The sequence below is a fragment of the Ruminococcus sp. J1101004sp1_RTP21198st1_B9_RTP21198_201120 genome (assembly GCF_040924245.1).
Classification (GTDB): Bacteria; Bacillota; Clostridia; order Lachnospirales; family Lachnospiraceae; genus Blautia_A; species Blautia_A faecis.
The window spans coordinates 57,672-112,254 of sequence record NZ_JBCOMI010000010.1 but is presented as its reverse complement, the minus strand read 5'-3'; the positions used below and the strand labels follow the sequence as shown (position 1 = coordinate 112,254).

The 54,583-nt window shown below is 42.2% G+C and carries 71 protein-coding genes, 1 tRNA gene and 4 pseudogenes (2 of these 76 only partly in view); 14 read left to right on the top strand and 62 right to left on the bottom strand.

What is annotated here, in order from left to right; genetic code table 11:
• From AB5618_RS08870 to AB5618_RS08715, 32 genes are all read right to left on the bottom strand, one after another.
• Positions 1-4,753: the 5' portion of a phage tail tape measure protein gene (locus AB5618_RS08870; RefSeq protein ID WP_256144540.1), read on the bottom strand. 1,520 nt of this gene lie to the left of the window's left edge; only the first 4,753 of its 6,273 coding nucleotides appear in the window; the start codon lies at positions 4,751-4,753; the stop codon falls past the left edge of the window.
• A 468-nt stretch (positions 4,754-5,221) separates the two neighbouring features.
• Positions 5,222-5,614: a hypothetical protein gene (locus tag AB5618_RS08865; RefSeq protein WP_227198994.1), complete on the bottom strand. Its 393-nt coding sequence runs from the start codon at positions 5,612-5,614 to the stop codon at positions 5,222-5,224.
• A gap of 17 nt (positions 5,615-5,631) precedes the next feature.
• Positions 5,632-6,219: a major tail protein gene (locus AB5618_RS08860; RefSeq protein WP_227198995.1), complete on the bottom strand. Its 588-nt coding sequence runs from the start codon at positions 6,217-6,219 to the stop codon at positions 5,632-5,634.
• A 3-nt stretch (positions 6,220-6,222) separates the two neighbouring features.
• Positions 6,223-6,570, bottom strand: coding sequence for a phage tail protein (locus AB5618_RS08855; RefSeq protein ID WP_227198996.1), 348 nt, complete (start codon positions 6,568-6,570; stop codon positions 6,223-6,225).
• Entirely contained in the window at positions 6,567-6,992 is a 426-nt protein-coding gene (locus tag AB5618_RS08850; RefSeq protein ID WP_295260706.1) for an HK97-gp10 family putative phage morphogenesis protein, read from the bottom strand. The genes AB5618_RS08855 and AB5618_RS08850 overlap by 4 nt, the downstream gene beginning before the upstream one ends.
• The gene (locus tag AB5618_RS08845) at positions 6,989-7,336 is read right to left on the bottom strand and encodes a hypothetical protein (protein WP_173719572.1); all 348 of its coding nucleotides are present in this window, start codon (positions 7,334-7,336) and stop codon (positions 6,989-6,991) included. The genes AB5618_RS08850 and AB5618_RS08845 overlap by 4 nt, the downstream gene beginning before the upstream one ends.
• Positions 7,326-7,613 carry a hypothetical protein gene (locus tag AB5618_RS08840; protein WP_256144541.1) on the bottom strand — a complete coding sequence of 96 codons (288 nt, stop codon included), beginning with the start codon at positions 7,611-7,613 and terminating at the stop codon, positions 7,326-7,328. Before AB5618_RS08840 ends, AB5618_RS08845 begins: the two co-directional genes overlap by 11 nt.
• A gap of 10 nt (positions 7,614-7,623) precedes the next feature.
• Positions 7,624-8,865, bottom strand: coding sequence for a phage major capsid protein (locus AB5618_RS08835; protein WP_295260703.1), 1,242 nt, complete (start codon positions 8,863-8,865; stop codon positions 7,624-7,626).
• Between the two features lie 27 nt (positions 8,866-8,892).
• Entirely contained in the window at positions 8,893-9,711 is an 819-nt protein-coding gene (locus AB5618_RS08830) for a head maturation protease, ClpP-related (RefSeq protein ID WP_227199000.1), read from the bottom strand.
• 1 nt (position 9,712) lies between these two features.
• A complete protein-coding gene (locus AB5618_RS08825; protein WP_227199001.1) occupies positions 9,713-10,969 on the bottom strand; it encodes a phage portal protein in 1,257 nt (418 codons plus the stop codon).
• A gap of 1 nt (position 10,970) precedes the next feature.
• Positions 10,971-12,737 carry a terminase large subunit gene (locus AB5618_RS08820; protein WP_195379780.1) on the bottom strand — a complete coding sequence of 589 codons (1,767 nt, stop codon included), beginning with the start codon at positions 12,735-12,737 and terminating at the stop codon, positions 10,971-10,973.
• The gene (locus AB5618_RS08815) at positions 12,734-13,216 is read right to left on the bottom strand and encodes a phage terminase small subunit P27 family (RefSeq protein ID WP_173718553.1); all 483 of its coding nucleotides are present in this window, start codon (positions 13,214-13,216) and stop codon (positions 12,734-12,736) included. Before AB5618_RS08815 ends, AB5618_RS08820 begins: the two co-directional genes overlap by 4 nt.
• A 97-nt stretch (positions 13,217-13,313) precedes the next feature.
• A complete protein-coding gene (locus AB5618_RS08810) occupies positions 13,314-13,676 on the bottom strand; it encodes an HNH endonuclease (protein WP_233456074.1) in 363 nt (120 codons plus the stop codon).
• A 162-nt stretch (positions 13,677-13,838) separates the two neighbouring features.
• Positions 13,839-13,910, bottom strand: a tRNA-Ile gene (locus tag AB5618_RS08805).
• Between the two features lie 107 nt (positions 13,911-14,017).
• The gene (locus AB5618_RS08800; RefSeq protein ID WP_270432842.1) at positions 14,018-14,443 is read right to left on the bottom strand and encodes a DUF1492 domain-containing protein; all 426 of its coding nucleotides are present in this window, start codon (positions 14,441-14,443) and stop codon (positions 14,018-14,020) included.
• Positions 14,415-14,735 (bottom strand): hypothetical protein, encoded by a 321-nt coding sequence (locus AB5618_RS08795; RefSeq protein ID WP_270432841.1) that lies wholly within the window; start codon positions 14,733-14,735, stop codon positions 14,415-14,417. Before AB5618_RS08795 ends, AB5618_RS08800 begins: the two co-directional genes overlap by 29 nt.
• 16 nt (positions 14,736-14,751) lie before the next feature.
• Entirely contained in the window at positions 14,752-14,961 is a 210-nt protein-coding gene (locus AB5618_RS08790) for a hypothetical protein (protein ID WP_118581644.1), read from the bottom strand.
• A 329-nt stretch (positions 14,962-15,290) separates the two neighbouring features.
• A complete protein-coding gene (locus AB5618_RS08785) occupies positions 15,291-15,836 on the bottom strand; it encodes a hypothetical protein (protein ID WP_118581748.1) in 546 nt (181 codons plus the stop codon).
• A 197-nt stretch (positions 15,837-16,033) separates the two neighbouring features.
• Positions 16,034-16,483: a hypothetical protein gene (locus tag AB5618_RS08780; RefSeq protein WP_227199005.1), complete on the bottom strand. Its 450-nt coding sequence runs from the start codon at positions 16,481-16,483 to the stop codon at positions 16,034-16,036.
• A gap of 37 nt (positions 16,484-16,520) precedes the next feature.
• Positions 16,521-16,769: a hypothetical protein gene (locus AB5618_RS08775; protein ID WP_118581635.1), complete on the bottom strand. Its 249-nt coding sequence runs from the start codon at positions 16,767-16,769 to the stop codon at positions 16,521-16,523.
• Positions 16,766-17,101: a hypothetical protein gene (locus AB5618_RS08770; protein ID WP_227199006.1), complete on the bottom strand. Its 336-nt coding sequence runs from the start codon at positions 17,099-17,101 to the stop codon at positions 16,766-16,768. Before AB5618_RS08770 ends, AB5618_RS08775 begins: the two co-directional genes overlap by 4 nt.
• Before the next feature lie 34 nt (positions 17,102-17,135).
• The gene (locus AB5618_RS08765; RefSeq protein ID WP_270433104.1) at positions 17,136-17,567 is read right to left on the bottom strand and encodes a single-stranded DNA-binding protein; all 432 of its coding nucleotides are present in this window, start codon (positions 17,565-17,567) and stop codon (positions 17,136-17,138) included.
• Positions 17,564-18,394, bottom strand: coding sequence for a hypothetical protein (locus AB5618_RS08760; RefSeq protein ID WP_347160865.1), 831 nt, complete (start codon positions 18,392-18,394; stop codon positions 17,564-17,566). The genes AB5618_RS08765 and AB5618_RS08760 overlap by 4 nt, the downstream gene beginning before the upstream one ends.
• Positions 18,395-18,448: 54 nt before the next feature.
• Positions 18,449-18,697: a hypothetical protein gene (locus AB5618_RS08755; RefSeq protein ID WP_227199009.1), complete on the bottom strand. Its 249-nt coding sequence runs from the start codon at positions 18,695-18,697 to the stop codon at positions 18,449-18,451.
• A gap of 296 nt (positions 18,698-18,993) precedes the next feature.
• Entirely contained in the window at positions 18,994-19,449 is a 456-nt protein-coding gene (locus tag AB5618_RS08750; RefSeq protein ID WP_227199010.1) for a hypothetical protein, read from the bottom strand.
• Positions 19,446-21,896, bottom strand: coding sequence for a ParB/RepB/Spo0J family partition protein (locus tag AB5618_RS08745; RefSeq protein ID WP_368366671.1), 2,451 nt, complete (start codon positions 21,894-21,896; stop codon positions 19,446-19,448). The genes AB5618_RS08750 and AB5618_RS08745 overlap by 4 nt, the downstream gene beginning before the upstream one ends.
• A complete protein-coding gene (locus AB5618_RS08740) occupies positions 21,896-22,702 on the bottom strand; it encodes a ParA family protein (protein WP_368366670.1) in 807 nt (268 codons plus the stop codon). The genes AB5618_RS08745 and AB5618_RS08740 overlap by 1 nt, the downstream gene beginning before the upstream one ends.
• Before the next feature lie 18 nt (positions 22,703-22,720).
• Positions 22,721-22,945 (bottom strand): hypothetical protein, encoded by a 225-nt coding sequence (locus tag AB5618_RS08735; protein ID WP_368366669.1) that lies wholly within the window; start codon positions 22,943-22,945, stop codon positions 22,721-22,723.
• Positions 22,935-23,360, bottom strand: a complete 426-nt coding sequence (locus AB5618_RS08730; RefSeq protein WP_368366668.1) for an RNase H family protein — start codon at positions 23,358-23,360, stop codon at positions 22,935-22,937. The genes AB5618_RS08735 and AB5618_RS08730 overlap by 11 nt, the downstream gene beginning before the upstream one ends.
• A gap of 19 nt (positions 23,361-23,379) precedes the next feature.
• Entirely contained in the window at positions 23,380-24,141 is a 762-nt protein-coding gene (locus AB5618_RS08725) for a hypothetical protein (protein WP_256144544.1), read from the bottom strand.
• A gap of 169 nt (positions 24,142-24,310) precedes the next feature.
• Entirely contained in the window at positions 24,311-24,532 is a 222-nt protein-coding gene (locus AB5618_RS08720) for a hypothetical protein (RefSeq protein ID WP_173718572.1), read from the bottom strand.
• 21 nt (positions 24,533-24,553) lie between these two features.
• Complete coding sequence (locus AB5618_RS08715) at positions 24,554-24,757, bottom strand: hypothetical protein (RefSeq protein ID WP_195992127.1); 204 nt, start codon at positions 24,755-24,757, stop codon at positions 24,554-24,556.
• A 214-nt stretch (positions 24,758-24,971) separates the two neighbouring features.
• On the opposite strand from AB5618_RS08715, the gene AB5618_RS08710 reads away from it, so the two are divergent.
• Positions 24,972-25,295: a hypothetical protein gene (locus tag AB5618_RS08710; protein WP_256144596.1), complete on the top strand. Its 324-nt coding sequence runs from the start codon at positions 24,972-24,974 to the stop codon at positions 25,293-25,295.
• A gap of 17 nt (positions 25,296-25,312) precedes the next feature.
• Here the strand turns inward: AB5618_RS08710 and AB5618_RS08705 are convergent, their stop codons facing one another.
• From AB5618_RS08705 to AB5618_RS08695, 3 genes are all read right to left on the bottom strand, one after another.
• Positions 25,313-25,693, bottom strand: coding sequence for a helix-turn-helix transcriptional regulator (locus AB5618_RS08705; protein WP_368366667.1), 381 nt, complete (start codon positions 25,691-25,693; stop codon positions 25,313-25,315).
• 272 nt (positions 25,694-25,965) lie between these two features.
• The gene (locus AB5618_RS08700) at positions 25,966-26,139 is read right to left on the bottom strand and encodes a hypothetical protein (protein WP_195409008.1); all 174 of its coding nucleotides are present in this window, start codon (positions 26,137-26,139) and stop codon (positions 25,966-25,968) included.
• Positions 26,140-26,211: 72 nt separating this feature from the next.
• Entirely contained in the window at positions 26,212-26,391 is a 180-nt protein-coding gene (locus AB5618_RS08695) for a hypothetical protein (RefSeq protein ID WP_368366666.1), read from the bottom strand.
• A gap of 115 nt (positions 26,392-26,506) precedes the next feature.
• Between AB5618_RS08695 and AB5618_RS08690 the strand changes: the two genes are divergently transcribed.
• Complete coding sequence (locus tag AB5618_RS08690) at positions 26,507-26,665, top strand: hypothetical protein (RefSeq protein WP_368366665.1); 159 nt, start codon at positions 26,507-26,509, stop codon at positions 26,663-26,665.
• 178 nt (positions 26,666-26,843) lie between these two features.
• On the opposite strand, the gene AB5618_RS08685 is transcribed toward AB5618_RS08690, so the two are convergent.
• Entirely contained in the window at positions 26,844-26,990 is a 147-nt protein-coding gene (locus tag AB5618_RS08685; RefSeq protein WP_173771043.1) for a hypothetical protein, read from the bottom strand.
• 106 nt (positions 26,991-27,096) lie between these two features.
• Between AB5618_RS08685 and AB5618_RS08680 the strand changes: the two genes are divergently transcribed.
• Positions 27,097-27,258, top strand: coding sequence for a hypothetical protein (locus AB5618_RS08680; RefSeq protein WP_368366664.1), 162 nt, complete (start codon positions 27,097-27,099; stop codon positions 27,256-27,258).
• Here the strand turns inward: AB5618_RS08680 and AB5618_RS08675 are convergent.
• Positions 27,223-27,576, bottom strand: a complete 354-nt coding sequence (locus tag AB5618_RS08675; protein ID WP_368366663.1) for a hypothetical protein — start codon at positions 27,574-27,576, stop codon at positions 27,223-27,225. The genes AB5618_RS08680 and AB5618_RS08675 overlap by 36 nt on opposite strands.
• A 156-nt stretch (positions 27,577-27,732) precedes the next feature.
• On the opposite strand from AB5618_RS08675, the gene AB5618_RS08670 reads away from it, so the two are divergent.
• Positions 27,733-28,134, top strand: a complete 402-nt coding sequence (locus tag AB5618_RS08670; protein WP_368366662.1) for a helix-turn-helix domain-containing protein — start codon at positions 27,733-27,735, stop codon at positions 28,132-28,134.
• On the opposite strand, the gene AB5618_RS08665 is transcribed toward AB5618_RS08670, so the two are convergent.
• Positions 28,131-28,277, bottom strand: coding sequence for a hypothetical protein (locus tag AB5618_RS08665; protein ID WP_202187723.1), 147 nt, complete (start codon positions 28,275-28,277; stop codon positions 28,131-28,133). The two genes, AB5618_RS08670 and AB5618_RS08665, sit on opposite strands and share 4 nt — an antisense overlap.
• A gap of 186 nt (positions 28,278-28,463) precedes the next feature.
• Positions 28,464-28,661, bottom strand: coding sequence for a helix-turn-helix domain-containing protein (locus AB5618_RS08660; protein WP_118581605.1), 198 nt, complete (start codon positions 28,659-28,661; stop codon positions 28,464-28,466).
• Positions 28,662-28,732: 71 nt separating this feature from the next.
• On the opposite strand from AB5618_RS08660, the gene AB5618_RS08655 reads away from it, so the two are divergent.
• The 4 genes from AB5618_RS08655 to AB5618_RS08640 all read left to right on the top strand — a co-directional run bounded on the left by AB5618_RS08655 (position 28,733) and on the right by AB5618_RS08640 (position 31,656).
• Entirely contained in the window at positions 28,733-29,788 is a 1,056-nt protein-coding gene (locus tag AB5618_RS08655; RefSeq protein ID WP_295260931.1) for a hypothetical protein, read from the top strand.
• A 38-nt stretch (positions 29,789-29,826) separates the two neighbouring features.
• Positions 29,827-30,063 (top strand): type II toxin-antitoxin system RelE/ParE family toxin, encoded by a 237-nt coding sequence (locus AB5618_RS08650; protein WP_202017091.1) that lies wholly within the window; start codon positions 29,827-29,829, stop codon positions 30,061-30,063.
• Between the two features lie 5 nt (positions 30,064-30,068).
• Positions 30,069-30,308, top strand: a complete 240-nt coding sequence (locus AB5618_RS08645) for a hypothetical protein (RefSeq protein ID WP_302995998.1) — start codon at positions 30,069-30,071, stop codon at positions 30,306-30,308.
• 283 nt (positions 30,309-30,591) lie between these two features.
• Positions 30,592-31,656: a tyrosine-type recombinase/integrase gene (locus AB5618_RS08640; RefSeq protein WP_295260930.1), complete on the top strand. Its 1,065-nt coding sequence runs from the start codon at positions 30,592-30,594 to the stop codon at positions 31,654-31,656.
• A gap of 209 nt (positions 31,657-31,865) precedes the next feature.
• Here AB5618_RS08640 and AB5618_RS08635 read toward each other — a convergent pair whose 3' ends face one another.
• Positions 31,866-32,876 carry a GGGtGRT protein gene (locus AB5618_RS08635; RefSeq protein WP_118581437.1) on the bottom strand — a complete coding sequence of 337 codons (1,011 nt, stop codon included), beginning with the start codon at positions 32,874-32,876 and terminating at the stop codon, positions 31,866-31,868.
• A gap of 27 nt (positions 32,877-32,903) precedes the next feature.
• The gene (locus AB5618_RS08630) at positions 32,904-33,596 is read right to left on the bottom strand and encodes an iron-sulfur cluster assembly scaffold protein (RefSeq protein ID WP_118581434.1); all 693 of its coding nucleotides are present in this window, start codon (positions 33,594-33,596) and stop codon (positions 32,904-32,906) included.
• A 271-nt stretch (positions 33,597-33,867) separates the two neighbouring features.
• Here AB5618_RS08630 and AB5618_RS08625 point away from each other — a divergent pair, with 271 nt between their 5' ends.
• A complete protein-coding gene (locus tag AB5618_RS08625) occupies positions 33,868-34,611 on the top strand; it encodes a TraX family protein (protein ID WP_173769538.1) in 744 nt (247 codons plus the stop codon).
• Between the two features lie 59 nt (positions 34,612-34,670).
• On the opposite strand, the gene AB5618_RS08620 is transcribed toward AB5618_RS08625, so the two are convergent.
• On the bottom strand, positions 34,671-34,832 hold the full coding sequence (locus tag AB5618_RS08620; RefSeq protein WP_306467790.1) for a DUF6783 domain-containing protein: 162 nt from the start codon (positions 34,830-34,832) through the stop codon (positions 34,671-34,673).
• Here AB5618_RS08620 and AB5618_RS08615 point away from each other — a divergent pair.
• A pseudogene (locus AB5618_RS08615) lies at positions 34,770-35,096 on the top strand (DUF6783 domain-containing protein); the annotation flags it as partial. The gene AB5618_RS08620 and the pseudogene AB5618_RS08615 overlap by 63 nt on opposite strands.
• Positions 35,097-35,595: 499 nt before the next feature.
• Here the strand turns inward: AB5618_RS08615 and AB5618_RS08610 are convergent.
• The 3 genes from AB5618_RS08610 to selD all read right to left on the bottom strand — a co-directional run bounded on the left by AB5618_RS08610 (position 35,596) and on the right by selD (position 39,650).
• Positions 35,596-37,656 (bottom strand): DNA topoisomerase, encoded by a 2,061-nt coding sequence (locus tag AB5618_RS08610; protein ID WP_173735142.1) that lies wholly within the window; start codon positions 37,654-37,656, stop codon positions 35,596-35,598.
• Between the two features lies 1 nt (position 37,657).
• Positions 37,658-38,413 carry a formate/nitrite transporter family protein gene (locus AB5618_RS08605; RefSeq protein WP_118581426.1) on the bottom strand — a complete coding sequence of 252 codons (756 nt, stop codon included), beginning with the start codon at positions 38,411-38,413 and terminating at the stop codon, positions 37,658-37,660.
• 88 nt (positions 38,414-38,501) lie between these two features.
• Complete coding sequence (selD, locus tag AB5618_RS08600; protein WP_243880023.1) at positions 38,502-39,650, bottom strand: selenide, water dikinase SelD; 1,149 nt, start codon at positions 39,648-39,650, stop codon at positions 38,502-38,504.
• Positions 39,651-39,692: 42 nt separating this feature from the next.
• Here selD and AB5618_RS08595 point away from each other — a divergent pair.
• A pseudogene (locus AB5618_RS08595) lies at positions 39,693-39,812 on the top strand (hypothetical protein); the annotation flags it as partial.
• Here AB5618_RS08595 and AB5618_RS08590 read toward each other — a convergent pair.
• The 4 genes and pseudogenes from AB5618_RS08590 to AB5618_RS08575 all read right to left on the bottom strand — a co-directional run.
• Positions 39,762-39,941 (bottom strand): annotated as a pseudogene (locus AB5618_RS08590) (DUF6783 domain-containing protein); the annotation flags it as partial. The pseudogenes AB5618_RS08595 and AB5618_RS08590 overlap by 51 nt on opposite strands.
• A gap of 8 nt (positions 39,942-39,949) precedes the next feature.
• Entirely contained in the window at positions 39,950-41,035 is a 1,086-nt protein-coding gene (asd, locus tag AB5618_RS08585; protein ID WP_173735143.1) for an aspartate-semialdehyde dehydrogenase, read from the bottom strand.
• A gap of 223 nt (positions 41,036-41,258) precedes the next feature.
• Positions 41,259-42,638 carry an argininosuccinate lyase gene (argH, locus tag AB5618_RS08580; protein ID WP_173735144.1) on the bottom strand — a complete coding sequence of 460 codons (1,380 nt, stop codon included), beginning with the start codon at positions 42,636-42,638 and terminating at the stop codon, positions 41,259-41,261.
• A 139-nt stretch (positions 42,639-42,777) separates the two neighbouring features.
• Positions 42,778-42,918: a DUF6783 domain-containing protein gene (locus tag AB5618_RS08575; RefSeq protein ID WP_334284869.1), complete on the bottom strand. Its 141-nt coding sequence runs from the start codon at positions 42,916-42,918 to the stop codon at positions 42,778-42,780.
• On the opposite strand from AB5618_RS08575, the pseudogene AB5618_RS08570 reads away from it, so the two are divergent.
• Positions 42,856-42,993, top strand: a pseudogene (locus AB5618_RS08570) (DUF6783 domain-containing protein); the annotation flags it as partial. The gene AB5618_RS08575 and the pseudogene AB5618_RS08570 overlap by 63 nt on opposite strands.
• A 13-nt stretch (positions 42,994-43,006) precedes the next feature.
• Here the strand turns inward: AB5618_RS08570 and AB5618_RS08565 are convergent.
• The 4 genes from AB5618_RS08565 to AB5618_RS08550 all read right to left on the bottom strand — a co-directional run bounded on the left by AB5618_RS08565 (position 43,007) and on the right by AB5618_RS08550 (position 46,388).
• A complete protein-coding gene (locus tag AB5618_RS08565) occupies positions 43,007-43,663 on the bottom strand; it encodes an epoxyqueuosine reductase QueH (protein WP_148462247.1) in 657 nt (218 codons plus the stop codon).
• Positions 43,632-44,513 (bottom strand): phosphatidylserine decarboxylase, encoded by an 882-nt coding sequence (locus tag AB5618_RS08560; RefSeq protein WP_173771053.1) that lies wholly within the window; start codon positions 44,511-44,513, stop codon positions 43,632-43,634. The genes AB5618_RS08565 and AB5618_RS08560 overlap by 32 nt, the downstream gene beginning before the upstream one ends.
• A 177-nt stretch (positions 44,514-44,690) precedes the next feature.
• Positions 44,691-45,329 (bottom strand): CDP-alcohol phosphatidyltransferase family protein, encoded by a 639-nt coding sequence (locus AB5618_RS08555; RefSeq protein WP_330386377.1) that lies wholly within the window; start codon positions 45,327-45,329, stop codon positions 44,691-44,693.
• 24 nt (positions 45,330-45,353) lie between these two features.
• Entirely contained in the window at positions 45,354-46,388 is a 1,035-nt protein-coding gene (locus AB5618_RS08550) for a lysylphosphatidylglycerol synthase transmembrane domain-containing protein (RefSeq protein WP_179988298.1), read from the bottom strand.
• A 145-nt stretch (positions 46,389-46,533) separates the two neighbouring features.
• Here AB5618_RS08550 and AB5618_RS08545 point away from each other — a divergent pair, with 145 nt between their 5' ends.
• The gene (locus AB5618_RS08545; RefSeq protein ID WP_173771054.1) at positions 46,534-47,301 is read left to right on the top strand and encodes an ABC transporter ATP-binding protein; all 768 of its coding nucleotides are present in this window, start codon (positions 46,534-46,536) and stop codon (positions 47,299-47,301) included.
• Entirely contained in the window at positions 47,294-47,992 is a 699-nt protein-coding gene (locus AB5618_RS08540) for an ABC transporter permease (protein WP_173771055.1), read from the top strand. The genes AB5618_RS08545 and AB5618_RS08540 overlap by 8 nt, the downstream gene beginning before the upstream one ends.
• A 107-nt stretch (positions 47,993-48,099) precedes the next feature.
• Here AB5618_RS08540 and AB5618_RS08535 read toward each other — a convergent pair whose 3' ends face one another.
• From AB5618_RS08535 to AB5618_RS08495, 9 genes are all read right to left on the bottom strand, one after another.
• A complete protein-coding gene (locus AB5618_RS08535; RefSeq protein WP_173716238.1) occupies positions 48,100-48,597 on the bottom strand; it encodes a GNAT family N-acetyltransferase in 498 nt (165 codons plus the stop codon).
• Positions 48,598-48,611: 14 nt separating this feature from the next.
• On the bottom strand, positions 48,612-48,674 hold the full coding sequence (locus AB5618_RS08530) for a DUF6783 domain-containing protein (RefSeq protein ID WP_368072623.1): 63 nt from the start codon (positions 48,672-48,674) through the stop codon (positions 48,612-48,614).
• 54 nt (positions 48,675-48,728) lie between these two features.
• A complete protein-coding gene (locus tag AB5618_RS08525) occupies positions 48,729-50,297 on the bottom strand; it encodes a recombinase family protein (protein WP_173771056.1) in 1,569 nt (522 codons plus the stop codon).
• Entirely contained in the window at positions 50,294-50,416 is a 123-nt protein-coding gene (locus AB5618_RS08520) for a hypothetical protein (protein ID WP_255610631.1), read from the bottom strand. Before AB5618_RS08520 ends, AB5618_RS08525 begins: the two co-directional genes overlap by 4 nt.
• A 169-nt stretch (positions 50,417-50,585) precedes the next feature.
• Complete coding sequence (locus tag AB5618_RS08515; protein WP_118581393.1) at positions 50,586-50,822, bottom strand: hypothetical protein; 237 nt, start codon at positions 50,820-50,822, stop codon at positions 50,586-50,588.
• A 63-nt stretch (positions 50,823-50,885) separates the two neighbouring features.
• Complete coding sequence (locus tag AB5618_RS08510; RefSeq protein ID WP_173771057.1) at positions 50,886-52,256, bottom strand: DUF4832 domain-containing protein; 1,371 nt, start codon at positions 52,254-52,256, stop codon at positions 50,886-50,888.
• On the bottom strand, positions 52,253-52,924 hold the full coding sequence (locus tag AB5618_RS08505; protein WP_118581390.1) for a DUF4956 domain-containing protein: 672 nt from the start codon (positions 52,922-52,924) through the stop codon (positions 52,253-52,255). The genes AB5618_RS08510 and AB5618_RS08505 overlap by 4 nt, the downstream gene beginning before the upstream one ends.
• A 106-nt stretch (positions 52,925-53,030) precedes the next feature.
• Complete coding sequence (locus tag AB5618_RS08500; protein WP_368366661.1) at positions 53,031-53,759, bottom strand: polyphosphate polymerase domain-containing protein; 729 nt, start codon at positions 53,757-53,759, stop codon at positions 53,031-53,033.
• A protein-coding gene (locus tag AB5618_RS08495) for a CotH kinase family protein (RefSeq protein WP_295260623.1) crosses the window boundary here: on the bottom strand, positions 53,749-54,583 show its 3' end. The gene runs 971 nt beyond the window's last position; the window shows 835 of its 1,806 coding nt (coding positions 972-1,806); the start codon falls outside the window, past its right edge; the stop codon is at positions 53,749-53,751. The genes AB5618_RS08500 and AB5618_RS08495 overlap by 11 nt, the downstream gene beginning before the upstream one ends.

Sequence of the window (54,583 nt, the reverse complement as noted above, 5' to 3'; positions counted from 1 at the left end):
GCTTATCATTGTAATCTTCATCAAGCTGCAGCTTTTCTTTTTCGTAATCTTCTTTGGCTTCCAGGTACTTTTTATCTGCTTCTATGCGCTCATCCGTACCGGCTGTGAACTGTTTTCTGGCAATATCCCAATATTCCATCTCTGCCCTGGCGGACATGGAATAATAGGTCTGGTAGGTCTCCAAAAGGGATTTCTGTACTGAAGCCTGGGTCTTTGCAGCTTCCTCTCTGGCTTTGGCTACCTCTTCCTGCTTCTCCTGCTTTTCCTCGTAGATCTGAGTGTCCAGTTCCTGGATCTTTTGTGTTGCTTCATACCAGGCATCAGTTCCGCTCTTTAAATTCTTTCGAACGGTGGTCCAGTAATTTTTCTCCTGGGCTAAAGAGGCAGCATGTAATGTCTTGTACTTTTCCAGCCGTTTTTCAGCAGCACTGAGGACTTCAGAATTATAAGTTTCTGCGTCCTTAGTAGTTTTCTTTTGATTATCTCCGGATCCGGTAACTTTTTCTTTGGATACGCCAAAATTGTTCTTTATACTGCTGCTCAGTGCCTTGCTGATCGTGGAACTGCTGTCAAGCTTATTAAGCTGAGAGGTTGCCTGTTTATAGGCTGTGGATCCTTTCACAGCTGTATCACGTATCTGCTGCCAGTACCATTTTTCATTGTCCAGAGAAACTTCATGGCTCTTATTGTATTGCTTAAGCCAGCTGGTGGCGTTTTTCAACACAGCCTTTGACATTTTTCCAGCGGCTGCAGTTGCTACCTTTGTGTTTTTAGTTATACCAGACGCAGTACCTGCAGGTAACTGATAGCCGACTTCTTTCTCAAATTTCTTTGATGGAGAATGGATCTCTGCTGCTGCCTTGGCTGCGGCAATACCTGCATTGATCATTCTTATTGAAGCGCTGATGACCTGGGACTGGCCTGCTGATATACCTTGCGCTACACCAGCAGCCGCGTTGTATCCTGCAGTGTAAAAGCTATTCTGATAGGTTCGAACTGCGGCCGCTGCCTGACTCGCCATTGTTCCGGAAGCGCTGATCGCGCCACTTTTTCCAGAATTTATACCAGTCTGATACTGCTGAGCGGCTACTGTTCCGGCTTTCTCATATTCGCCTTTTTTCTCTTCGGCCGCCTTCGCTCCGGCGGACGCCATCTCGCCACCAGCCTGTTCAACGCCAGACTGCTGATCTTTAATTGAATTCTGGGTTCCTTCTCCTACAGCAGTACCAACATCTTCACCTGCAGACTGTGCATCTGCTGCCTGCTGCTGGATCAGTGCCAGAAGCTCCTGCATAGCGGATACTGCCTGAGTACCACCGGCATTAATTCCTGCCTGGATTTCTTCCGGGATCTGGATACCCGCTTTATTGGCAATTTCTGCCACGCCCTGGATTGTTCCTTCAATAGTTCCGTTCAGCTGATCTATTGCCTGCTGAGGGGTTATCTCACCGCTTGCAATTCCATCTGCAAGTCCCTCTGGGATCTGTACACCACATTCCTGCGCCATCTGGACAGTCTGCATGAGAGATTCCTGTGTGGCTGCCGGAAGCTCAGCCCAGCCTTCTACCGCCGAAGCAACGGCATTGTCAATGGACTCGCGCAGATCAGAAAAATCATAATCTGTGGATCCAATCTCTCCCACTGCCAACTCATAAGCGGTCTTGTTTGCCGCCATCACCGTTGCTGTATCCTCAGAAATGTCCATGGCATCAGTCCACTTCTTGGAGATACCTTTCAGCTGTTCAACACCGTATTCTCCCTGGTTGTCCAAGGTCCATACCATATGCTGGAGCATATTAGCTGCATCAGTTCCTTGCTCCTGGATTGCCTGGATAAACTCTGCGGAAAAGATCGCTTGTCCGCTCTCATCTGTGGCTTCTTTAAGGCGCTGGAGATTCTGCTGATAGTTCTGGATTCCATCCACCCAGGACTGCAGGTTTTCGTTCATCTGTTCTGTGGTGATATCATCCCCACCATCGAATTTATCTGCAAAACTGATTTTATCCTGCAAATCAGCTTTGATAGAATCCATGGTGGAATTGTATTCGTCCAGGATCTGACGCATGGCAGTCTTAGCAGAATCCGCGGCTTCCTGGGAGCGTTCCATAGTTTTGTTGAACCCTTCCAGGGCTGTGCCAGCTCCTGCTGCCGCCAATCCGGTTGCTTGGATTGCATCAGCATTATCTTCTTGCGCCTTTGTATTGTCTTCTATTGATTCAGTATTATCCTTTTTTACTTTTGTAATGTTTTCTGCACTTTTGGCATATCTTTCCTGTTCTTCCGAGCATTTATCAATTGTTTTTTGATTTTCCTCAATTGCTTGAGAATATCCTTCCGTTTTCTCTGCACAATCAGCTATGCTCGTAGCTGCTATTCCAGTTGCATCACCATATGCTACTGTTCTTCCATCAATAACATCTAAACGTGAATCCAATTCGCTGCTACTATCGCTTAGATGTTCCATAGCATAATTAAATTCATCCTGTGTTATTGCACCTTTTTTTAATGCCTCTGTATAAAGTTTTGTTTTCTCTGTTGGAAAATCAATATCAACTTGATAACTTGGATCTACGCTGGCTTTCTGTCTTTCCTCTTGGAGCTTTACAATTAATTCTCTCTCTTTTTCCAAGAGTTCCATTCTATCTTCAGTGTTTTTTTTCTGTTCCTGTGCTTTATCCAGCTGGACCTGTGCCGCTAAAGACTCATTGATTAAATCCTGTGTGGCTGCAATTACCGCCTGTTGGATTGCTGTTTGCTGATAGTTTTCTACCAGTTTTTCCAGCTCATCATTAGTTACACTCAGTTTATCATTTTCATCATCATAAGCACCAGCCAGTTCTGGAATGGACTGTGACAGTTTGTCCACAATGGATGCCATTTCCTGTTTCTGGACAGCTGTTCTATCTTCAACATTATTTAACTCTTCCAGTCTGTCAGCCAGAGCGCCTACATTTTCCACTGAATTCAGGGTTCCGGTAAACTGATCGTCAATCGCCTGTACATTATCTGCAACTTTCTGGGAGGATTGTACAACTTCATCGTACATTTCTTCCATTGCATCTTTTTGAGGTGTAATCACGTCTGTTAAGCCAGATACAATATCAGTAAGCAGTTCCACACCATCCTGCAAAGGACCTGAAATGTAATCATACGCCGCAATTCCCAGTCCCTCAGTAGCAGAACTAAGCTCTGTCAATTTTCCCTGCAGATTATCCTGCATGGTATCTGCCATATCAGAAGCAGCACCAGAACAATTTCTCAGACTCTCCTCATAGCCAGCCACCTGATCAGCGCCGGTATTAAGAAGCATGTTCAAGCCCTTAATGGAGTCAGACGTAAAGGTTGACATGAGAGCCGCCTGTTTCTGTGCATCTCCCATTCCATCTGTAGCATTTTCTACATCTTTTAGGACGTCCGTCATGTCGCGGAAGTTTCCGTTGGAATCCATGACTTCTACAGAAGTATCACCAATGGCAATCTTTCCGTCCTTCATCTTACTGGTCAGATCTCTCATTATGGCAGCAAGGGAGGTACCAGCTTCACTGCTCCGGAGTCCGTTGTTTGCCAATGCTTCCAGGAAAGAGGTAGTGGTCTCAATGTCCTGACCGGCGGCATTCATATTGGCACCACAGTTCTTATATGCCTCGCCCAGCTCTGCTGCTGTAGTAGAACTGTTTGCTTGTGCATATGCCATCATATCTGCTAAATGAGTTGACTGTGAAGCTTCCAGATTAAAAGTACTGATATTGTCTGTAACAATCTGGGATGCATCTGCCAGATCCATATTGGAAGCGGCTGCCAACTGTAGAACGCCATCAATACCAGAAAGAGTCTGGTTTACAGACCATCCGGCCAGGGACATATTTGTCATCGCGTTGGCTGCTTCCGTTGCAGAGAATTTCGTACTACTTCCAAGGCTCTTTGCCTTATTTTCCAGTGCTTCCAGCTCTGATCCGGTTGCTCCAGAGATAGCCTCCACTTCACTCATTCCAGCTTCAAAGGAACTTCCGACTTCCACCACATACTCTGCTGCTTCCTTTGCCTTATCACCAATTGCCGAAATAGCTTCTCCTGCAAGTTCCAGGCCCTTTGCTGCTAAAGCTTCTCCAAAACCTTCCTTCAAGCTCTCTCCGAACTCTTTCGTAGTAGTGATAACCGTCGTTGTTTCTTTTCCATATTCGTTTATGCTCTTTGCGCATTTATCCGTAGCATTTTGTGCTTCCTGCAGATACTTCTCATTCTGTTTTAAAGCCTGGTTATTTTTTTCTATATCATTCTCGGCGTCACTAACTTTTTTAGACCAGTCCGATACTTTTCCTTCGCACTTCTGGCACTCCAATCCCTGTTTTTCAACAGCCTTCTGAAGGCTTTCCACTTCCTTTGACTGCAGCTGATACTCTTTTGTACCATCCTTTCCAGATTTCTGCATGTTTCCCTGGGCTTTTTCAGCATCTTTCAATGCCTTGGAAAGTTCTTCATATCTCTGCGCCGCTTTCTGCGATACCTTCTGTGCATTTTCCAGTCCTTTTTTCGCAGACTCCGCCCTTTTCTGATAACTCTCAGTCTGCTTTGACAGGTTTTCCTGCTTTTTAGTCAGAAATTCAAGAGAATTGGCATTTCCCTTATATTCTGTGCTGAGTTTTTTCAGTTCAGAGTTAAGCATTGCACTTTCTTTTTTCGCATTTGATACGCCCTGTGAAAATTGTCTTTCTCCGTCCAGTGCAAGTACAATTCCAATTTTCTTTCCTGCCATAGTTAGTCCTCCCAACAAAAAATCCACATAAAAAGAGCACCTCAAACTGAGATGCTCTTTTTACATGGATTTTTATTTATATTTATTTCTTTGATATTGGGACTTCATCAATGTGGGTTTTATACACCACCGGTGATGTAACCCATTTGATAAATTTCTTTATCAGAGTCCCTATCAGTATTGCTAATAATAACAATACAAACAATATTACCAATAACATATGCCACCCACCTTTCTGTTTTTCTTAATTATAATCCGCAGCTCTGTAAATTTCAATATCATTTAACAGAGCTGCGGAAGAAAATCAGAAAATGGTGTCCAAATTTAACTTTTCGTCCTTTTTTCTTAATCCGTTATAATCCAGATACTCATTATAGATCAGATAAAATTTCCGAAGTGTCATCTCAAGCACCTCTTTTTCACTATAATTTAGTACCTTACATCCCACATACAGTAACCGGGCTACGTTTATAGCCCGGTCTCCTGGTTTGGGTTTTCTTCCTCTTCGTCTTCAGTATCTTCACCGTCACTGTCAGGATCCGGCATGGAAAATCCATATGCCTCCAGCAGAGTAATTGCTATCTTTTTCATTTCAGCTGGTTTTATAATCCCGTCAATATCTTCTGCTTTTACTTCCTTGCCTGTATCTACGGTAAGAAACGCAGCAATAACATTATAAAATGTTTTTACGTCTTCTGAATCAGTTTTGAAATCTGCCACCCTCGCAATTGCCGGCATAGTTTCCACTAATGCTTTATTACAAGTTTCCTGGATTGCTTCAATTGCTCCAATGGTGAACAGGATATTATATTCCTGTCCACCGATAACGACCGGAGCTCCTATTGGTCTTAAGTCGCTCATATGATCTCCCTCAATGTTTACTCAGTAATTGCTGCCTGTTTTTTTAGCCATGCTTTCGCTTTAGCTTCGCTGTCAAATACGAGTTTTTTACCGATTGACATCTTGCCATCAACTTCCACTGGGTATGCTTTACCTTCAATGGTGGCAGTCTGGAAGTTTGTAGTGTCACCTTTTGTCTCTGCATTTTCTGTAGGCTCACTATGCTGGACTTTGTACAGCCAGATAACAGTGAAACTAACCACACCATTTTTCTTTCTGCGCTTATAGAAACCAACTCCAAAGTATGGAGCTTCGTCTTCTGATCCGATTTCAATGCTCTCAGGAGTTCCTTCCTGACCTGAATCTCCTGCTGCCTCTTTTACATATGTATGACCAAGCAGTTTCGCCTGTTTCTCCAGAGACAGATCGTCAATGCCAAGAGAAGTCCCCATGTCTCTTATGCTTTTATCAGTCTCAGCTACTCCATCATCTGCAAAAAGCTCAACTTCGTTTTTATTCGGTGTTCCAGTAAAGTTGATTGCTTTCGCAACAACGAAACCTTCTGTGTACTTGTTTCCTTCTGCCCACTTTGCTGCTACAGGATTTTTCATACCAATATGTGCCATGTGCTATTCCTCCATATCATAATCATTTTCAAATTCACATTCGAATACAATGTGTCTTGTTTTATTATCTGGTTCCATCAATACGGTTACATCAGGATACGTTCCACCTTCTTCCAGGATCACTCTACGAATTTTTCTTTTTGCTTCCAGGTAATCCTTGGTTGATGGCAGGAAATAATGAATCTGCATTAAGGATATATCCTCTACAGGCTGATTGTCCGCAAACAGTTCTGCACCATCCTTCACATAATTAAAGGTAATATATTCACTATTTCCACCGCCAAAGAAATCTGATGTCACCGGAATGCCAAGAGGCTTCAACGCATTTATTATCTTTTGATTTATTGTCACAGCTTGTCCACCTCCGCGCCAATTACCTCTTCCATAACCTGCATTACTGCATTTTTGCTTTGTGCTACTGCTGCCGCGCGTACAGGTCTTGGCTCCTGGCCGTGTGACCTTACACCATATTCCAGATAACCCATTTTTTCAGCATTTCTAAAACCATTTTTATCAGTTCCATTGGGTTTTACCACAGCAAACACTCCGAGACTATTGTCTCTTGCGTTTGTAGCAGCTATGGAAGCTTCCAGTTCGCCTGTTGAATACGGTTTTCCGCATTTATCCCTTCTGTTAGCTGCGGATCTGATCTGTGTTTTCAGGTTTTTTTCGACAATTGGGGCGGCCTTATTCACTGCTTTTTCAGCCATTTCACAAGGATTTGCCAGCTTATTCAACATCTCTTCAACATCTTCAAAACCTGTTATCGTCATCCTTGCCATTGTCCTACCTGTGCTTTCCCACGTTCACGCATCTGACAAGTCAGCTGCACCTTCATGGATTTATTTTTCTGATATCTGCGCTTTATATCATAAATTTCACCTGTAGACTCATCCACCAGGAATGATTCTCCAGAATAATTACACGCCATGATCTCAACAACCTGGTCTGCTGTATAACCATTCTGTTTCGCAAGAACCTCATCATCCCTGGTACTGTCGCGGAAGTCTGCCGGAATACCACCGATAAATTCATATGTTTCCTCCATCATGATTCCATTATCATTTATCGTTGGATCATTTTTCTTTACCGGCAGCGAAATACTTTTATTCCACATCCAGGTCACTTCCTTCCAGTGTCATGCGAAAAACTTTTTTTCGGTACAGATCCAGATACATTCGAGTATCTGAGCGGTCATTTCCAAGATATGCCTTTACATATAAAGTCACAGCTGTAAGGACTCTCGGATCATCCGTATCCTTCTTGAGAATATCAGAAGGCACACCGGAGGTCTTCATGTCCTCCAGTGCATCTTCAATGTAAACGCTGATATCCTCGTTATACACTTTAACGCCTTCTGCAATTCCACATCTTTTTTTTATTTTTTCCAGCATTTATTCACCATCATTTCTGCAGAAGATAAGCATTTACAAACGCCTCTTTATCCCTTATCTTAACGTCTTCTCGTTCGATAGCACGATAAATAGTCAGATCTTCCGCGAATGCATTAAGGTCACCGATTGAAGCAATATTGGAAGTCATGATTGTAGTCTTTGCACGGTCAAAGTACCAGATACCTTCTTTCAGATCTCCGATTATAACCGGAATCTTTGTCGCACTGGCCTCATAATAATTTGCAATGTCCTGTTTTTTCGGCTCATCAACTGCTGTATATACATCTTCCACTTTTGTGTAATAAGTTTTTTTGGCATTTACATCAATATCTTTCGTTTGCTCATATGTCACTGTGCTTGGTAAATCCCCTTTTGGGATTGCCTCGACCGGTACGAATGTACCACCGACCGCAAGTCGCAACTGCATGGTATCTTTTGGATCCGGTGCAAGAAGGTATCTTCCAGTAGAATCTTTTAATGTATCTAAATACTGTAATCCATCATCATTGGTAATGATTCTGGAAGACTGCTTAAATGCGGATCCGAGGGTAACATTGAGAACTTTTTTAATATCATCCAATCCGTTTAATTCTACTTCTTTTTTGGTCTTAATCTGACCCATGATTAGATTATTCTCAGTTACTCTTGCTTCATCTCCAATCCACTCAATAAGTGTAGAAGCGATATTTGCATCACTGTCAGCCAGGAGCTCATTGGTCACTGGAAAATATCCTGCATATTTACTGATTTCATAATCAATACGCTCAAACTGTGGAGTATTTTTTGCACCGATCTTACCACCTTCACCAACTTTGGTGAATCCAGTCTGCTGTGAACGCTTCTTAAAGGTTCTGGATCCTTTTACGGTTTTAACACTTTCCTTTCGTACCAGCTGTCCTAAAGAGAATTTTGCCTCTTTATATTTATTAATTCGTGTCTGGATATCATTCGGAACAGTATATCCACCATCAGCTTCAGTTCCTTCATTCATGGAATTCTTCACACGGAATCCATTTCTTGCAGCCTGTGCAAACTCTGCTGTAGAATCTTTTGGTGTTCCTGCAGGAACCTTACTCTCCGGCACGGCTGCTCCATCGTCCAAGTCTTTCAGAATATCAAATTTATCCTGAAGCTCTTTCAGTTCATCTTTAGCTTTTTTTGCTTCTTCCAGTTTTCCTTCATTGGCAAGGTTCTTAACTTCATCTTTTTTCGCGTTAATCTTCTCCAGAAGGTCTAATAATTCTTTGTTCACGTCTTTTTCTCCTTTCAAAAAGAGAGATCAAACACCATACCGGTCAAGATCTCCCAATAATTCAGCCTTTATCTTTTCATTTTCCAGGTTTCTCTGATTAGCCTCTTTTGCTTTGATTTTTTCCATAACTGCATCTGCAATAGCGTCAATATCCAGAGTTTTATTTTCCGGTTCTTCATGCTGCTTTAATGCTTTTGGGGTCTTTGAATACTCATCAAAGTAATTACTTGTACAAGCTGCTGCCTGTACACTGTCCTCCACTTCAAAATCAAAATAATCAGTAGTATCACTTCCGACCATCCAGGTCTCTGCGTTGATCAGATTATTGATTTCCTCTTCTGTAACCCCTTCTTTTGTCTTCGACATGTATGTCTGCAGGATTGCTTTCTGGCAAATATCCAGAGTATCTGCATCTTTTCTCAGCTGATCTGCGTTCATACTGGTAAAAAAGTAACCATTTGTAGGCTTATGAATCATAAAGGTTCCATTTGCCGGAATCACAATCCGATCACCGGCACATGCAATCACAGAAGCAATACTGGCCGCAATACCATCAATATAGGTGGTAATCCTGGCATTATTGCGTTTCAACATGTTATAAATGGTAATTCCGGCAAATACAGATCCGCCTCCACTGTTTATGTGAAGGTTAATCTCCTGTATGTCTTCCAGATTTTTCAGGAAATCTGAAATATCAGAAGGACAGGTATCATCATCACACCATTTTCCCCAGTCATCAGATACGATATCCCCAAAAATATTCAGATCTGCTGAGATTTCTGTCTGATTGCAGATTTCCAATTTTCCTACATTCTTTTTCTGGTTTTTCAGCAGTAATACTGGCATTCTACTCACCTCCTTTGGTGTACTGTGTTCCAACTTTTTCAAGCGGAATATAATTTCCATTCACAATGAGCTTATCGCCATCCGGATCATCCGGCATATCCAGATATCTCCTCGCTTCATTTGGCTTGTATATTCCATTGTTTACAGCATCTTTTAGCATTTCCATCTGTGTCTTTGTATCAGTCCTCAAAATTGCCTTCTCATTAAACTTATAAAAAAATCCATTTTCTTCCTCTTTCAAGCTCAGAACTTTCGCATTAATCTCTTCTTCATACATCTTTAGTCTGTACAAAGCGGTATCAACTAAAAAAGCCAACTGCTGGGTTTCACTGTTTGAATAACTGGATTTTTCATAATTATTGATCTGATTCGGCTTAATACCGAATGCTCCGGCAATCTGAAGTGCGGAATACTTTTTTAATTCGAAAAACTGTGCGTCAGTCAGATTCATTTTCAGTGGAGTAAGCTGTAGTCCGATTGGGACAGGTATTACCCTTCCTGCATTTTTCGGGCCTGACAGTTTATCTGCAAATTTTTTCTGCAGTGCTTTTATCTTGCTCTCTTCCAAATCACCCACGTACTGTAATGCCATGCTTGCACTTAGTCCCTGACGATAAAGGTTATTCATAAAATTCTGACTTTCCAATGCTCCACCCACGGTATCTTGCAGAATTTCCCGCACAGATTTTCCCATAATTCCATTTAAGGAATACCAGGTTTTAAAGTGCATAACCTCACTGGATCTGAACAAATACTGTTCACCGGTCTTGGGATCATTGTACTGATAATACAGTTTCCCTTTTCCTCCAAACACACCAACATCATCCATATATACAGTCACACAATCCGCCTGCATTGGCCAAAGATCCAGGACTTTGTAATGTCCTCCATATTTTTCTCTTTCAAAGGTACCACGCATCCAGATATAGCCATTTCCATAATGCTGACAGTTCATCTCTGTAGTAGTCCACAAAGTTGTGGGTGTCATTATCGTGTTCGGTCTCACAGTCAGAAGCCTGGTAATCTTGCTCGGCTCTGCCCTGATCCGACCTTTAGGCGTTTCCTGGTAGTACTTTAACGGCACTTTTCCCATGGTTTCGCTGAGCATTTTTAAGCAGGTGTAATATGTCACCTCTTTCTCAACATCTGGATTAGTACCAGTTATTCCCAGCCATTCTTTCAGATCATCGTCATCCATGTCTACCGTTGGTCGCGTCATTGCATTCCATGCATTTTTTAATCTGTCTAATATGTTCATGTTACCAGTCACTTTCCAAAAATTGATCTATTCCCTCCTGGTAGCTGGATCCGAATTCATGATACATTGCCAGCTTAAATCCACACAAGGTAGAATCCACAGGGTCAATTCTTTTTGTTGTAGCATCTTTATCTATCTTAATCAGTCCCTGGTTGGTTCTGATCACTGCATTGCTCATTGCAAAATTCAATACAGGATTGTATTCGTACAGGACATTTCCGCAATATACCTGCTCACGGAATCCCTGAGTAGCTTCATTCAAGTGTTTATGGCTCTGGAAAACTTCCTCCACTGTATAACCTTCGTTTGATAGATCCATCATCAGCTTACTTGCATTGGCAGGGTCAAAGCACAGACATTCTATGTTCCAGTCATTCTCTGCACATGTATCCAATACATATTGCATTACTGCATTCTGGTCTACAATCGGAGTATCTGTCACTGTAATAAATCCCATTCTTTCCCAGGCATCATAATCCACTTTATCTTTTGCCTTTCTTTCAGCCAACTTCTCCCGATTCGGAATGAAAGAGTGGGAATACAGTATGTATTTCACAATTTCTTTTCCAGTCTTGTCAAATTCGCCTGATAGAAAGGGAATTACGAATGTAACAGATGTAAGGTCTATTTTGGCTGACATATCGAACCCCACATAAACACTCATTCCATGAGTATCAATAGGGATTTTATCAACCTGGCAGGCTTTCCACTTTGCCATGTCCATATATCCGTTTTCTTTTGCCTGAACCCAGATATTCAACATTTTTGTGAGAAATGCCGTCATCTTTTCCGGTATTTCTTTGGCTACCCGCCAGGCTGTACGGATCTTATCCGCGCCATTTTTATAGCTCATCCTAATCGGATTCGCTTTTTTCCAGATGTTTTCATCTTCCAGGTTACGGATATCATCCTTATAATCCTCCGGATCCACTTCGCAGATATCCACCAGATACTCTTCATTCTCCACATCCACATCCGGATCCAGTATCTTAGAGCAGTATTGATACTCCTGCACATAACATGGATAAGTAAGATCCATCCCTGCAGTTGTAATAATCATCAGCAATGGCTCTTTGGTGTTTGCTCCAAGACCAAGATCATAAAACTCAGTAGTCTTATGCTGATGGTATTCATCCAAAATCAGTCCGGCCGGATTGGTTCCATCTCCATTCTGGCCATCCTCTTTCGACAATGCCTTTATGAAGCTTCCAGTTTTTCTGTGTATTACAGCATCCCTGGTGATTTTAAAAAGAGGTTTCAGTGGAGATTTATTCAGCATGAGCTTAGCTTCATTCAAAATAATCTTCGACTGATCCCTCTTGGTTCCAGCAGTATAATATTCGTAATTTTCTTCATTTCTCGTAGCCATAACTGATATTTCATATAAGGCTACACCAGCCTCCATCTGAGACTTGGCATTTTTCCTTCCAACCTCAATAAAAGACTGTTTGAACCTTTTATAACCGGTAATATCTTCGCGCCATCCGTAAAGTTGGCACAGATTAAATTTCTGCCATATCGTCAAGCTGATCGGCTGTCCTGCAAGGTCACCTTTAGAATGCCGTAGCATAGAAAACCAGTCTACAATTTTTGATGCTTCCTCTTCATCCCAATGATAAGGCCATACATTAGCCTGTACATTCTTTGCATCCTCTTTCTTGCAATCCCTAAGGAAGCGCATACAAGCCCATTTATGTTTTTTCCCTGATATTTCTTCCCCGGCCAGACAACGGTTGGCGTAATCTATCAGTTCTTCTTTGATGGTCATATATTGCCAAATTTATTTGTGATAGCTTCCCTTGTCTTATCAGACTTCACTGCTGCAGCTTTTAGTCTGGCGTCAATAGTGAGTCCACACAGGGAAGCAAATTTTCTCATTTCCTCTGCGTATGTGCGCTGAATATCAACCATTGGATTTTTCACCACAATAACGCCATTCCTGGTCTCTCGATCAATGTAATAAGTCTGATCTTTCAATATCTCTGTAGCCTTAACATAGTTAGCAAAAGCATTACAGTAACCGCCCAGATTGTTACGATCCAGGTTCCCGATCAGATTGATCTTTTCCAGTTCCTTGACAATCCTGCGCCACTCTTTTTTTGCCACATTATCAATTAGCCAGGTAGGAGGACGTTTTAATTGATTTTTGTCCGTAGTCACACTGTCTTCTTCTGCTTCCCTGGTCTGCATTGTGATCACAGTAAGATTTCCCCGCTGCTCTGTCAGCGGCTTCCTCGGTCTTCCCATTCATCCTCCCTCCTTCCTTTGCCAACTTTTTATGAGTATTTAGAATTTTGCGCAAGCTATAGGGCAGGCGGGGACGACGGCATTTCCTGAAAACTTTTCAGACCGCCCCTCCCGTCTGTGTATAAAAATCCACAAGCATTTTTGCAAGCTTTTTTTCCATCACTGGTCTCTCTTTTTTATACATCTGCTCAATTTTTGAATGTGTATCGTGATGTAATGGCATCAGATTCTGCTTATCGCATCGTTTATCCCATGCTTCTTTTAACGGAATAATATGATGCACTGTATCTGCTGCCAGAATTACTCCTTCCGTCATGTAGACATACACATCAATCCCGCAAGCACTGAGAATATCAGATCTTGTCAGCTGCCATTCCCTTGAATCATAAAATGTTTTGCTTTTCTGATTTCTGGCATTCTGATCATATATCCGATAGCGTTCTTTATCTCTTTGTTTCATGCAGGGACACCTGCTGCCGGACGGAATTCTTTTTCCGCACCTGCCACATCTCTTATATATCATCTTTTTCTCCAATAAAAAACGCCCGGCCGTGCCTGCCAGACGTTTGTGGAAGTATGTATGAGTCAGTATTGTACCATTATATCGGCGGTACTAACCGAGTCGGAACAGATGGAACCGAACCACCGACACGCTGGATATAAGCCAGCTGCTCTACCACTGAGCTATGTTCCGATATACCTGCCAAGCCATAGTGCCTGACAAGTAAGGGTGCAACCGATTGATATTTGATTCATCCATCTGAATCTATTATAGTTATAACACGAATCAAGTATACCATTCTATACCATCTTAAAATTCTTCAATGCTGATGAATGCAGCCTATGTACCTGTGTCCATCCATAGCCCATCTCTGTTGCTACATCATCCCATTTTAAGCCCTTTATATAGCGTAAGCGCAGAACTTTCCGTTCATCTTCTGAATGCATTTTGCGGATCTGATTTTCAATCTTCCGATATTGTTGAACTTTTTTTAACCGTTCTTTCTTTAACAGTTCAATCTGCTCATCCAGTATTGCAATATAATCAGACAAATCAGATTGACTGCTGCCCTTTGGCATACCATCATTTACTACAGAAGGGAACATCTTATCAGCTCTTAATCTTTTGATTTCTTCCAGGATGTCCCGCTCTCTTTTGACTGCTCTCTGATATGATTTTAAATATTCCTTTTTCTTTTCATTTTCTTCCTGCAATCTCCTGTCCATCGGTATCACCTCCTGTTTTCAGCCGTTCCAGTTCCCAGTATGTAGGTGATCTGGTTATGCCATTTGGTAATTGTAATTGCACTACATGGGGATATAATGCTTTTATCCTGGCTTTCACCTTTTGGGTGATGATCTTCCCGTCACCAGAAGCATAACTGGTTTGTATGATCTGAATAATATCCCCTCTTTTGATTCCATGTTTCTCTTCCAGTCTTCTCTGCTGTCGCTCCCATTTCTCTGCTTCAGCTATCGCCCACTCAGCTGTTGGGTCTTTATATTTTTCATGGTTCATTACAAGCTTTCACCTCCTACAAGTCTGCCAGTTCCTTTTCATATATTTCTTTTTGCTGCCTTAACCATTCTGCAAGATCATTCTGGAATCGCTTTGACTGTCCATCATCAGTTTTTGGAGAAACAACTTGTACCCAATGATGTTTATCATGTTCTTCCAGAATCCGCGTAATACTTTTAACATCCCGCTCCAACTCTTTTGCCTTTTGTAATGTGTCCTTATCCATTCCGCAATTCCTCCAGTTCTGAAAAATCCCATTCACGCGGTAGTGTGGATCCGCAATGGCTAATCATGGCGCAGCGTACACAATGTGGGTGTTCCGCACAGTACCTGCTTACTGTCTTTATTGCACACAGCAGCTCTTGATTTGTGACTGCTGCCTGCTCTGTATTAATATTTTCCTTCGCTATTTTCTTTCCCCTACTCATATATCATCATTCCTCTGCTTTTTCTGTTTTTTTATCGCACATGACGCCCATAGTAATACACCAAATGCTCCAAGCACAGTTCCAATGCCAAATGCTATTAATAAATCAACCATTTTTGATTTCCTCCTCAATGTCCGCTCCGCAGCATACAAAACAGCAACTCTGTCATGGATTTTATTCTTATACCCTGCCTGCATGGCAATACGATTTCCAGCTTCCAGTTTCTGTCCTCGCTTAATGGTGTGGGATCTTTAAATTCTTCCGCTGCTTCTCCCCAGAACGGAATAGGAACCATAACTCCGTAATAAATTGATGAATCTGGGTGTTTTTCGCGCATGTAATTAGCAAATTTACCACTTCTAAAATCTGGCTGAATTTCTTTGTAACACTCCATCGTAGTTACTATATAGTTCTTTTCTCCAAAGAAATTCAAACCATTACCGCTATAAACATCTTCCTTACAACTTTTAATCTCATAGCAAGTGAATATGCCTTTTTCTATTCCGGATACAGAGTATTGATTTGCCGGGCAAAACTCCATATAATCCACTCGTTTTGCCTTTGATGTCCATGGATCAATGCTAACCTCGCTGGCCCAGTGCGAACCAGCTCCACCAATACGAGTAGATACAAGTAGTTGTCCAAGGAATTTGGTTGTTTCTGCTCTTGTCATTTTCTCACCTCGTTTTAAGGAATTTGGACATTATGCTTTTTTCCCACTGCTTCCACGGTTGCGCTTCCCATTTATTGCAACTATGGTCATCTCTGATCCAGATTCCTTTCTTGTCACATAGAAGATCGTCATTGTGCCTGCAGGTCTTACAGGTTCTATCTTCCATCTTGCTATTCATTTTCCATCACCCCTCGTACCTATTCCCTGTTAAATCCCATCTCTTCATAAATGTTATAATTTGCCAGATTCTCAAACTCTACATCAATGTCCATCTCCTTTTGTGCAAGCTCATAAGCTTTTGCAACTCCGATCCGGTCTACATAATCCATTGCTGCTTTCCAGTTCTTTAGGAATTTTTTGTTTGCTTTTGTAAATCCCCACGAAAGCTTAATCGCATACAGAGAAATAATTATATTGGTTACGGTAATATAGTCCTCTGCACGTTCCAGTTTTTCCTGGGCTTCTCTGATCACAGCGTCTGTTGCAGTTTCTGTTGTCTGCTGTTCCATCCTTTTCAGGTATGTTTGCAATATAGAAGCCTGCTGCCCGGTCATCCCTGATACCTGGGCCACTGTAAGATTAAGGTTTAATGGCACCTGACATTTTTCCTGCATCCTTGCCTGGCGCCTTCTTTCTGCTCTGGTCATACTCTTTCACCTCTTCGTTATTAGGCATTCATTTTGATTATCCTCTGCCCTTCTTCAGCAGCTTCTGCCGGACCAGATCGTATTCCAGGAGCAGGTTCCGGTCTTTGTTTCTGCTGAGTGTCCGGTCTGCGGCTCTTAGATAGTATCTGCCGTTTATCAGTCTTCCCTCAGCTGCGGCACCGTACAGACTCCCGACTGTCCGGTTCAGCCTTTTGGATGCTTCCTTTATGGTTACAGCCTCTTCTGGCTCTTCTGTTATGTTTTCTGTAATCTCATATAATGTCATAGCCAGTTTCTCCCGAATATCTTCCGGAACTGTTCCCTGCTGCCAATCTGGCTCTCAAAGGCTTCCTGTCCCAGTCTGTGAAGCTCATCCATTACCGCCTGGTCTTTATGTACCGCATGTGCTCCGAACTGGTGGCATTCCAGGCACAGGTCTACTTTTAATCCATATTGTTCGGATAATGTTCGGTTAGGTCCGCCAAAAATATGATGCTCTTCGGTCTGTGTGTACCGTCCGCACAGATAACATCTTCCTTTCCGGCTTCCAAGAATGCTTGCCGGATGGGACATCTTTTTTTTCTTCGTTTCTTCTTTTGGAAATTTAAGTCCGCTCATATTTTTCCTTCTTTCATCTTGTCCGAGTCGGACATTAACTAAATGGCAGTTCCTCTTCAATTCCATCCGGGATATTCATGAAACCATCAGGTCCCACATCTGGTGATTGTTGTGGAACATTATGCTGACTGCTGCCAGATCCAGAGCCTTTGCTTTCTGCAAATTCCTGTTCTTCCACAACAACCTCTGTCGTATAAACTTTCTGTCCATCACGGTTGGTATAACTTCTGGTCTGAATACGGCCTTCGATTGTAATCTTCAATCCTTTTCGGAAGTATTTCTCCGCGAACTCGGCAGATCTTCCAAACACTACACAATTAATAAAATCTGCAGTTGCATCTCCATCTTTTCTGATCTTCCTATCTACTGCCAGTGTGTATCTGGCAATTGCAAATGAATTTTCCCCTGGGGTGTATCTCACCTCTGGATCTCTGGTAAGACGCCCCATTAAAATTACTTTGTTCATCTCTTATCGCTCTCCTTCCATATTGCGTTCGCCTCTTTTTTGCAATCTCTTTCCATGTAATAGTCATACAGGAACTCTTTCTGTGCCTTTGTGTACTCTTTGACCGGATTCTTTGTCGGAAAAGCAATTCCTCGACTCGGATTGTGTAAGAGAACCCACCCTCTTTCGACGAGCCAGTCTCCTGCTCCGATCAGGCCGACATTGCATTTTGTCTGCAAGTCAATGTCTCTGTCCATTGCTTCCTCCGGCAACTTTTCGTTCATGTAATTCTGCGCCCATTCCTGATGCTCTCCCCATTCCGCTCCGTGAAAAGTTCCGTCCGGCTCTAACCATCCATAATCCTCTGTGGTGTGATTTTCTTCATCCATCATTCGTTCCATGAGACTGTCGAGTGCATCCTGCTGTCTATCCTCCGCAGTCTCTTCTCCGAGTTCCTTTCGGATTTCTCTCTGTGTACTTTCCGATATGTGATCCATTGCAACATCCCACCGTTCAATCATCCTCCGCAGGTCTTTCTCTATTTTCTTTCGTCTTTCGATTTCTTTCCAGATGTTCATTCTCTGCGGCATCTGCTCTTCTTCTCCCGGTTCGTATATTTCAAGATGATATGTCCCTGCTGCCGTGCCCCCCTTCAGAGCAGCGCGACCAAGCAGAATGTCCTCAGCATATCTCCTTATCTGCGCCTCTGGTTTATCTGTTCCAGTCATGCTATCCATGAGAATTTCCATTATGGTCTCATAACTTTTCTCGCCTGTGTGAAACCATTCCCTTGTAATTTCCGTAATAAATTCTCCATTAATATCAAATACCATATTACCCTCTTTCATTTTTCTTCCCTTTCATTTGTGCATCTAATTCGTTTATTTTGTTTTTATACTCTTTCACAGTATCACCTCTGCATCTGATGGCATTTTAAAGATTTTGATTTTCTCTGGATGCCGAGCTGCAACCTGTATGGCACAGAGAACACGAACAGCCTTTGGCTCTGTGCTATATTCTCCCAGGATAGTTCCTTTCTTTTTGTCTTTAGTATGTGCCAGTATCTGATATGATCCGGTTGGTGTGAGAACTGTAGTCGTTTCTTTTTCAGTCATATCTATCAGCTGATTTCCCTGTGTTCTAATCTTCATTTCCGTATTTTTCTCCTTTCAGCCAATATTCGTGTTGTATTAACAAGATTCTCCGTATTCCGTTCATATTCTATCATTTCTTTCCGGACAGCTTTAATCAACGCAAGTAGTACTTTTTTAATTTCAGCAGTCCCTACGCGTGTACAATACTCTTTCGCATTCTGATCTATAGCCTTGATCTTTATATATTCCGATTGTCTTATCATTGACTTGATGATTCTCTTCTTCATCTGTTCTGGCGGTTTCTTCCCATACATTTTTTTATATTTCTTTTTCAGTATCCTTAACTTCATCTTTTACACCTTTTCTCTGTTAAGCCCCAGTTCTTCATAAATGTTATAATTTGCCAGATCTTCAAACTCTACTTCAATATCCATATCTCTTTTTGCATATTCATAAGTTTTTGCCACTCCTATGCGATTCACATACTCCATTGCTGATTTCCAATTATCCAGGAATTTTTTATTTGCTTTCGTGAATCCCCATGAAAACTTTATCGCGTAAATAGAGATGATTATATTTGTGATCGTTATATAATCTTCTGCCCGTTCCAGTTTCTCCTGAGCTTCACGGATGCAGGCGTCCGTTGCCTGCTCCGTTATTTCATCCTCTCTCGCTTTTAGGTAATTCTGCAAGATCATTGCCTGCTGCCCTGTCAGTCCTGCAACCTGGCCAAGCTGCATCTTAAAGTTCAATGGAAGTCTGCATTTTTCCTGTTCTCTGGCCTTACGTCTCATTTCTGCCCTGTTCATTTGCTTTCCCTCTGTACTTCCTTTAAGAATTCAACCAATTCGCTTTCACTATTTGGGAATTTATTGTATCTTCCATGCTGTGTCCATTTAGGTATTCCTGATTTTCTTTCCGGTTCAGGTCCTCCAATCAAATGCATGTAATATGATTCTGTATTATCTGATACCCACTGGCTGTGAACAGTGTCCCGATCATATTCTTCTGCAATAAGTCTTGCACCATTTGCAAAATCATATTTGTAGTATCTGGCGCCAATATGTTCATCTGTATACCAAAGTCCCCAATCCTTATAATTTCTCAGCCATTCCTTACGCTGATCATTATTTTTCATAACAGGAAGCGGCAGTTTCTCCGATGTTTCTTCTTTGGCTCTCTCATCTGAGTCCAGACATGTGCTTATCAGATTTCTAAGCAATCTCAGTCCTGCCACGTTCATCTGGGCTTTCTGTAATACATTAACTGGGAATCCTGATTCTTCTGCTGCCACGAACTTTATTTCTTCCAGGTCTTTTTCTTCTTTCTTTAAATATCTCAAAATATTTTCCAGAGTCGGAACCGGAATATCTTTCAAATCATCCGGCCAAGCATCCGGTACAAGATCACTAATCTCAGGCAATAAATCTTGCTCGCTTTGATCCAGATCCTGCTGCCTTTCATCCGCGTTTTCTGCTGCCGGTTGGCAGCGCTTTGACATGTCCGACTCGGACACATTTTCTGCTGTCTCTTCCACTATTTTGGATTGGGCTGCTTCTGCTTTCTCCATAGCAATCTCATTCCACATTTTCTGAATGGAAGTTGCAAGATAAAACCAGTCATAGTTTCCAAGGCATTTATTACTCTCATCCCAAATCTGCACATAATCATCAAACAAATTAGCATGTGCGATTCCAAGCCCAGTATCGAACCACCATGTTCTTCTGCTGCCTATTTTTTCTTTTAACTCATCCGGGCTTGTCACTACATTTAACACCCTTTTGTGGAAGTCCTGTTTTAACCACTCATCAAAATCACCTATCAGCTTTCTGGTTAGATTATCAAGATATTTTTTCTCTTTCTCAGATGGTTTTTTTATGTCAGCAGCATCTACCACTCTTTTACTATATTCTTCTTTCATACGTTCTGCTGATACATGGCAGACCTTCTCCCCTTTTTCATTGTAAAATGCAAAATCTTTCTCTTTTGTTCTCTGTACTACTGCAAACTCTGCTCCCATTGCACTGAAGCGTCTGGTTGCTCCTACATACATTTTGAGATAAACATCCTCAAGAAATACCTTTATCATCCTTGCTATGTCCGGCAGAAATACTTCGTTTGCATCATAGTATGGACATTCTTTTTGTGGTTCTGGCATAGGTGCAAGCTTCACCGCTTTTTGTTTCTTTCCATACTTCTCTATCAGTGTTTCAGCCAACTGCTGCCATGTAATCAACTTTTCATCCCCACTACCAGGATTAAACAGAATTCCATTTGATTTTCCCTGATAATTCAAATATCCATTTCTGATCCGCACATCATTGTATATAATGCTGAGCATATAAATGGACATGTTCTTATCCCGCCTTTGAATTCGTTCTGTTGTTGATTTCTTTAAGCTTTCAAAGAATCGTTCGATCTGAATGTCAACATCAATTACCGTTCCATCTTCCGGAGGTCTTCTTCGTCCAATTGCTTCATCAAGTGTCAGCTGTCCAGGAATCTGACGTCCTACTTCCTGTTTTTCTTTCAAAGCTTTAACCTCTGGTAGCGTAATTGTTTCATTCTTTCTGTACAACCCCAGAGCCTCATCCTGGTGTTTCTCATCCAGATCTGTCAGTTCCCTTGCCACAGATATATTGATGTTTCCATTTTGAAACTCTTGCATGAACTCCTGACTTAATTTTTTCTGGATTGCATGATATCTTTCTAACTGTGTCCCTGATGTTCCGAGAGTTGCCTGTACCATGCTTCTGGTTGTCCCCTGCAGGTCAACCAGATCACGAAGTTCCTTAATTACCTCTTCTGTGATAAGCGCCTCCTGCATTTTCTCCCAATCACTTTTTTCACGGAACCGGTTCGCCTGGATGATTCCCAGCTTATTGATCAGCTGTTCCACTTTTCCATCTTTATCTTCTGGGAACTTTTCTGTATTCAGATTCACTTTTGTATATTTACAGTTAATCTTCCGAAACTCTTCATGTCCCTCTTCCACAAGCATCCTGCAGCACATTGTCCTACAGTGCCCTGATATGATCCTGTCTTTACCATCCACGTCCTCAATCAGAACGTCCTGCATAACCCCAAATAGAAGAATTGAGTTCTTCAATCCCTGCAGTTTCTCCGGATCTGTGGAATAGAAATTCTCTTTCGATGGCTCCAGTTCAAACACATCCCGATACACTGTATCACTGATATTCTCAGTCTCCGTGGGCTTTTTACGATTATTTACCATGTCGGCCAGATTGAATGCCATCAGGCTTTCCTCCCTTCCGTCCATTTATCCATCATAACTCCTGCTGCCACCAGATACTCTTTCACCAGGCATTCATAATCTTTTGCGGCTAAAGAACGCGCGGAATACAAAGGGATAGGTTTTCTTGCATAAGTACTCTCTGATACTTTTCTGGAATATCTTATCTTCGTCTTAAGCATTGGATACCCTGCTGCCTCTATCATTTCTGTTCCCTGTGCCTGTGCAAGGTTGTTTTTGTCATATTTTGTGATAAAGACCCAATAATTTTTCAATTCTGGGTTCAGTTCCTCTTTTGTATAACCAATCTGATTCACCAGTTCCGGAAGTCCTTCCGTTGTGTTATCATCAATTTCTACCGGAATCAAAACATCATCACAGGCTGTCAGAGCATTGATCGTTGATACGTTGATATCCGGTGCATTGTCAATTATGCAGAAATCATACTGATCAGCCACACATGCCAGTGCATTTTTTATCCTATACTGCTGCGGTCGTGTCTGATCGAACATTACTTCCTGGTTAGCCATCAAAAGACGCATATTTGCCGGCAATACATCCATGTTATGGAATTCCGTATGTCTGATCAGTTTTTTCATCCAGTCTTCCGGGTGCCTTGCAGTCATGATCCGATCTATTCCCTCTCCATCCTGTGTTCTGCAGTTCAATCCTCTTGATGCATCTCCCTGCTTATCGTTATCCACAATAAGCACTTTATTCCCCTGGCTTGCCAGAATATAGGCAACACTATTGGTGGTAACGGTCTTGGCCACGCCACCCTTTAAATTAATCACTGCAATTGTTCTCATACTCTTCCTCTTTTCTTTTTATTTTTTCTTATGTGCCCTATTTCTCAATTTTCTGTCTGCTCTTTCCATCCAATCAGGCTTCCCATCTTCCGGTTCATTATCAAAATAGATTTCTCCATCATCATCTCTGTAATAGTGAAAATGTATTCCTGATTTTGTTATTGTTCCAAGATATGTCATTGCCCTTGGATCCTGTTCTGTGCGCAAACTCCATCCTTTTCCCCACAATTCTTTAGTTTCCACGTTTTATCATCTCCTCCTGGAGCCATTGCGAATATGAATGTACTCCGGCCAACGAAGAAACTTTCAGTTTCAACCGGTTGATTACTTCATAGACCTTTTTCCATTCATCTGCATTTTTGATATCTTTTCCCTTTGTATCTTTAAAGGCATCTGCTGCCAGATCTGAGATTCTCAATACTCTGGATGTCACGAAGGTATCTCTGGTATATATGCAAATCTCACATGTAGAACGAAATCTCGAAAGGGCTTCTATAAGTGCCTGTAAGTTACACTGATGATATGTACTACTACTATTTCCGAACCCTTCTCTGGTCTCAGTCCTGCCAGCGTACACGGCTTCTATTACATATCCGTATCTGCGCTGAACTCTCGCCTGGCACTGTTTATCTGTTTCCAGATAAATATTGACTTTCACAGCTTGATTCCCCCTTTCTTTAAATTCGTCTGTTCAATCTGATCAATGTGTAATGGCGGTAATTGTACCCAGTTACCGGATTTTTCCCCTCAAAGAGCTCTGCTATGTAGTAGCCTTTCTTAGGCTTCACTTTCTTAGGCCAACGTTTCAGCTCCTCTGGCTTTGGCTCTGGAAGCGGCATGTTCCTGGAATGGCTGTAGTTTGCTTCACTAAGTCTGGGCTTTGCCAGGGTTCCGTCTTTTTTCTTTTCCCTGGTTTTCTCATCCTTTGTGATGTAATCAGCCAGCTTCTGGAAATCCTCTTCCGGGCACTTACTCTTCCTGATCTGAGTTACATATACTCCACCATAGGGCCAAGCCCTTTCAACAAGACTTGCCGTATTTCCAATATCGTTGATAATACAATGTATATGCCAGGCTCCCTTCGTCCCCCGCTCAATGTTCCGGATCCAGAAGAGCACCCTGCCTTTTTTCCTGTAAATCTTTCTTAGCTTGTCCATCATTTTCAAAAACTGCTTCTTGGCAGTGTCCATATCTGGAGGTCTGTTCTCTGGCTTGTATGTAAATGTCACCCACAGATCACCTGGTGAAAAATATTCCATCAGTCTGAGTCTTGCCCTCTTGGATTTATTCCAGGCGTTTACTCTCTGAACATCTTCAGGAGTGAGCTTTCTCTTAGGCAGTCTCTCCTTCCCCTTAGCTCCATACTTGCCATCATGATTCTCTTCCACATACAGGATATCCTTCTTCTGCAGATACCAGATTTTACGCTTTGTTTTCATACCAAAAGGCTCCTAAGTTTAATATCTTAATCGAGTACTAAACAGGGGAATTTCACCCCTGATTTTTCTTACATTCTTGACTTTTTAGTGGCCCAATGATATTATGTAATTGGTTGATTACATATGGACCTGAGTCGATGCACCCCTTGCATCGGCTCTTTTCTTTAGTTTACATAACTTTCTTTTTTCTGATCTGTTCCAGCTCTTTTTCAACATCTTTTCCGCTGTATTCTGTCAGAAGCTTTCCAGAGATGTTATAAGTCCACTTGGTGGACATCTTAATCGCTATTCCAATCGGCAGTTTTCCCTGCTGCATCGCAACACGTACAAACTGCGGGGACGTGTTGAGAATTGCAGCAGCTTCAGTTGTCAATATTTTTCCTGTGTTCATTTTTCGCATCCTGCTTTCTTATTATTCCATTGATAAATCCGTAATCGGTACATTTGAAATAACCTCTGATTGATCCTGCTGCCCCCATGTGATTTCGATTGTCATATGAGGGCTCTTTCTGGTGTTTTTCACCTGTCTCTCCATTTTTCTAATGAGTTTGCTCAAGAAGCCATCCTGCAGTGCTATCTCATGAGGTATTTTGCATACGATTTTTATATGTTCCATCTTTACACCATCCTTTTCTTCCCATCACTTTTAACCAGCAGCTTTCGCTATAGCCAAAACTAATGCGATTATTGAAATTACTAATGAAATTGTTTGTAGCTTCATTCTCTCACCTCGTTTTCTGTCGATATATCTCTACTTTTTTCCTTTCTATGGTAATTTATTTCATACTGTGTTAAGATTTCCCTACCCTAAATAGAAAGGAGGAATCACTATGGATGATTTAACCAGGGAACAGCAGAAACTTCTTACCTCTATGTACAAAGAAGTTTTAAGCCGTCAGCCCGCTGTATCCTTTGACGAAGCAAATTACTTTGCTAATTCAGATGTAGTTATGGATCATTTCTGTCCCGACTCTGATTCTGATCATGTATCTTCTCTTTGCTGGTCACTTGCTTCTGCCGGATACATCACTTGCGAACCTGGCGAAGATCTTGCCAATGAGATCAAGCTCACCGATAAGACAATCATTTACATGGAAAACAAATTTAAAAATGGTCTTAAGAGTGTCCTTGAGTTCCTGGCACAGTTCAAATGAGTTTTTGGCCAGCCGCCTTATTCCGGCTGGCCATTCTCATAATATGCTGCATGTACATGCTCCGATGTTTTGTGAAAATTTAAAGCATGTGCCACATCTTTTGTATAAGTACATGGTGGACAATCACCCTTTCTCTTTGGATTTTTGTAACATGTATTTTTCTTGCAGGTTGGAACATTTCCATCACAAAGATATAAAACCCTTTTCTGCTCTTCTCCCAACAAGTACTCCATGTTCGTTTTGAACATTTGAGACATCTTTTTCAACTTTTGGCTTGGAATATCTTTCTTTTCATTAATCCAGTTGTAATATGTTTTGTGAGATACTCCTAATTGCGAAGCAATCTGCTCCTGCGTCAGCCCTTTTCGAACTCTTTCTGTTTCAATATTAGTTAACATTTTATTTTTCCTCGCTTTCTTTTATTGACTTTTCTTATCCGCTCTCCTATTCTTGAGTTACAGGACACTGCCATGTCTGAGTATGTAGAAAGGAAAGCAAATGCCAATGAATAAACTTACATTTTGTCCACTCATTAATAATGAGTGCCGTCCTGACTGTATTTTTCATGTTCCGCATAATATAGCTTTGAATAATGGAAATACAGCTCAATGTGAATTAGCCGCTTTTGTCTGTTGCGCTGATGAAACTGCAATTCAGGCTGTTTCTGAAGCTATAAAAAATCTTCGTAGCTAATTTTGACTAATTCACCAACTTTTGTGTCCTGTGCGATTTTCCTTTTTACATAATCTAAAATCGCATAGGATTGCTCTACAGATATTTCTTTTTTATGGAACATCTCAATTATTGCTTCACATATTTCATAGTTCTGTTTTTCTGCAAGCATAAATCCTATCTCTCTCCCCTCGCTTCCCTGTTACTTTTCCAATTACATTGACTTTTTATTTCTTTTCGGTGATTATCCAAATACTATGTTAATCATTAACGCTGCCACGCTCACTACAGCTGCTGCCAACGAAATAATTATTGATTGGCGGCAATTGCTTCTTATTTTGTCCATTTCATGGTCTTTCTTTTTGATTTTTCCACCAATGCAATCACGCCGATTTTCATTTTCATCGAAATGCACTCTTTCCATCTTCTCACCTCGCTTTCTGCTACTTCTCCAATTACATTGACTTTTTATTTCTTTTCTCCTATTCTTTAGGTACAGGGCACTGCCATGCCTGAGTATTATGAAAGGAGTTCTTTATATGACAATTCACGAAGTCATTGATCTGTTCAGTCACGAAATGATCAACGAAATCTATCACTCCTCTGCTGACGAACTTTCCAAGGATGAATTTGTCAATGCAGTACATGAAGTTGCTTCTACTGTCCTGAAAACTTATGAAGCGCAAACCAAGAGATAAGCAGCATGGCAGTTATTCTTATTGCAGTAAGGGTAACTGCCATTTTGGTTATTGCTTCTTTTTCTTCTCTGACAAGCTTTTGCGTCTGCTTCCAGATTCTGTCATCGTGATATCTTACAAATCCTTCAAGCGCAAATCTCCTGTCTCGGTCACTTTCCATCTTTTCACCTCGCTTCTGTTATCCTGCTTTCTGGGTTTCTACTTCCATTGCATCTCTGGCTCTCAGGAGTTCTGAGTTATTCTCCATCAACTTGAGGCTTACAATATCCATCTGTTTCAGATTCTGTACGATTACTGTGATACGCTCTTTCTTTTCTTTGGTCATATTTTTCGCCTACCTTTCTGTCAAACTTGACTTTCTTTTTATTCTCTCCTATCCTTTAGATACAGGGCACTGCCATGCCCGAGTATTATGAAAGGAGCAAACTACCATGGATAAAAAACAAGCGATTAAATCTATAGAACACTTTACTGAAGCTTCTCTTTCTGCCGTCTATGATGGCAACGCACCTGCTACCAAGTCTGATCTTCAAAAGCTCAGATCCGACATTGCACAACTAGCCAAAGAACTCTTGGATGCTTTTTCCAAGTAGTGTCTTCCCCCTGTTCTTTGGAGCAGGGGTAATTTCTATCATGCCAAGTGCTTCCAGACTTTTATAGCTGGCTACAATTTGCATCTGAGCTACTCGCATATTTCCCAAGATCTTATCCATTTCAAATCCATCTACCTCAAATTTCTTTTCAATACTCCCATCTGCTGAATATTTGAATTTAATTTCTGTCAGAGTACTAAGTTGTCCTGCAAGATCTATTATTTTATTTTTCTTTTCTTCAATGCTCTCTAATGTTTTCTCTATTTCTCTGACATCTTTGATTTCTCCTGAATTGATTCTAAATCCAAATAATTTCATCTCTTTCTCACCTCACTTTCTGTTACCTTTGTTATCATTATAGTTACCTTTGCTCCTTTTGTCAACCATTTTTTGTTACCTCTGTTTACTTTTTGTATTGACAATCTATATTATCGGTGCTATTCTGTGATTATAAAAAGAAATGGAGGTGAAAACGTGACACAAGGTGAACGAGTCAATGAGGTTCGTAAAAAATCCCAATTGACCATGGATCAGTTCGGAGAACGTTTAGGCGTTACTAAAACTGCTATTTCTTATGTGGTAAATGGCAAAAGGAACTTAACCGAACAGATGCTGAAATCTATTTGCCGTGAATTTAGTGTAGATGAGGAATGGCTGCGAACCGGAGACGGTGATATGCCCCAGAAGCTTTCTGAAGAAGAAGAGGTTTCTGCTCTGGTCAGCGATCTGCTGGAAGACGGGCGAGATAATCCATTTTTCGGAATTATCCTTGAGATTGTTCAGACATATAATGAGCTTTCTCCGGCCAGCCAGAAAGTACTCCAGGAAGCCAGTAAGAAGTTAGTGGAAAATTTAAGCAAAAAGAAAGAGGGCTAACGCCCCCTCTTCTCTCCGAGATGTTTACGGTCTAAGTGTTTTCGGATGATCACACACAATTGTTTTAAAAATATTTCATCTGATTCATCCAGCTTGGCCAGCATTTCATTGATATACTGCTTTGTTTCTTCCACTTTCCTCATATGTATAACCCCTCCGTTCTTGTTTATTCGAACGTTTGTTTGTTTTTTAAATATACACCATTTATATTTGAAGTGCAATATATTTTACAAACATTTGTTCGTCAAGCATTATCTTTTATACTTATTATACGATAAATAGAGGGATTAATTTTACTTGGCAACAAAATCGTCCAGTCTACTGGACACTTATTTGTACGGTGAATCAAACAGATCTACCATCCCGACTTTCAGAGCCTTGGCAATCCTTTCTAAGTTGTCCAGGGTTGGTGAATACTTCTCGATCATAATATTGTTGATCGTGGATTTCGGGATTCCGGTCATGTTCGACAGCTGCCGTACAGATACATTTTTCTCATACATAATTTGAGTTAATAATATCTTCATAAGATTATTATTTACACAAAAATTATGTTTGATACTATTACTATCTTGGTAATATACGGAAGGGGGATTTTATGAAAAAGAAATTAATACTATCTTGCATTGTCGGTTTTCTTCTATGCTTATTGTCAGTAATTCCAATTCATGCTTCAGAATGTTCGCATGTCTGGGAAACAGTTTATAGAATTGAGCCTGATTGTCTTTCCAAAGGATCAGAAATGAAAATTTGCCAAAAATGTCGCAAAATTGAAACCATTAGTCTCCCAGTTTCTGATCATCCTTGGGGAGAATGGCAAATTACAACTGCTCCAAACTGTACATATACTGGAATTAAGACCCGCACTTGTACTTTTTGTTACAAAACTCAACAAGAAGATGTTCCAACCAACGGAATTCATTCCTGGTCTGATTGGAAAACTGCTACTAATATATGTACAGAAGAAAAAAAAGCCTATAGATCCTGTTCATATTGTCATACTCAAGAAACTACCATCATCCCAGCTTCTAATCATGTATGGGGAGAATGGTACATTGATAAAAAGCCGACTATATTTAAAACTGGTGTGCGTATGCGTTATTGCATAAATTGTCTCACTGAAGATAAGATAATTATTCCAAAGCAAAAAATGACCACTGCGCAAAAACAAGTGAAAAAGAGTGTAGATCGTTTTTTCAAATATGCGAAGCAATATAATACAAGTAAACTAACAAAATGTTTTACCAAACCTTCGAGTGTTAAATTATTCATTGAAAATAGCTACATGCCTCAATATTATAAGAAATATAACAAACGTATTTCTTACAAACTAAAATCAATAAAAGTCAGCGGAAAGAATGCCACTGTGAAGCTTAGTTACAAATATCCAAACAGATATAACGTATTCAAAGCAGCATTTGAAAACTCAGTTTATTACCAGTTGAAAAATCCGAACATTTCTGAATCTCAACTTTTAAAGTATATGTACGAACGCATTTGTGTACATAGTAAAGCAGGAATAGATTACAGCTACGGAAATCTTACCTTAAAATTAAAGAAGTCTGGATCAGCTTGGAAAATAACTTCTTTCAACAGCAAAATAGACAATTTACTACACAGTAACTATACAAAAGCATATAACGATTATTTTTAATAGCAATTTATAGCTACAACATTATTGGAGGTGTTTATTTGGAAATCCAGTATTCTAAGCAAGCGCTCAAATTTCTAAAGAAACAAGATGTCCCTACACGAAAGAGAATCATAAATGCTATCAATCTTCTTCCTGCTGGTGATGTCAAAGCATTACAGGGCAGAAATGATTACCGGCTTCGTGTTGGAGATTATCGTATTATTTTTGATATAAATGGAAATATTTTATTAATTGAAGCTATCGGAAACCGTGGACAGATTTATAAAGGAGTGTGATTACTATGACAGCAACAAAGGAACGTATCATCGGTGCTGTATCCCTTATGAACGATAAAGAAGCCGAATTCTTCTGGAAGATGATCCAGAGCCGCTACATCATTGCTCCCAAGACCTGGGATAATATTGAGGAAGTAGAACCAGATGAAATTGATCTAATGCTATTGGACGAAATCCGCAAGAATCCTGAGTGTCACGAATTTGTTTCTCAGGAAGAACTGATGAAGGAACTTGAAATGAACTAATTTGTAAGAAAAAATTGCAGATACTTTACTTTTATAGTAATATACTTGTGAGAGAACCATATTGATTATGGTTGAAAGGCACTCATACAAGTATATTGCATGGGTGTCTTTTACTTTATATAAAAAATCGCCCCGGTGTTACCAGCACCAGAGCGATCTGTTGAATAATTTGCAGTATAAAGAAAACTGCTATAATCATTCCATAGCAAGATTATTATAGCACTTTTCTTTACACCTGCAAAGGTGTATTTTTTATACTCTTTTTTAGAAGAAAGGTGATGTTATGAAACTTCCAAATGGATTCGGTTCTGTATATAAGCTATCTGGCAGACGCCGGCGGCCATGGGTGGCAGCCAAAACCTTCGGATGGGAATTTGATGAGAAAGGACAAAAAGTAAAGCAGAAGCAACAGGCAATCGGATATTATGCTACCAGACAGGAAGCAATGACTGCTCTTGTACAATACAATGAAAATCCTTATGATCTGAATTTTAATAAGACAACTTTTTCGGAAGTATACGAAAAATGGTCTGAAGAATATTTCCCTACACTCAGCAATGCTTCCAGCATACGTACAATCACTGCAGCCTACAAGTACTGTACTCCTCTTTATGATATGCGAATAAAAGATGTCCGAGTCGAACATCTTGAAGGAACCATTCATAGTGCAAACGTAGGATCCAGCACTAAGGGACGAATGAAGAGTCTGTTTAACCTTATGTATAAATGGGCTATGAAGCATGAGCTTGTGGATAAAAACTATGCAGCCTTATGTGATGGTGTTAAAAGAGAACGCCCTACTATCGTCCGCATTCCTTTTTCTGAACAGGAAATTACAGCCCTTATGGAACATCCGGAAATACCATTCGCAGATATGGTCCTGATCGGAATTTATTCCGGATGGCGTCCCCAGGAACTGGCAGTTCTGAAAGTTGCAGATGTAGATCTGGATAATATGACATACACCGGTGGACTAAAAACAGATGCCGGCCGTAACCGCCTGGTTCCAATTCATCCATTGGTTGCTGATCTGGTACGTAAGAATTACAATCAGGCAGTCGGTATGGGAAGCAAATATCTTTTCAATGATCCGGACGGTCAGCAGGGCACTTCCCTTACATATGACAAATATCGTGGACGTTTCAAGAAGGTTATGGCACGACTGGGAATGGATCACAAGCCCCACGACACCAGACACACTTTTATTACGAAAGCAAAAGAAGCAAATATGAATGAATATATACTTAAAATGATTGTCGGACATGAAATTGCAGATATCACAGAAAAGATATATACTCACCGAACTGTGGAAGATCTGAAAAGAGAAATGGAAAAGATAACAAAATGATTGGCGGCAGGCATTGTCCTGCTGCTTTTTTCGTGGTAGGTTTGTTAGTTACTTGTCAGTTACGCCTGTCAGTTACCTGTTAGTTATTTGTTAGTTACCGCCATTTTTTCATATATTTTCATACTGTTTTGCAAGAAATCCAGACAGTAACAAAAATGCCGTAAACCCTTGAGTTTACGGCACTTTCAACGCTTTTACAATTTATATAATCAGAACTTGCCAGCCTTAGCAGCTTCCTCAACAGAAACAGCTACAGCAACAGTAGCACCAACCATCGGGTTGTTACCCATTCCGATAAGACCCATCATCTCAACGTGAGCCGGTACGGAAGAGGATCCAGCGAACTGTGCATCAGAGTGCATACGTCCCATAGTATCTGTCATACCGTAGGAAGCAGGACCTGCTGCCATGTTGTCTGGGTGAAGAGTACGTCCTGTACCACCGCCGGAAGCAACGGAGAAGTATTTTTTACCCTGCTCGATACATTCTTTCTTGTATGTACCTGCAACCGGATGCTGGAAACGAGTCGGGTTAGTGGAGTTACCAGTGATGGAAACACCAACGTTCTCGTGATGCATGATAGCAACACCTTCCTGAACATCATCTGCACCGTAGCATTTTACAGTAGCACGAAGTCCGTTTGAATATGGCTTCTCATAGATTACGTTTAATTTAGCTTCTTTGTAATCGTATTTTGTCTCAACAAATGTGAATCCGTTGATACGGGAAATGATCTGGGCAGCATCTTTTCCAAGTCCGTTCAGGATAACACGTAATGGTTTCTGACGTACTTTGTTTGCTTTCTCAGCGATACCGATCGCACCCTCAGCAGCTGCGAAAGACTCATGTCCTGCTAAGAAGCAGAAGCACTCTGTCTCTTCCTCAAGGAGCATTTTACCAAGATTTCCATGTCCAAGACCTACTTTTCTGTGGTCAGCAACAGATCCAGGAATACAGAAAGCCTGAAGTCCTTCTCCGATAGCTGCAGCAGCGTCAGCAGCTCTCTTGCAGCCTTTCTTGATTGCGATTGCAGCACCTACTGTGTAAGCCCATGCAGCATTCTCAAAGCAGATCGGCTGAATTTTCTTAACCTGGTCATATACATCAAGACCAGCGTCTTTTGTGATTTTCTCAGCTTCTTCGATAGAGCTGATTCCATAGCTATTTAATACAGAATTGATCTGAGCAATTCTTCTCTCATATCCTTCAAATAATGCCATTTCTGTTCGTCTCCTTTCGCTTGTGGCTTACTCTTTTCTTGGGTCAATAATCTTAACAGCATCAGCTACACGGCCATACTGACCTTTTGCCTTCTCCCATGCAGTGTTAGGATCATCACCTTTTTTGATAAAGTCAGTCATTTTTCCAAGAGAAACGAACTGATATCCGATTACTTCGTTGTCTTCGTCAAGAGCAATACCTGTTACATAGCCCTCTGCCATTTCCAGGTAACGAACTCCTTTTTCCTTGGTAGCGTACATTGTACCAACCTGGGAACGAAGGCCTTTACCAAGGTCCTCAAGACCTGCACCAACAGCAAGACCGTCATCAGAGAAAGCACTCTGAGTACGTCCGTAAACGATCTGAAGGAACAGTTCTCTCATTGCTGTATTGATTGCATCACAGACAAGGTCTGTATTTAATGCTTCAAGAATTGTCTTACCCTGAAGAACCTCTGCTGCCATAGCTGCAGAATGTGTCATACCGGAGCATCCGATTGTCTCAATAAGGGCTTCCTCGATTACACCATTCTTAACATTTAAGGACAGTTTACAGGCACCCTGCTGAGGAGCACACCAGCCTACACCATGTGTAAAACCAGAGATATCTTCAATTTTTTTTGCATGGACCCACTGGCCTTCTTCCGGGATCGGAGCTGGCTCATGTTTTGCACCCTTAGCTACTGGGCACATGTTTTCAACTTCAGTAGTGTAAATCATTTTAAGACTCCTTTCAGTGTTGATTACTTAATCGTTGTTAAAGACCTAACAACCTAGTGTTATTTTCTCACAAAATCCTTCATTCGTCTAGTCATATTTTGCAAAATTTACGAAAAAGTTGTCGGTACCATTTATTGAACTTGTCTTGTAGAAATTTCATTTTCATGATAAACTACATAAGAACATTCCGATCACAGCTGCCACCTGGAATTTTCATAGCAAAAAGCATCCGGAAATACTTTATATTCAAAACAGGAGGACTTACATAGATATGTCATCGCAAACCTCAACTTCTTTTATGCCCGAAAAACTGAGAATCCTAAGCGGAAGTACCCTGAAGATGCTGGCTATGGCGATTATGCTGATCGACCATACCGCTTCTTTCCTTCTGCGTCACTACCCGCCAGCCATTGCACCCTGGTTTCAAATAGGCAGCACCACTTATTCCCTATACCGGGTAATGCGTGACGTGGGGCGTTCAGCTTTCCCTATTTTCTGTTTCCTGCTTGTGGAAGGGTTTCTTCACACCCATAACCGTTTTAAATATGGAAGAAATCTTCTGATTTTCGCCTGTATTTCAGAAATCCCATGGAATTTTGCACAAAATGGCACTCTGCTGTATCCAGATAAGCAGAACGTTTTTTTCACCTTATTTCTGGGATATCTTGCATTCTGCCTGGTCGAACGCTTTGAAAAAAATGCTTCCATGCAGCTTTTCTGCATGTTGTTGCTTCTTGCAGTCTCCTATTTTCTCAAAGCAGATTACGGATATAAAGGCTTTGTATTTCTCCTGATCATGTACTGGCTGCATCAGCACAAACCTGCACAGGCAGTTATTGGAAGCTGCTGGCTGATCTATGAATGGAAGGCTTGCTTTGCTTTTATCCCTTTGAATATGTACAATGAAAAACGAGGATTTATTCAGGGGAAATGGGTAAAATACCTCTTCTATGCTTTTTATCCGGTACATATTGCTATACTGACCGTAATCCGCAAGATGTGGTTTGGAATTTAGAACAGCTATGATATAAAAATCATTTATGGACATGTCCAGAAAAAACGGCTTGACAGAATTCATTTTCTGCCAAGCCATTTTATTATACTAGAGCCTGTTTGAAAAATCATTCCCGCAATCTGCACGCCCCACTTTGCGGGAGATTTCACCCGAATTCGGTTGCCGTAGCCCGCTACGGCGCCCTCATCCGGGCGAAATCTCCCACAAATTGTGACGCGCATCTTGCAGAAAGCCTTTTTCAAACACGCTCTAGTTTAATTCTTTGTTACAATCTCGTCTTTATTCTTATAAATGCTGTTTGCCGGAACGCATCCACGTACTGGAGAAAGCGGATAAATGTTAGTGTTTCTTCCAATCACAGTTCCCGGATTCAGAACCGAACCACAGCCAACTTCTACATAATCTGCCAGCATGGCACCAAACTTCTTAAGTCCTGTCTCAATCTTCTCCTCGCCGTCTTTTACAACAACCAGTTTCTTGTCTGACTTTACATTGGAGCAGATGGAACCTGCACCCATATGGGATTTGTAACCCAGTACAGCGTCTCCTACATAATTGTAATGGGGAACCTGCACATTGTTAAAAAGGACTACATTCTTAAGCTCTGTGGAGTTTCCCACTACACAGCCCTCTCCTACAAGAGCTTTGCCGCGGATAAATGCACAGTGGCGCACTTCTGTATTCTTGCCGATGATGGCTGGTCCGTTAATGCAGGCGGTAGGTGCAACCTTGGCAGATTTCGCAATCCAGATATCCCCCTCCAGATAGTCATATTCATCTGGATCCAATGTTTTTCCCAATTTCACAATGAAATCACCAATCTCCGGAAGAACTTCCCACGGATAGGTTTTCCCCTGGAAAAGCTCTCCTGCGATGGTCTGGGTCATATCCAGCATGTTTGCGATGGTAAAATCTTTTAACATAATACATCCTCCTCATATAAATCTAATTTAATGAATGATTTCCTTTATTCCCCAATCTGTATCAGAGCGTGTTCTGCCTTTTTTTCATAGCAGTTTCCCGCTCCGGCTTCTTATAAAACTGCGCAGCTGCATCAAAAAACTGCCTCAGCGCATACTGAAAATGACTGTCCTCCACCTGTTTGGTACGAATCCTTACAAAGTGCTCCAGCTTATCCATATATTCCTGCTCTGTAATAGATCCCTCTGCTACATAGGTAAGTCCCTTCTCCCAGCTGGCAGTCAGTTCCGGGTTCAGAAGCTGACGGATAGAACAGTTTACCACATCATAAATCATTTCCCCCTGAAGGGTAGGTGTGATCACCTGGGTTTTCTTATTCAGAGACAGATATCTGATATTAAACAGCTTCTTCAAAATCTCTGCTCTGGTGGCGCTGGTACCAATTCCGCTTCCCTTGATCTGTGAACGAAGATCCTCATCCTCGATCAGCTGGCCTGCATTCTCCATTGCCAGGATCATAGAACCGGAATTGTATCGTTTCGGTGGAGATGTCTCTCCTTCCTTGATACCAAGACCATTTATGTTTAGTATATCACCCTTTTTCAGTTTCTGCAATGCAGCTAACAAAGCTTCGTCGCAGGAAACCTCACCTTCTCCTTCACTTTCGGGCGTTTTTCCGGAAGCTTCTGCCATACTCTTTTTTGCAAAAGAATTTGCAGCAATCTTCAGATACCCTTCACTAAGCAAAACTTTAAAAGAAGAAAAGAAAGATTCATTCTCCATTTTCGTCACAAGGCTTACCTTCTGATAAACAGCCGGTGGATAAAAAATGCTTAAAAATCGTCTCACAATCGTCTCATACACCCGCTGTGCCGTCAGAGAAAGTCCCTTTAGTGCGCCAAGTCCCTGGCCAGTAGGAATAATAGCATAATGGTCTGTAATCTGTTTGTCATTGGTGTAACGTGTCTTCGCGATATTTTTGTATACGCCAAGCTCTAACGCACCTTGCGCAGCTTCCCCGGCCTGAGGATAATTCCGAAGCCCGGAAATATTCTTATAAATCTCCTTTGCCACAGCTGTCGATAAAACTCTGGCATCTGTTCTGGGATATGTGACCAGTTTCTTTTCATAAAGATCCTGCACAATTGAAAGAGTCTCATCCGGACTGATCTTGAACAGTTTGGAACAGACATTCTGAAGCTCTGCCAGATTAAACAGAAGAGGCGGATTCTTATTTTCCTTCTTTCGCTCAATCTTCTCCACCGTACATATAAGAGGCTGCTGTGTACTTAATTCACAGATCAGCTTCTGGGCATCTTCTTTTTTCTTAAAACCATTTTCTTTATATAAAACAGGGGACTGGAAATAGCGGCTGCCTTCTACAGCTCTCCACTCTCCTTCAAAGCTTTCTCCTTCAAGAGCAATGCTGCTCACAACTCTGTAAAAAGGTGTTTTCACAAATGCGCGGATTTCCCGCTCGCGGCGAACTACCATCCCAAGGACACAGGTCATAACCCGTCCAACGGAAATTGCCTGGTATTTGCCTCCAAGATAATTGGTTACGCTGTTTCCATAACGCAAAGTCAGTACACGTGAGAAATTAATTCCCATCAGATAATCTTCTTTTGCCCGAAGATAGGCGGCTGCGGCAAGGTTATCATATTCTGAGATGTCCTTTGCCTCACGGATTCCCCGAAGAATCTCTTCTTCAGTCTGGGAGTCGATCCACACACGCTTCTGCGTCCTGTCCTTCACTCCCGCCATCTGTGCTACCAGGCGGTAAATATATTCACCTTCACGCCCAGAGTCGGTACACACATAAATGGTATCAATATCAGGTCTGTTTAAAAGCCCTTTCACGATCTGAAACTGTTTTTCCACGCCAGGTATCACTTCGTATTTAAAATCATGCGGCAAAAAAGGCAGGGTATCTAAACTCCACCTTTTGTATTTCATATCATATTTCTCAGGATAGCTCATGGTGACCAGATGTCCCACACACCAGGTCACCACGCAGGTATCAGACTCGATATAGCCATCCCGTCTTTGTCCGCCAGATTTTAAAGCTTTCGCAAATTCCTGAGCCACGCTGGGCTTCTCTGCTATGTATAAAGCTTTTGACATATTATTTATCTGCGCTCATCTTTCTTAATGGCCATGCCAGTAAAAGAGCACCTCCCACCATATTTCCAATGGTTACGATCAGCATACTCTTCAGCATGAGACCAACGGAAAGGCCATCTACCAGACCAAGGCTTACTACAAAAATTCCCATGTTTGCAATGCAGTGCTCAAATCCGCTGAAAACGAATGCAGAGATACACATTACGATCATAAGGAATTTACCGGTTTCACTTTTCAGCTTAATTCCGCAGAGTACACCAAGACATACGAAGAAGTTACACAAAATTGCACGCATGAACATCTGTCCCATAGGGATCGTCAGCTTGTTGTTAATAAAGCCTGCGAAATAATCTGCTGAGCCGGATGCACCTGCTCCTACAAAAAGAAGTGCCATAATTGCACATCCAACGAAATTGCCAAGGTAGCTTACCAGCCATACCTTGCCTGCATCCCCCCAGGATACACTCTTGTCGAAGGCGCCGAATGCCATTACCATGTTATTACCGGTAAACAGCTCGCCGCCAACCAGGCTGATCAGAAGAACAGCAATGGAGAACACTACAGCTCCAAGAAACTTGCCCCAGGCAGGATCTGATCCTGAAAATACACTTCCTATAACATTGCTGTAAATAACTGCCACATCAATAAAGAAACCAGCCATTACAGCCCGAAGAAAGTACTTCAGGAAATTGCCGTTCAGCAGCCCGATTTTGTTTTTGGCTGCGTTTGAAAGTTTTTGCACATCTTCATAGTTCATAAAAAACACCTCCGTATTGTTTTTTACAATTATAACACTTTGATGTATTTTTCACAATAGAAGTTGATAATTTTTTATCAATTAGGAACTATTTCACAAAAACGAGATGTTTCTTTTGTAAATTAATTACCCGTCCAATCACAGCACAGGGAAGCGACAGAGAAGACAGTCGACTAATTGCCTTGCCCGCATCCTGAGAATCTATACTCAGGAGAAGCCCTCCGGAAGTCTGCGGGTCAAATACTATATCCTCACGGGCAGCAAGCTCTGCTTCATTTATGATGGTTTCACTTCTGCCTGTTTCATTTTCCGCAGCTTCACACCTGGTCTTTTCCAGCCAGAAATTCTCACTGCTTTCCCCACTGTGATTCTTCCATGAAAACTCGCACTCTCCCCCTGCAAATTCCCGATTGCGGTATGCACCTGCAGGAATAAATCCCATAGAAGCATAGTCAAGTGCTCCTTTCATAATCGGCAGGGAACCAAGAGAAATACAAAGGGTCTTCCCACTTCCCTTCGCCATTTCCAGGGCATGTCCGGCAAGACCAAAACCTGTTACATCCGTGCAGGCATGAATCTGCAGATCTGCCACTTTATCTCTGGCATACCTGTTCAAAGTCGCCATCACAGAAGCTGCATAGGCAGTCTCTTCCTCAGATGCCATCTCTCCTTTCACTGCAGTAGAAAGAATTCCGGTTCCAAGAGGCTTGGTAAGGATCAGAACATCTCCGGTCTCTGCTCCAATATTTTTCCACATTGAGGCAGGATTTACAAATCCGGTAACGCACAAGCCATATTTCGGCTCATCGTCCTGAATCGTGTGTCCTCCCGCAAGAGAAGCACCAGCCTCCATTACCTTGTCTGCACCTCCCCGCAGAATCTCGCCCAGAATCTCCGGATCAAGACAATTAGGAAAGGCTGCAATATTCAATGCCAGCTTAGGCTCTCCACCCATAGCATACACATCACTTAACGCATTTGCCGCTGCGATCTGTCCGAAAGTATAAGGATCGTCCACGATCGGTGTAAAAAAATCCACAGTCTGGATCATGGCCAGATCATCAGATATGCGATATACAGCAGCATCGTCGGAAGATTCCGTTCCGACCAGTAAATTCGAATCATAAAACTTCGGCAGCTTACCCAGAACCTGGGCAAGGGTCCCCGGACCTACTTTCGCCGCTCAGCCAGATGTATGAGAATACTGGGTAAGGCGGATTCGCTCTCTGTCACTCATGGACTCACCTCCTGTCATTTCTAACGTGCTATCTATTTTAACATGAATCTTCCCTATCGTAAACGGTCAGTTTTTTATTTTAGTTGTTTATCTGTTACTATTTTTGAAGAAGGCTTTTGCAGGATGTACGTCACAATTTGTGGGAGATTTCGCCTGGATGAAGGCGCCGTAACGGGCTACGACAGCCGAATTCGAGTGAAATATACCACAAAGTAGGGCGTGCAGATTGTCAACTATCCAAAAAGGGAGAATGCCGCCACATCCGGCAGCATTCTCCCTGCATTTATTCACTCTTCAATTTATTTCGCCTGGATATATCCCTGCGCCTTCAATGTCTCTGCGCAAAGAACAGCACCACCTGCAGCACCTCTTACAGTGTTGTGGGAAAGTCCGATGAACTTCCAGTCGTAAACAGTATCCTCGCGAAGTCTTCCGATTGATACGCCCATTCCGTTCTCGAAGTTCACATCCTCTGTAACCTGTGGACGATTATCCTCCTCAAGATACTGAATGAACTGCTTCGGTGCGCTTGGAAGATTCAGTTCCTGGGGAACCCCCTTGAACTCTACAAGTGCTTTTACAAGCTGCTCTTTCGTAGGTTTCTTTCTGAATTTTACAAATGCAGCTGCAGTGTGACCATTCAGGATTGGCACACGAACACACTGACATGTGATAACAGGCTCTTTCGCCGGAACAATCACGCCGTCCTCAATTTTACCCCAGATACGAAGCGGCTCTTTCTCGCTTTTTTCTTCCTCGCCACCAATATATGGAATGATGTTATGCTCCATTTCCGGCCAGTCCTTAAATGTTTTTCCAGCTCCGGAAATTGCCTGATATGTAGTAGCAACTACTTCATATGGCTCAAATTCTTTCCATGCAGTAAGTGCAGGCGCATAGCTCTGAATAGAACAGTTTGGCTTAACAGCGATGAAACCTCTCTTTGTTCCCAGACGCTCTTTCTGATGTTTGATAACTTCGAAATGCTCTGGATTGATTTCCGGAATTACCATCGGCACATCAGGTGTCCATCTGTGGGCGCTGTTGTTGGAAACAACTGGTGTCTCAGTCTTGGCATATGCTTCCTCAATGGCTTTAATCTCGTCCTTGGACATATCTACAGCAGAGAATACAAAGTCAACAGTTGACGCAACCTTCTCTACCTCATTTACATTCATAACAACAAGCTTTTTCACTGCTTCCGGCATTGGAGTATCCATTTTCCATCTGCCTCCTACAGCGTCCTCGTAAGTCTTTCCAGCACTTCTCGGGCTTGCTGCAACAGTTACAACTTCAAACCATGGATGATTCTCTAACAGGGAAATAAATCTCTGACCCACCATTCCGGTAGCACCTAAAATACCAACTCTAAGCTTTTCACTCATAATATTCTCTCCTCATTCTTTCCTCTGCGTACATGTGTATTTCTATGACATACTATACCATGTTCTGAGAAAATGCAAGTACTTTCTTAAATTTTATCATATTAAAGCAATAAATTTATCTCATTTACCCAAAAAATCCTGTAAAACAAGATTCTTTCGTTACTTTCCACCGAACTGCCCAAAGCATATTTGAAAAAGGCATTCTACAAGATGTGTCCTCTTTTCAGTTCTCTTCCAGATACTTTTTATTTCCTGCAATTACCTGCTCCATCACATCCGGACCGGGAGCGCCAAGAGTCATACGTTTCTCCACACAGGTCTTCATGCTGATAGCTTCATAAATATCCTGCTCAAACACAGGACTGATTTCTTTATACTCCTCAAGGGACAATTCATCCAGGGAAATCCCCTTGTCGATACATTTCAGAACCAGCTGTCCAACGATTCCATGCGCATCACGGAAAGGCACGCCATGATTAACCAGGTAATCTGCAGCATCAGTAGCATTTGTAAAGCCATTCTTTGCACTTGCTTCCATGTTCGCCTTATTAAACTGCATGGTGGATACCATGCCGGTAAAAAGAGCCAGACAACCTTTCACAGTATCAATAGCGTCAAACGTAAGTTCCTTATCCTCCTGCATATCCTTATTGTATGCCAGCGGAATTCCCTTCATGGTAGTAAGAATGGATGTCAGAGCTCCATAAACACGTCCTGTTTTTCCTCTTACCAGCTCAGCAATATCCGGGTTCTTCTTCTGAGGCATAATACTGCTTCCGGTACTGTATGCATCATCAATTTCCACAAAACGGTACTCATTGGAATTCCAGAGAATAATCTCCTCGGAAAAACGGCTGAGATGCATCATAACCGTAGAAAGTGCAGACAATAGTTCAATCACATAATCTCTGTCAGATACAGAGTCCATGCTGTTTCTGGTTGGCTCATCAAAGTCCAGAAGCTGTGCGGTGTATTCTCTGTCCAGCGGATAGGTAGTTCCTGCAAGAGCTCCCGCGCCAAGAGGACAGGTGTTCATTCTCTTGCGGATATCAAACAGACGGCCTCTGTCACGGCGGAACATTTCAAAATATGCTCCCACATGATGCGCCAGCGTAACTGGCTGGGCTTTCTGGAGATGGGTAAAGCCGGGCATATACGTATGCACATTCTCTTCCATGATTTTCTGAAGAGCCTCAAGCAGTGATTTTACTTCCTGGTCAATCTCATCGATCTCATCACGCACATAAAGCTTCATGTCCAGTGCAACCTGGTCATTACGGCTTCTTCCCGTGTGAAGCTTCTTACCCGGATCACCAATACGGTCGATCAGGTTTGCCTCTACAAAGCTGTGGATATCCTCATATTCTGATGTGATTGCAAGTCTGCCTGCTTTCACATCTGCCAGGATTCCCTCCAGTCCTTCTAATATCTGATCTCTCTCTTTCTCTGTCAGAATCCCCTGTTTTGCAAGCATCTTTACATGTGCCTTGCTGCCACGGATGTCCTGTTCATAAAATTTCTGGTCAAATGAAATGGATGCATTAAAATTATAAACCAGTTTATCGGTTTCCTTAGTGAAGCGTCCGCCCCAAAGCTGTGCCATAATATTTTCCCTCATTTCCTGCAAAGTCCCACGAATTTTTCAATATTTTTATTCCAAAAGCAAGATGCTTAAGAATTTTACAGAAATACACTTTGAAGTATTATAGGAACCTTACAAATTCTTTCTAACTTTACTACAATCAAGTGCTAGAGCGTGTTTGAAAAATCATTCCCGCAATCTGCACGCCCCACTTTGCGGGAGATTTCGCCCGAATTCGGTTGCCGTAGCCCGCTACGGCGCCCTCATCCGAGCGAAATCTCCCACAAATTGTGACGCACATCTTGCAGAAAGCCTTTTTCAAACACGCTCCAGTTTATCACACTTTCTGCTAATTGCAAAGAGTCTTTCATTATGATTTTCGCTATACATTACTGCACCAAACCGTTTTGTTGTTTCTGTTTTTCCCGCTCTATGCTCTCCCGCTTAGAAAACACACACCCGCAATAATTCTGCCGATACAGCTCATATTCATGGGAAAGTTCTATAGACCGCTTATATCCGTTCTTTTTCTTAAAATCAGACGGAAGATGCTCCACTTTATAGATTTGTGCAAGTTCCTGGCCTATCTCATTGATCTTTCCCGCATTTTTTAAGGGACTGATGGAAAGTGTGGTGGTAAAATAATCATATCCGCCCTCCTGCGCCAGCTTTGCTGCTGCCTCCATTCGAAGCCGATAACATTTGAAACACCGTTCTCCTCCCTCCGGTACATCCTCCAGCCCTTTTGCCATGGCATAAAAATCCTCTGGTCTATACGCGCCTTCCACCAGATCGACTGGATGAAGAAACTCCATCTCGCTGATCAGCCTGCGGATTTCTGCCACCCGCTTCTCATATTCCTCCTTGGGAGAAATATTGGGATTATAAAAAAATACTGTAACAGAAAAAAACCTGGAAAGATATTCCAGGACATAACTGCTGCAGGGCGCACAGCATGCATGAAGAAAAAGTCTGGGAACCTTTCCTTCTTTCTCATGCTGTTCGATTAATTTTTCAAGCTCTTTTTGGTAATTTACATTTGCCAATTCTCTCACCCATTCTTACAATCGTTTCATATCCATTCTCAGAATTCTCAATCAGGTCAGAATCCATTCTTACCTTTCCATGCTGAAGAAGCAGGACAATGGTAGAACCTCCGAATTCAAAATAACCTTTTTCTTCACCCTTTTTCACTTCGCAGGCACCAGGTTTCAGATTGGTAATTTTCCCCACCATCATAGCTCCGACTTCCATCATAGCAATGGTTCCAAACTGCTCTGTTTTTAACAGGCAATACTCTCTGGTATTCTCATGATAAATCTGGCATACGTCATTAGCAGCAGGATTTACCGTATGAAAAACACCGGGGATCTTTACATCCGGAGATTTCTCTCCGTCTGCCACATAGCAGTAATGGTGATAATCATCGACTGTCAGCCTGAGGATCACTGCATAACCGCCAAGATACCGCTCTGCCAGCTTTTTATTCCTCAGCAGGCGTTCCAGAGTATACAGAGTATCTTTTATATAAAACCTGGAATCACTGCCAATACGGCTTACTGTAACCTTTCCGTCACAAGGACTGACCAGTACGCTGTCATCCGCTGCCACAGGCCGCTGCCCCTCTTTAAGCCTGCGGGTAAAAAAGTCGTTATAGGAAGCAAACGCCTGTCTGGTGCAGCCGGAAAGATCAATGTGATTGCGCTCCACAAATCCAGAAATCATCCTCGCAGAAAGCCTGGTATTCAAAAACCAGCCGCCCAGTCTGGTAACAAAAGGCTGTATTATGATCTTCAGGCAAAGACGTCCGCCCCAGTCATTATACAGATGGCGCAAAAATTTATCCTGTCTGTTCTCCTCTATTGTGATGTTGCCTTTTCTGTCTATATATTTCATAATACCTCCCCTGCATTTGCTATAAAAGTTCCCGATGGCATCCACAAATGAGCCATGCCTGCATAAGCGAATTCATGGATATCGTCTGGCGACAGCCCGGATTACGAATGCAGCCGGCAGCTGCAGGAGCGCAACAGGCGCCAGACAGCTGACTTTCATATATGGTGAATATCCGTTTTATAACAGATGAAACATCATGGAAAGCGCCAGTGCCACAAGGGCAACCAGAAGGATCACCATTGGATTCTGAGGTTTTTTCACCTTAAAATCACTGATAAACAGCACTCCGACTACTACCACTGCCACATGGATCACCAGAAGGAAATTTTTCCCGCATCCTCTTCTCAGCAGATAAAGGAACGGAAGGATGATCGCCATCGAAGTGATTGGCAGACCCTGGTAATAGTGACGAAGCTCGGAGGTCTCGTTCTGTCTCTTCTCTTCCATTACGTTAAAGTAACCCAGACGGATTACAGAAGCTACACAATACAGGCAGAGAATGATCACTCCTGGGATATGGTTCATTCCCAGACAATAACAGATCATTGCCGGAAACACACCAAAACATACCACATCACACAGGGAATCGATCTGAATTCCAAATTTCTTCTCATCCTCTGTACGGTTCTTCTTTGTACGGGCGATTTTCCCGTCAAACATATCACAAAGTCCGGACAGTGCCAGACACAAAATTGCAACTTTGAAGTCTCCCTCCAGTGCTCTTGTCATTCCAAATACGGAAACAGCGAGACTGATGTATGTAAGCACCACCGTATAATCATAAAATCCAAGCATATCCTGTTTCTCCTTTTTCAAACGTTCTTCCTTCATTGCAGTTAATTACATCCTTTGTATCTCTTCGTTTTTCCTTCCAATGGTAAGATGTGCCACACAGGTCATAAGTGCACTGATCAGCATCTGTCCGTAATAGGAAATTCCACGGCTGAGCAGCATAGATGGCAGCAAAAGCGGTCCAAATACGGGCACAAACATCACCATATATAAAGTCTCGCTGATTCCCATGCCTCCCGGAAGAGGAAGCATATCCACAGATACTGAAATCACCGCCTGTAAAATAGTAACGGTCAGGATTCCATACTCATGGAGTCCCAAAGCGCGGTACACCCAGTAAGTGACCGTAAACAGAATACACCTCTGCACAAATGTAATGATAAATACATTCAGTATGATCCGCTTATGGCTGGCCCAGAAGGCTGCCGTTGCGTGATACTGGTCCATGGAAGCCTCCAGCTTCTCAAGCCTTGCTTTTTTTGGCTTCAGAATCCGGACATGCTCAATGATCTTCAGACCTTTTACCATGATCCATTTCGCAAGGCCTGGGGCAAACACCAATATCATCATAAAGGTAACACAGAACACGTTCAGACCCACGCCTAGATAAAACACCCACATATAGTCCCCAAGATAGCCTCTCAGGAAATCACCGCCCAGAAAACAGATCAGAACACCGATCACTACAAGAACTGCCTTGTAGGTGATGGTAACGATCATCAAAACCAGAGTGGTTACCGGAATAGGCAGTTTATCTTTTTTCATGTAAAAGATCTGCATGGGCTGTCCGCCTGATGCAGACGGAGTAATACAGCTGAAAAAAAATCCAACAAAGGAATACAGTGCACAATGAGTCATTTTCACACTGGCTCCAAGTGTTTTCATCATATAAAAAATGATAACCGATTCGCCAAGAATAAAAAATACCACGCACACAAGACTCAGAAGCAGATATCTTCCATCAGCTTCCCTGGCAGTACGGATAATATCCCCGATGTCCTTGCCGCGAAAAACCAGGTACACGGTAAGACCGAAAACGATCACCAGAAATAACAGGTTGAAAACCGTTTGCTTTTTACTCATAATATTATTTTCTTTCTAAAAAAATTGTCGGTACAGAAACCGCGAACTCCTCTTCGCTACACTCTGCACATAGATAAATCACTTCATTATAACACACCCCACCCCAAAAGCATATCATAAATTATACGAAAATGGAGGTTTGATTATGAATCCGCTTCTGGAAGTAAAGGATGTGTGCCTTTCTTACCATAGCTTATCCGGGGAAACGGCTGCCCTTTCTCATATATCTTTTCATCTTATGCCAGAAGAGTTTCTGGCTGTCGTGGGGCCTTCCGGTTGTGGAAAGTCCACTTTGCTGAATCTGATCTGCGGGCTTTTACATGCGGAAAGCGGAACCATTCTTATGAATGGAAAGCCACTGAACAAGGACAGCGCCCGTATTGGCTATATGCTTCAAAAAGACCACCTTCTGGAATGGCGCAGCATCTACCGCAATGTTCTCCTTGGACTGGAAATACAAGGCGAACTCACAAAAGACAATCTTTCCTATGTAGATGAACTATTAAAGCTTTATGAGCTGGACAAATTCCGTGACAGTCGTCCAAGCCAGCTCTCCGGCGGCATGCGACAGCGGGCGGCACTGATCCGCACCCTTGCATTAAAACCGGATCTTCTGCTTCTCGACGAACCATTCTCCGCACTTGATTACCAGACACGGCTGAACGTAAGTGATGACATTGGAAAAATCCTGAAAAAACAACGAAAGCCGGCTATTCTTGTCACTCATGATATTTCCGAAGCCATCAGCATGGCAGACCGGGTACTGATTCTTTCAAAGCGTCCTGCCACTGTAATAAAGATTGTTCCCATTGATCTGGATATGAAAGACCGCACGCCCCTTTCTTCGAGAAATGCCCCGGCTTTCAAATCCTACTTTAATCTGATCTGGAAGGAGTTGAATCAGAATGCATGAACCTTCCCCCACTCAAAAAGCATATCTTGCCCGTCAGAAAAGGGACCGTCGCCTTGTTGTAAGCGCAAGGCTTCTGGTCTTTCTTATTTTTCTGGCACAATGGGAAATCCTGGCAAGGGCTGGCTGGATCGACTCTTTCATCTTCAGCAGCCCCTCCATGATCTTCAAAACCTTTATGGAGATGGCCCAAAACCACTCGCTGTTCATCCACATTGGCGCCACCCTGAAAGAAACTCTTCTTAGTTTCCTCTTCGTAGTAGTCCTGGGTCTTGGCATTTCCATTCTGCTGTGGGGATGCCCCAGACTTGCAAAAGTACTGGAGCCTTATCTGGTAGTGCTGAACAGCCTTCCTAAGTCTGCCCTGGCCCCCCTTCTCATTGTATGGCTGGGTGCCCGTCAGCGGACCATCATTGTTGCAGGTATGTCTGTGGCAATTTTTGGATCGATTCTGAACCTGTATACAGGCTTCGGGGAGATCAGCCAGGAAAAGCTGAAGCTGATCCGCACACTTGGAGGCGGTAAAAAAGAAGAACTTTTAAAAATTGTTTTGCCCTCCTCCGTGCCCCTTATTCTTGCAAATATGAAAGTAAATATCGGTCTTTGCCTGGTAGGGGTGATCATAGGCGAATTCATCGGTGCAAGACAGGGGCTTGGCTACCTGATCATATATGGAAGTCAGACATTCCAGTGAGTACGCATTCTGACAGTTTCCCCAAAATGCTGTCCTCTTCTCTTTCCAATTTTCTATAACGAAGTGCAGTCCCGTATTTCTTCAAAAAAGAAATTTAATTTTATTTTTCAAAGCCACTCTTTCCGACAGTCAAAGGCAATCCTCTCCGCCCCTCTTTCCAGATGGATCACACCGCATTCCCTGAAACCAAATTTCTTCAAAGCGCCCTGCATGGGCTTGTTATCCTCATGGGTATCAATGCGCACATATCCGCTTCTCTCCAATCCATAAGAAAAAGCAGCCCTGGTCACACCCTTTGTTACTCCATTGGAAGCGACTCTGTGAATCACGCCGTAGGGCTCCCTGTCGCTGTGCCATTCACCATTTTCGATCACACGGTAAGTAGGATCCTCTCCTGTAAAAAATACAAATGTTCCCACAATTCCCCCATTTTCCACGCATACATAGGAAATTCCTGTTTTTATATCATTTTCTACCGTTGAAACTTCCGGGTAGCGGTCCTCCCACTGGTTTGGATTACCGTTGTTTTTCATAAATTCCCGGGCAATTTTATATAAGTTCAGTATCTGTGGCAGATCCTGAAGTGTAGATTTTCTGATATTCATAATACTGTTCCTTTCTACCTGTTCGGACAAAATATACCGCACAGCAAGGCGTGCAGATTGCGAGAATGATTTTTCAAACAGGCTCTAAGTAATGTCTGTAACTGCAGACATGACGGGCAGTTACGATTTTTTCAGTATAGCATATCAAAGGTCTCTGCCGCAATAATGCATTTTCCCTGTTTCTTTACCACTTTCAGATGATCCGGATAAATCAGGATTTTCTCCACCATTTTTAACTCACATAATACGTGGGCCTTTAGAATCACATGATGTTCTTTTAAAAACTGCTCTGTCTCCCGAAGCCTTTTTTCCACTTCTTCCTGTTCCTCTGCCAGAAAATCCCTGTTCTTCTGCCTGCACGTTCTGCTGCCGGTGTTGTTCTTTAATTTATTTTGCAGTTCCCTTTCCTTGATCTGGTAAAGAGATTCTTCCACCAGGCCTTCCAGATATTTGTCCAGCAAAAGCTGTTGCTGGTATTTAATCTTTTTTTCCAGCTGTTCGTACTTTTCCAAATTCTTCTTTTGGTTTTCTTCCAGACTTTCCTTCAAAAGCTGCATGAAAGAATCCGTAATCTCCCTTTCCTGATCTGGCAGGATTTCTTTTCCTCCGGACCTTTCCAGAAGAAGAAACAACTTTTCCTCTTCCAGATGGATATTGGCACAGCCGCCTGGCTTTTCCTCCTTTTTTCTCCCCTGTTCCAGATAAATTTTGCATTTCCATTCATGGATTTTATAGTTTTTTCTCTTTCTTGTTGTCCGGTAAAAAGGGGCCCCGCACAAACCACAGACCAATTTTCCGCTAAACACATGCTTTCCCGGATTTACTCCAAAGCACCTGGCCGTTCTCTCCTGGTTTCCGACAGGTTTCTTTCTTTTGTCGATTTCTTCATTGGCAGCCTTCCACAGTTCTTCTGACACAATTGCCGGAATCCGGTTTTCATAAATATAAAACTGTTCCTGTGGATTTTTTACCACCTGCCTGGTATCAAAATCATAATGTTTCCGGTTCATGACCACAGTACCTTTATTGACAGGATTTCGGATCATGCGGCGGATATCAGAATCGGTAAAAAAGCTTCCATTTCGTTTCTGCACACCATCCTCCCGCAGGATCCGGGCGATACATCTGCTGCCAAGACCTCCTGCACAAAGCTCATACATTTTTCTTTTCACCTGTGCCTCTTCCTCTATGATCGCCAGGCTTTTATCTGGCAGCTTCCGGTAGCCATAAGTATTGGAAGTAAGCATCAGGGCACTTCCAGTCTTTTGCCGGTTCCGGTGGGCGTTATTGATCTTACGGCTTAATTCCCGGCTGTATTCCTCTGCCAGAATTGCCTTGATTCCAGTGATCAGACTGTCATCGGCACTGTAAAAACGGTTTTCCAGATAGAGATACAGTCGTTTGCCACAAGTCACAAGCCGATCCACAAAAACATACCAATCCTTTGTGTTTCGCATCAGTCTGTCCTGGGATTTTATCACTACAATCTCAAATTTATCTCTAAGAAGGTCAGAAAAAAGCCGCTGGTACTGTTCCCGTCCCCGGGTGCTGGTACCGGACCTGCTTTCTATATATTCATCCTCTAAGGACCAGTTCAGGCGGCAGACGCATTCTCTTGCCTCCGCCGCCTGTCTTATAAGCGCATCCTTCTGGCACTCCTCTTCTGTACTGCACCGGCAGTAGATCACTGCCCTGGTCATAAAGTGCCACCGTATTTTTCTATTTTTTCCTTCAAAACCAACAATTCAGCTGAGGTAATCCATTTTTCCTCTGCAAGAATATCTGCGATTTTCTTTAATAATTCCTTTTTCTCTGACAATTTTAAATTTTCCTGATTTTTCCGGTTGGTAACAGACCGTGAAAAAACGGATGTGCACTGCTCTTCTTGCTCCCAATTTAAGGATTCCGCCAGACTCATACTATCAACTCCGGTTTTCATGCCTTATGGTATAATATGCAGTTCTTCCTGTCTCTGCCGTAATTTTTTTCTATCTTCCAGGCGGATTGTCCAGCATATGCCACTCCCACTCCGGATCAATAACGGCATCCGCACTTTCCATAACTGCACAATCCTTATCACAGCCATCCACTGCACAGGAACAGGCCATACCCGCTTTCTCAAAATGCCCTGGCACACCTTCATAACGCACGCACCATAATCCACGGTAGTGCATCCGTTTACACAGGCCATATTCATACTCGTATTTCACTATTTTTTCTGACATTTCTCTACCTCTTCCAACTTTTTATTACCGGTTCTTCCGAAAACAAAGGGACCGAAAGCCACTCTATTTTTCCTTCTGCCATAGTATATTTCTGCCATTCTGGTAAGCACATTCCATTGCCAGCCTTACGCCAGGCTTTTCTGTCATGGGATCTTCAATTCCCACAGACAGAGCATATCCCTCCTTCAAAAGTGCCGGAATATCCCGGGTTTCAAATACAGTCCGAGTAATAAGCTGTGTATCTGGTAAAACAGAAGAAAGAAGCATATTGATTTCAGTCTTCTCCACTGTATTTCCAGAGGGATCCTCCAGATACAGATATACTGGCCAGTTTTTGTAAAACGGAGCAACGCCGTCATTATTCCAGGTCAGGCACAGGCAATTTTCCTGCCCCTCCCTTTTCCAGGCAGCTTCTGAGATCCACAGGCGGTACCCCATATTCAAAAGCACTTTGTCATAGCCATCTTTATACTGACTGTCTGCATATTTCGGACCTAAAAATGTAGTGTGAGACTTCCGGACCAATTCTACAGTCTGTTCCAGATCTGTCACCAGCATCTGTTCCATGGAAACAGAGCTGGTAAATTCACCGCCCGATGGAGCTGTCTTCCAGAAGTCTGGCATACTGCCAAGCGCATCTTTCTCCTCTGCCTGTCCATAATCTCCACCTTCCTGAATCCAGGTCAACCATTCTTCTGTGGACTCTTTATGCCCGGTCATATCATTATAAAGCCCCATTCCATAAGCTTCTGCAATATGAAAAGGTCTTCTCATAAGCATGTTTACGCCGGGAAAAGCTTCCAGCCAGGGCATAATATACTGGTTTCTTACAGCTTCCTCAGGGATTCTCGTAATCCCCTCGCTGTAATTTACATGCCACTCTCCCCAATGTCCAAGACTTCCCAGCTCAATATAACTGATCAGCCCGTCTTTTCCAAAATGCTCTCCAAGGGCTTTGATTGCCTTCTCATGCTCTTCTATAAAAACCTTATTGTTGTAATCCGGTGAATATCCTTTTCCATATTCACCGTCATACCAGGTTCCGTCTTCCCCCGTCTTCTCATACAGCCACCGGGGGATATCCATATGTTTCTCATCACCTGGAATGTCACAGACAAAACGAAGGATCAGATGCTTTCCTTCTTTTTTCCACCTGTTTATCTGGTTTTCCTCTTCTATGGAATCCCAGGCATACACCCCTTCTTCCGGCTCTAATTCTGCCCAGGTAATGTCCATATACAAAAGCGAAATATCCTCTGACACATTCTCATACCAGGCACTTGGTGCATATCCCATAAGCGGATTTCCAAAAATCTCCTGGGATTTCTGAAACTGCTTTTTGTTTCCATTTCCGGAAGACCACCATTGATAACCTGCGCCAGCTGCCAGAATGACTATCAGAATCAGCAACATTGCTGCCAGAATCTTTTTCATCCGTGATATTCCCCATTATACTGAATCAGAGTGACATCTTCTACATCTTCAATGCTGCGGATTTTTTCCATAAAATCCATGTCATTTTGTCGGCAGTACAATTCCACTGCCATCTCTGTTTTTTCTTTGCGCATGGTCTTGGATTTGACAAAATACTTTCTTTTTCCAAAGCAGCGGATTACCTCATCCCCTGCCTGGTCTCCTGTATAGTGGATCACTGCAATATAGATTTTTCCTCTCTGCTGTTTGTGATAAAACAATACAATCATCAGGATCATAATCGCAGCCGCCAGAAGCGCCAGGACATACATTCCCGCTCCAGCCGTAATTCCTGTGGTGATTGCCCAAAACAAATACAAAAGATCCATAGGATCCTTAATTGCTGTACGAAAACGGACAATGGACAACGCTCCTACCATACCAAGTGAAATTACCACATTGGTACTGATAGCCAAGGTTACCATACAGGTAAGCACTGTCATTCCAACCAGAGTAACAGCAAATGTTCTTGAAAAAACAACTCCTGCGTAAAACTTCCGGTATACCAGATAGATCAGCGCCCCTAACAGCAGAGCCGCCGCAAGAGCTGTGAGAATCCCCGGAACATCATAATTGGTAAACGCTCCGGATTCCAGAACTGATTTTTTGATCATGTCCTTTACACTCATAAAAAATTCCTCCACTTATCTCTTTGTGCTTTTTTGTAATTATTCAGAAGGCAGTATTTTGCGAGATATTTTTTGTGAACATAGTTCACAGTTATACGTTTTCTTTTTATGTCTCATACCAGTACTCGAATCCATTCATATACCTGGTTTTCTCATAACAGAGTACATATTTGGAAACTGCTGTAAATTCCGCTGCTGGCGGTGGCAGAACATCGCGTAAAAGCTGGGGAAGCATTTCTGTAAACTTCACTTCCAGAATCAGTTTTCCAGGTTCCAGCACAGACAAAGCAGGCAATCCAGGATCAAAAATATCATAACTGCCAATAGCCGCTCTCACATCTGAATCAAAGGTGATCCTTACCGTTCCGGCATCCAGGATCCAGGGAATCCGTTCGTAATCCACAATGGTCCTTGGCCGCATCATATTGCAGGTACATTCTATGTAAAATTCCCGGCATAGAGAGTGGGGACTGTACAAAAGGAACGCATAGTCCCCCTTCAGGATTTTCTCCACCTCTTCTCTTGTAAGCGGTGCACTCTCTTTGTAAATATAACTTCCAAACTTCTTTTTCCGCTCCAGTTTGATAAATTTGTCATTATTGTTATAAATCCGGATCCTGTATTTTTTTCGCATCAGTACACCGGCTTCCTTTTCCGCATATGCACTATTCCAGTAATCGTCAAAATACAGACTGCGGATACAATATCCCCCTTCCCCGGCATGGGGATCCGGCTGTAGAAATGGCTTCAGCCTGAGCATAAGCATTTCTTTTTCACTGGTACTGATCAGATACTTCCATTCATTTCGAAATGCTTCCCTGCTTTTATTCCTCATAAATATCTTCCTCGATCTGACCATCTTCCGTTACATAAATGCACCTCATGCCATACTGCTTTCCTTCATCTGTAACATAATAGTCAAAAGCATCCTGTGTTTTTCCCTTTTCATTGGTTGCACGCACACGGATAAAATACTGTCCTGCTTCCGGAAGCTCCAGCTCCGTTTCCGGGATCATAAGACCATCCTGTGTATAGATCACATCCTGAAAAAGATAATCCTTTGCTATCTCTACAGAATAAGTAATATCCTCCGCGTCAAAGGAATAGGAATTATCCCAGTTTATTTTCATTTTATTTCCCTCTGCAACAGGAACACCAATATAAAACGGCATAGGCTTACTAAGACTTTCTACATAGAGCTGATAATTTTTTTCTATTTCTTCCGGAAGTGATGCAGCAAGCTCATCGTATTGTTCACTGGTAAGAGGTGCATAAAACACATCCGGCATCTCATAAAGATACGGCTTCACCACAGTCTTGTATTTTTCAATCATAGTGCCCAGTCTCTCTTCACTGAGATATTCTTTCAGATCCAGAATGGCCTCATCCAGCTTTTCCCGGAAACGCTCTGATTTCAGACATCTCTGGAACAGTACATTTCCCCAATAGTTACTAACGCCGGATTCCCAGCTTTTCTGATCACTAAAACCGGTTATCTTATATTCAGGTCTCATCAGACTGCCATCATTATCCCAGGGAATAAAATACCAGGTATCTGAATTTAATGGACTATATAAATACACGTTTCGGCTCTGGGTATCCACATTTCCCATCAAAATCTGAAATCCCATCCAATATGTAATATTTTCCTCATCAAAG

Coding starts and splice junctions, on each gene's coding strand:
- AB5618_RS08865 (WP_227198994.1), bottom strand. CDS start 5,614: ATGAGCGACTTAAGACCAATAGGAGCTCCGGTCGTTATCGGTGGACAG.
- AB5618_RS08860 (WP_227198995.1), bottom strand. CDS start 6,219: ATGGCACATATTGGTATGAAAAATCCTGTAGCAGCAAAGTGGGCAGAA.
- AB5618_RS08850 (WP_295260706.1), bottom strand. CDS start 6,992: ATGACGATAACAGGTTTTGAAGATGTTGAAGAGATGTTGAATAAGCTG.
- AB5618_RS08845 (WP_173719572.1), bottom strand. CDS start 7,336: ATGTGGAATAAAAGTATTTCGCTGCCGGTAAAGAAAAATGATCCAACG.
- AB5618_RS08840 (WP_256144541.1), bottom strand. CDS start 7,613: ATGCTGGAAAAAATAAAAAAAAGATGTGGAATTGCAGAAGGCGTTAAA.
- AB5618_RS08830 (WP_227199000.1), bottom strand. CDS start 9,711: ATGCCAGTATTACTGCTGAAAAACCAGAAAAAGAATGTAGGAAAATTG.
- AB5618_RS08825 (WP_227199001.1), bottom strand. CDS start 10,969: ATGAACATATTAGACAGATTAAAAAATGCATGGAATGCAATGACGCGA.
- AB5618_RS08820 (WP_195379780.1), bottom strand. CDS start 12,737: ATGACCATCAAAGAAGAACTGATAGATTACGCCAACCGTTGTCTGGCC.
- AB5618_RS08815 (WP_173718553.1), bottom strand. CDS start 13,216: ATGGGAAGACCGAGGAAGCCGCTGACAGAGCAGCGGGGAAATCTTACT.
- AB5618_RS08810 (WP_233456074.1), bottom strand. CDS start 13,676: ATGAAACAAAGAGATAAAGAACGCTATCGGATATATGATCAGAATGCC.
- AB5618_RS08800 (WP_270432842.1), bottom strand. CDS start 14,443: ATGGACAGGAGATTGCAGGAAGAAAATGAAAAGAAAAAGGAATATTTA.
- AB5618_RS08795 (WP_270432841.1), bottom strand. CDS start 14,735: ATGAACCATGAAAAATATAAAGACCCAACAGCTGAGTGGGCGATAGCT.
- AB5618_RS08790 (WP_118581644.1), bottom strand. CDS start 14,961: ATGGATAAGGACACATTACAAAAGGCAAAAGAGTTGGAGCGGGATGTT.
- AB5618_RS08785 (WP_118581748.1), bottom strand. CDS start 15,836: ATGACAAGAGCAGAAACAACCAAATTCCTTGGACAACTACTTGTATCT.
- AB5618_RS08780 (WP_227199005.1), bottom strand. CDS start 16,483: ATGACCAGAGCAGAAAGAAGGCGCCAGGCAAGGATGCAGGAAAAATGT.
- AB5618_RS08775 (WP_118581635.1), bottom strand. CDS start 16,769: ATGACATTATATGAGATTACAGAAAACATAACAGAAGAGCCAGAAGAG.
- AB5618_RS08770 (WP_227199006.1), bottom strand. CDS start 17,101: ATGAGCGGACTTAAATTTCCAAAAGAAGAAACGAAGAAAAAAAAGATG.
- AB5618_RS08765 (WP_270433104.1), bottom strand. CDS start 17,567: ATGAACAAAGTAATTTTAATGGGGCGTCTTACCAGAGATCCAGAGGTG.
- AB5618_RS08760 (WP_347160865.1), bottom strand. CDS start 18,394: ATGAAAGAGGGTAATATGGTATTTGATATTAATGGAGAATTTATTACG.
- AB5618_RS08755 (WP_227199009.1), bottom strand. CDS start 18,697: ATGAAGATTAGAACACAGGGAAATCAGCTGATAGATATGACTGAAAAA.
- AB5618_RS08750 (WP_227199010.1), bottom strand. CDS start 19,449: ATGAACAGGGCAGAAATGAGACGTAAGGCCAGAGAACAGGAAAAATGC.
- AB5618_RS08745 (WP_368366671.1), bottom strand. CDS start 21,896: ATGGCATTCAATCTGGCCGACATGGTAAATAATCGTAAAAAGCCCACG.
- AB5618_RS08740 (WP_368366670.1), bottom strand. CDS start 22,702: ATGAGAACAATTGCAGTGATTAATTTAAAGGGTGGCGTGGCCAAGACC.
- AB5618_RS08725 (WP_256144544.1), bottom strand. CDS start 24,141: ATGAAAACAAAGCGTAAAATCTGGTATCTGCAGAAGAAGGATATCCTG.
- AB5618_RS08720 (WP_173718572.1), bottom strand. CDS start 24,532: ATGAACACAGGAAAAATATTGACAACTGAAGCTGCTGCAATTCTCAAC.
- AB5618_RS08715 (WP_195992127.1), bottom strand. CDS start 24,757: ATGGAACATATAAAAATCGTATGCAAAATACCTCATGAGATAGCACTG.
- AB5618_RS08710 (WP_256144596.1), top strand. CDS start 24,972: ATGGATGATTTAACCAGGGAACAGCAGAAACTTCTTACCTCTATGTAC.
- AB5618_RS08705 (WP_368366667.1), bottom strand. CDS start 25,693: ATGTTAACTAATATTGAAACAGAAAGAGTTCGAAAAGGGCTGACGCAG.
- AB5618_RS08700 (WP_195409008.1), bottom strand. CDS start 26,139: ATGCTTGCAGAAAAACAGAACTATGAAATATGTGAAGCAATAATTGAG.
- AB5618_RS08695 (WP_368366666.1), bottom strand. CDS start 26,391: ATGGAAAGAGTGCATTTCGATGAAAATGAAAATCGGCGTGATTGCATT.
- AB5618_RS08690 (WP_368366665.1), top strand. CDS start 26,507: ATGACAATTCACGAAGTCATTGATCTGTTCAGTCACGAAATGATCAAC.
- AB5618_RS08685 (WP_173771043.1), bottom strand. CDS start 26,990: ATGACCAAAGAAAAGAAAGAGCGTATCACAGTAATCGTACAGAATCTG.
- AB5618_RS08680 (WP_368366664.1), top strand. CDS start 27,097: ATGGATAAAAAACAAGCGATTAAATCTATAGAACACTTTACTGAAGCT.
- AB5618_RS08675 (WP_368366663.1), bottom strand. CDS start 27,576: ATGAAATTATTTGGATTTAGAATCAATTCAGGAGAAATCAAAGATGTC.
- AB5618_RS08665 (WP_202187723.1), bottom strand. CDS start 28,277: ATGAGGAAAGTGGAAGAAACAAAGCAGTATATCAATGAAATGCTGGCC.
- AB5618_RS08660 (WP_118581605.1), bottom strand. CDS start 28,661: ATGAAGATATTATTAACTCAAATTATGTATGAGAAAAATGTATCTGTA.
- AB5618_RS08655 (WP_295260931.1), top strand. CDS start 28,733: ATGAAAAAGAAATTAATACTATCTTGCATTGTCGGTTTTCTTCTATGC.
- AB5618_RS08645 (WP_302995998.1), top strand. CDS start 30,069: ATGACAGCAACAAAGGAACGTATCATCGGTGCTGTATCCCTTATGAAC.
- AB5618_RS08640 (WP_295260930.1), top strand. CDS start 30,592: ATGAAACTTCCAAATGGATTCGGTTCTGTATATAAGCTATCTGGCAGA.
- AB5618_RS08635 (WP_118581437.1), bottom strand. CDS start 32,876: ATGGCATTATTTGAAGGATATGAGAGAAGAATTGCTCAGATCAATTCT.
- AB5618_RS08630 (WP_118581434.1), bottom strand. CDS start 33,596: ATGATTTACACTACTGAAGTTGAAAACATGTGCCCAGTAGCTAAGGGT.
- AB5618_RS08625 (WP_173769538.1), top strand. CDS start 33,868: ATGTCATCGCAAACCTCAACTTCTTTTATGCCCGAAAAACTGAGAATC.
- AB5618_RS08620 (WP_306467790.1), bottom strand. CDS start 34,832: ATGCGCGTCACAATTTGTGGGAGATTTCGCCCGGATGAGGGCGCCGTA.
- AB5618_RS08610 (WP_173735142.1), bottom strand. CDS start 37,656: ATGTCAAAAGCTTTATACATAGCAGAGAAGCCCAGCGTGGCTCAGGAA.
- AB5618_RS08605 (WP_118581426.1), bottom strand. CDS start 38,413: ATGAACTATGAAGATGTGCAAAAACTTTCAAACGCAGCCAAAAACAAA.
- asd (WP_173735143.1), bottom strand. CDS start 41,035: ATGAGTGAAAAGCTTAGAGTTGGTATTTTAGGTGCTACCGGAATGGTG.
- argH (WP_173735144.1), bottom strand. CDS start 42,638: ATGGCACAGCTTTGGGGCGGACGCTTCACTAAGGAAACCGATAAACTG.
- AB5618_RS08575 (WP_334284869.1), bottom strand. CDS start 42,918: ATGTGCGTCACAATTTGTGGGAGATTTCGCTCGGATGAGGGCGCCGTA.
- AB5618_RS08560 (WP_173771053.1), bottom strand. CDS start 44,513: ATGAAATATATAGACAGAAAAGGCAACATCACAATAGAGGAGAACAGA.
- AB5618_RS08550 (WP_179988298.1), bottom strand. CDS start 46,388: ATGAGTAAAAAGCAAACGGTTTTCAACCTGTTATTTCTGGTGATCGTT.
- AB5618_RS08545 (WP_173771054.1), top strand. CDS start 46,534: ATGAATCCGCTTCTGGAAGTAAAGGATGTGTGCCTTTCTTACCATAGC.
- AB5618_RS08540 (WP_173771055.1), top strand. CDS start 47,294: ATGCATGAACCTTCCCCCACTCAAAAAGCATATCTTGCCCGTCAGAAA.
- AB5618_RS08535 (WP_173716238.1), bottom strand. CDS start 48,597: ATGAATATCAGAAAATCTACACTTCAGGATCTGCCACAGATACTGAAC.
- AB5618_RS08525 (WP_173771056.1), bottom strand. CDS start 50,297: ATGACCAGGGCAGTGATCTACTGCCGGTGCAGTACAGAAGAGGAGTGC.
- AB5618_RS08515 (WP_118581393.1), bottom strand. CDS start 50,822: ATGTCAGAAAAAATAGTGAAATACGAGTATGAATATGGCCTGTGTAAA.
- AB5618_RS08510 (WP_173771057.1), bottom strand. CDS start 52,256: ATGAAAAAGATTCTGGCAGCAATGTTGCTGATTCTGATAGTCATTCTG.
- AB5618_RS08505 (WP_118581390.1), bottom strand. CDS start 52,924: ATGAGTGTAAAGGACATGATCAAAAAATCAGTTCTGGAATCCGGAGCG.
- AB5618_RS08500 (WP_368366661.1), bottom strand. CDS start 53,759: ATGAGGAATAAAAGCAGGGAAGCATTTCGAAATGAATGGAAGTATCTG.